Genomic DNA, 56625 nt, shown 5'->3' on the forward strand with positions numbered 1-56625 from the left:
GGCCCCGGAAGGCCCCACCATGGCCAGCCGCTCCCCGGGGCGGACGGTCAGGGACACCCCGTGCAGCACGTCGCGGCCCTCGCGGTACGCGTAACGGACGTCGGCCGCCTCCAGCAGCTCCCCGGAGGGGCGCGAGGAGCCGGCCGCCCGGTCGTCGGGCACGTTGGACACGCCCAGCAGCCGGGCCATGGACGCCCCGCCCACCTGCAGCTCGTCGATCCAGCTCAGGAACCTGTCGAGGGGGTCGATCAGCTGCTGCGCGTAGAGCGTGGCGGTGGCCACCTGAGAGAGCGCCACCCACCCGTTGGCGTAGAACAGGCCGCCGACCAGCAGGGTAGTCACGACTGGGATCACGTATCCCAGCTCGACCGCGGGATACCACCTGGTGCGGAGCCCGAGCGTGTACCGTTCGGCCGCGAAGGAACGGCTGATGTCGCCGTCGGTACGCGCTCGGCGGCGCGCCTGAAGCCCGAGCGCCTCCACCACCCGGGCGCCCTCGACGGTTTCGGCCAGTCCTTCGGTCATGTCGGCATAGGCGGCGTTCTCGCGGAGGTAGCCGTCCCGCGCCCGTTTCAGGTACCAGCGGGTGGAGATCCAGATCACCGGCCCGGTGATCAGCATCGGCAGCATGAGCAGGGGGCTGACCACGAGCAGCGCGCCGATCGTGATCAGGAAGGTGACCAGGGCGATCAGCGTCTCCGGCACGGCGTTCCGTACGGTCCGGGACAGCGAGTCCACGTCACGGGAGGTACGCGTGATCAGGTCACCGGACCCGGCCCGCTCGACCGTGGAGAGCGGCAGCCCGAGCACCCGGTTCACGAACTCCTCCCGGAGCTCGGCCAGCACCTTCTCGCCGAGCCTGGCCGAGGCCAGCACCGCGTACCGTACGAGCACGCCCTGCAGCAGCAGGAAGCCCCCGATGGCGGCGGCCACGACGGCGACGTTGACCTCGGCGCCGTACTGGACGTCCTGCACCAGCCTGCCGAGCTGCCACGGCACGACCAGACCCGCGACGGCCGCCAGCCCGTGCAGGGCGAGCGCGAGGGCGAGCCGGCGCGGGTAGCGGAGCGTCAGCCGCCTGGCGTAGGCGCGCACCTGTTTCCGGTCGGCGACCGGCAGGATCTCACGAGCCATGCGGCCTCACCCCTCCCGGCATTCAGCAGCGGACTCATACGTCCGGGGCATGGTTCAGTCCTCTCCGCGGGTCACGGTCGCGGCGTACTCCGGCGAGTCGCCCAGCAGCTGCCGGTGCGTGCCCTCCGCGAGCACCCGCCCGTCCTCCACGTAAACGACGTGGTCGGTGCGGTCGAGCACCAGCGGGCTGGTCGTGCAGATCAGCGTGGTCCTGCCGGCCCTGGCCTTGGCCAGGCGTTCGGCGATGCGGGCCTCGGTGTGGGCGTCGACGGCGCTGGTGGGCTCGACCAGGATGAGCACCTCCGGATCGGCCAGCAGCGCCCTGACCAGGCGCAGCCGTTGCTGCTGCCCGCCCGAGAACTCCCGCCCGCCCTCCGCCACCACTGCGGAGAGCCCGTCGGGCAGGGCCTCGACGATGTCCTCGGCGCAGGCCGCGTGCAGGGCCTGGCGCACCTCCTCGTCGGTGGCCTCGCCGCGCACGTCCAGCTCGTCGCGCAAGCGGCCGGTGAACAGCCGGGCACCGTTGTCGGCGACCAGGATCCGGGAGCGGACCTCCTCGATGGGCAGCGTGGACAGGTCGGCCGCCCCGAACATGACGTCGCCGTCGGCGTAGCGGCCGAGCCGGTCGGCGATGGCGAGGGCGTCCTCGGGCGCGTCGGCGGCGACCGCCGTGAGGCAGCCGGGCTGGAGGGTGACGCCGCTGTACGAGTCGCGCAGCACGCCGCCCGCGCTGCTCCCGGCGCCGCCGGTGATCTCGGGCTCGATGGACAGGATCCGGATCACGCGCCCGGCCGCCACGTGGCCCTTGGTGAGCTTGTCGGCGGCCTCGGTGAGCGTGCGCATGGGCCCGATCAGGAACACGGCATAGAGATAGAAGGCGACCAACTGCCCCGTGGGGATCTCCCCGGCGACGGCGAACGTGGCGCCGACGCCGGTGACGACCGCGATGAGCAGGCCTGGCAGCACGATCTGGGCGCCTTCGAGCACCGACTCGACCCCGGCCACGCCTACCCCGGCCTGCCGGACCCGCTGGGACCCGGCGCGGTAGCGCGCGGCGAAGACCTCCTCGCCGCCGATGCCGCGCAGCACCCGGAGGCCTGCCACGATGTCGGCGGCCCTGGTGGACAGGTCGCCGGTCAGCTCGCGCTGCCTGGCCTGCCGCTTGTGCAGGGGCCTGAGCAGCGGCCCGACGGCGACGGCCATGAGCGGCACGCCGAACAGGACCAGCAGCCCGAGCGGCAGCGAGGTCGAGATGAGGATCACGGTGACGGTGACGATCGCCACGACGGAGCCGGTGCCGCGCAGCAGGATGTCCATGGAGTTGCCGATGTGGGCGATGTCGGAGTTGCCGACGCTGACGATCTCGCCGGTCGAGAGCCGCTTCGGCAGCGTGGCGCCCAGCCGGGCGGCCTGCCCGGCGGTCAGCTGGACGGTGCGGTACGCGGCGGCCAGCCAGTTGTAGACCGCCATCCGGTGCCGCATGATCCCGGTGAACGCCTGCACCAGCCCCAGCCCGAACAGGACCGACGCCCAGAGCAGCAGCGCCCCGGTGTCCTTGGCGGTGACCGCCTCGATCCCCTTCCCGAGCACCGCCGGCATCAGCGCCTGCACCAGCCACCACAGCGTCGCGAAGCCGATGCCCGCGAGAAGGGGTCTGCCCTGCCGCCGCGCGGTCCACCACAGGTAGCGGAGCGGGCTGCGTATGTCGGGCTCGCCGGGATCGGCTTCAGGAAGGGAGCGCATGGCCTGACAAGGTTGACAAGGCACCCCCCGGCCGGGCAAACGGTTTTCTCCGCCCCGGCACCTCCACAGGCACGTGACCTTTACGAAGCTCAGGCATACACCCTGTGTAACAGAGGGTCACTATCTGTGATGGAGTGGGGGTATGAGCGCGGAGGACCTCCTGCTGAAGACCGGCCGATTCCTGCGCAGGTCGGTCACCAGCACCGACCTGCGCACCCTCTATCTGAAGGGCGGCACGGAAGGCGACGCCTATTACCGCGACCGGTGGAGCCACGACAAGGTGGTCCGCTCGACGCACGGCGTGAACTGCACGGGCTCGTGCTCGTGGAAGGTCTACGTCAAGGACGGCATCATCACCTGGGAGACGCAGCAGACCGACTACCCGAGTGTGGGCCCCGACCGCCCCGAGTACGAGCCGCGCGGCTGCCCGCGCGGCGCGGCCTTCTCCTGGTACACCTACTCCCCGACCCGGATCCGCTACCCGTACGCCCGGCGCGTCCTCGTCGAGATGTACGCGGAAGCGAAGCGACGCCTGAACGGCGACCCGGTCGCCGCATGGGCAGAAGTCACGAAAAATCCGGAGAAACGGCGTAAGTACCAGACCGCCCGAGGCTGCGGTGGCCTCATCCGCATCACCTGGGACCAGGCGGTCGAGATGATCGCCGCCGCCCACGTCCACACCATCAAGACGTACGGCCCCGACCGGATCGCCGGCTTCTCCCCCGTCCCCGCCATGTCGATGGTCTCCCAGGCCATCGGCTCCAGGTTCCTGTCGCTGATCGGCGGCACCATGCTCTCCTACTACGACTGGTACGCCGACCTGCCCGTGGCCTCGCCCCAGGTCTTCGGCGACCGGACGGACGTGCCGGAGTCGGCCGACTGGTGGGACGCCGCGTACCTGATCATGTGGGGCGCGAACGTGCCCGTCACCCGCACCCCCGACGCCCACTGGATGGCCGAGGCCCGCTACCGGGGCCAGAAGGTCGTGGTGGTCTCCCCCGACTTCAACGACGCCGCCAAGTTCGCCGACGAGTTCCTCAGCGTGCGGCCGGGCACGGACGGCGCGCTGGCCATGGCCATGGGGCACGTGCTGCTGAAGGAGTTCTTCGTCGAGCGGGAGACGCCCGGCTTCACCGACTACGTCAAGCGCTTCACCGACCTGCCGTTCCTCGTCCGGCTGAAGGAGCACGCGGAGGCGTACGTGCCCGGCAGGTTCCTCACGGCCAGGGACCTGGGCTCGGAGCAGGAGGCGGCCGAGTGGAAGACCGTGCTCATGTCGCGGACCGGCGAGCCGGTCGTGCCGAACGGCTCGATCGGCTTCCGCTGGACCGAGTCCGGCGAGGGCCGCTGGAACCTCGGCCTGGACACCGACCCCAGGCTCACCCTGTACGGCGGCGAGACGGCCGAGGTCCTGCTGCCCCGCTTCGACGGCGGCCGTTCGGTACGCAGGGGCGTGCCGGTCGCCAGGGTCGGCGACCACCTGGTGACCACGGTGTTCGACCTGCTCCTGGCCCAGTACGGGGTGGCGCGCGACGGGCTCCCGGGTGACTGGCCGGACGGTTACGACGCCGACGAGCCGTACACGCCTGCCTGGCAGGAGAAGATCACCGGCGTGCCCGCGGAAAGGGCGGCGCGGATCGCCAGGGAGTTCGCGAGGACGGCCGAGTCCACCAAGGGCCGATGCATGATCATCCTTGGCGCGGGCACCACGCAGTGGTTCCACGGCGACACGATCTACCGGGCCTTCCTGTCACTGCTCCTGCTGACCGGCTGCCAGGGCCGCAACGGCGGCGGCTGGGCGCACTACGTGGGCCAGGAGAAATGCCGCCCCCAGAGCGGCTGGGCGCTGCTGGCGGGCGCCCTGGACTGGTCGCGGCCGCCGCGGCAGGTCCCCGGCACGCCGTACTGGTACCTGCACACCGACCAGTGGCGTTACGACCACTTCGACGCGGGCGAGCTGGCCTCGCCGCTCGCCACCGGCGAGTTCCGCGGCAAGCACACCGCCGACCTGGTCACCGAGGCCGTCAGGAACGGCTGGATGCCGATGTCCCCGGCCTTCGACCGCAACCCGCTGGACCTGGGCGACGCCGCCGACCCCATCGCCCACACCCTCGAGGAGCTCCGCTCCGGACGGCTCAGACACGCCGCGGAGGACCCGGACGACCCGCGCAACTGGCCCCGCGTGCTCACCCTGTGGCGCTCGAACCTCTTCGGCTCCTCCGCCAAGGGCAACGAGTATTTCCTCCATCACCTGCTGGGGACCACCTCCAACCTGAAGCACCCCGACGAGCGGGCCCCGAGCGGGAAGCTGGACCTCCTGGTCACGCTCGACTTCAGGATGACGTCCTCGACGATCTTCTCCGACATCGTGCTCCCGGCCGCCACCTGGTACGAGAAGCACGACCTGTCGAGCACGGATCTGCACCCGTTCGTGCACGCCTTCAACCCGGCGATCAGCCCGCCCTGGGAGACAAAGACCGATTTTTCGGCTTTTCACGCTATCGCTGGGGCCTTCAGCAGGCTCGCCAAGGAGCATCTCGGCGTCCGCAGGGACGTGGTGGCGACCGCGTACCAGCACGACACGCCGGGCGAGCTGGCGGGAGGCGGCGGGCCCGAGCTGACGGTGGTGGAGCGCGACTACGGCGCCGTCGCCGAGAAGCTGGCGGCGCTCGGCCCGCTCACGGAGCAGCTGGGGCTGCCGGTCAAGGGTGTCACGTTCCTGCCCGACGAGGAGGTTGCCTGGCTGGGCCTGCGCTGCGGCCTGGTGCCGTGGGGCGTCGCCAAGGGAAGGCCCGAGCTCGACACCGAGGCCAAGGCGTGCGAAGCGATACTCGCGCTCTCGGGCGTGAGCAACGGCAGGCTGGCCGCGCAGGGCTTCAGCCAGCTCTCCCGGCGTACGGGCACCGGCTTCGAGGACCTGATCGACGTACGGCACCGCATCGACTTCGCCGACGCGCAGGCCGGGCCCGTGCACGTGGCGGCCAGCCCGGAGTGGTCGGGCAAGGAGTCGCGTGACCGCCGCTACTCCCCTTTCACGATCAACGTGGAGAACGGCAAGCCCTGGCACACGCTCACCGGCCGCATGCACTTCTTCCTCGACCACGACTGGATGCACGAGTACGGCGAGTCGCTGCCGATCTACCGCCCACCGCTGGACCTGGCCGCGCTGTGCGGCGAGACCGGCACCCTGCGTTATGTCACCCCGCACAGCAAGTGGTCGCTCCACTCCGAGTACCAGGACAACCTGCTCATGCTGACTTTGTCGAGGGGCGGCCCCACGATCTGGATGTCGGTGGAGGACGCGGCCGAGCTGGGCGTGGCGGACAACGACTGGATCGAGGCGGTCAACCGCAACGGCGTGGTCGTGGCCAGGGCCGTCGTCTCGCACCGCATGCCGCGCGGCACGGTGTACATGCACCACGCGCAGGACCGCCTGATCGACGTGCCCAGATCGGAAGCGACCGGCCGGAGAGGCGGCATCCACAACGCCCTGACCAGGCTGCTCATCAAGCCCACGCACATGATCGGCGGGTACGCCCAGCTCTCGTACGGCTTCAACTACCTCGGCCCCGCCGGGAGCCAGCGCGACGAGATCACCACCATCCGGCGCCGATCGCAGGAGGTGGAGTACTGATGCGGATCATGGCCCAGGTCGCCATGGTGATGAACCTGGACAAGTGCATCGGCTGCCACACCTGCTCGGTCACCTGCAAACAGACCTGGACCAACCGCCCAGGGGTCGAGTACGTCTGGTTCAACAACGTCGAGACCCGCCCGGGACAGGGCTACCCCAGGCGCTACGAGGACCAGGAGCGCTGGCGCGGCGGCTGGGTGCGCGGCAGGAACGGCCGACTCAAGCTCAGAGCGGGCGGCCGCGTCCACAAGCTGCTCACCATCTTCACCAACCCCCTCATGCCCTCCATCCAGGACTACTACGAGCCCTGGACCTACGACTACGAGCACCTCACCGACGCCCCGCTGTCCGGCGACGTACCCGTGGCGCCGCCCAGGTCCCTGATCAGCGGCGAGCCGATGAAGATCCGCTGGAGCGCGAACTGGGACGACAACCTCGGCGGCGACCCGTCGCCCGACCCCGTCCTGGCCAAGGTGTCGGATCAGGTCAGGCTGGCCTTCGAGCAGGCGTTCATGTTCTACCTGCCGCGCATCTGCGAGCACTGCCTCAACCCGTCGTGCGTGGCCTCCTGCCCGTCGGGCGCCCTGTACAAGCGCGTCGAGGACGGCATCGTGCTGGTGGACCAGGACCGCTGCCGGGGCTGGCGCATGTGCGTGACGGGCTGTCCGTACAAGAAGATCTACTTCAACCACAAGACCGGCAAAGCGGAGAAGTGCCATTTCTGCTATCCGCGGGTGGAGGTCGGGCTCCCGACGGTCTGCTCGGAGACCTGCGTCGGCCGCCTGCGCTACCTCGGGGTGCTGCTGTACGACGCCGACCGCGTGAGCGCGGCGGCCTCGGTCGCCGACGAGCGCGACCTGTACGAGGCCCAGCTGGACCTGTTCGTCGACCCGCACGACCCGGTGGTGACCGAGGCCGGGCTGCCCGCCGACTGGGTGGAGGCCGCGCGCAGATCACCCGTGTACGACCTGATCAAGAAGTACCGGATCGCGCTCCCTCTGCACCCGGAGTACCGCACGCTGCCGATGGTCTGGTACGTCCCCCCGCTCTCCCCCGTCGTGGACGCGCTGGCCGGCGGAGGCCACGACGGCGAGGACGCGGGCAACCTGTTCGCCGCCATCGAGTCGCTCCGCATCCCGGTCGGCTACCTGGCGGAGCTCTTCTCGGCCGGCGACCCGGCGCCCGTGACCGCCGCGCTGCGCCGCCTGGCCGCGATGCGGTCGTACATGCGCGCGGTCAACCTCGGCGAGCCGCCGGTCCTCCCGGACGCGGGCCTGTCGGAAGACGAGGTGCGCGACATGTACCGGCTGCTGGCGCTGGCCAGGTACGAGGAGCGGTACGTGATCCCGACCGCCTACGGCAACATCCCTCCGGGCATCGTGGAGGAGGGCGCATGCCCTCTCGACTACGACGCCGGACGCGGCGCCCAGAGCCCGTTCGGGGAGGCGTCGGGCAGACCGGTCCCGGTCTCGATCGAGAGCTTCCACGGCCTGAAGGAGCGCCAGACCAGCGACGAGATCACCCATGACCGGGTGAACCTGCTCAACTGGGACGGCCGCGGCACCCCCGCCGGCCTGTTCCCGCCCAAGAGGGGTCCCAAGAGAGGAAGCTCATGAACAGGGCCGTGATCTGGCAAGCCGCCGCGCATCTCCTCGCCTACCCCGACGAGCGCTTCTGGCGTCGCCTCCCGCTGATCAGGGAGGCGGCCGAGCCGCATTTCGGGGCGTTCCTGTCGCGGGTCTCCGAGCTCGGCCCCGGCGAGCTGGCCGCGCACTACGTGGAGACGTTCGACCTGCACCGGCGCTGCTGTCTCTATCTGACCTACTACACCGACGGCGACACCCGCCGCCGCGGCCGCTCGCTGGCCGCGCTGAAACAGCGCTACCGCGCGGCCGGGTGGGAGCTCATGGACGACGAGCTGCCCGACTTCCTGCCGGTGATGCTGGAGTTCGCCGCGCATGATCCCTCCGGCGCCGCGCTGATCAAGGAGCACAGGCCGGGGCTGGAGCTGCTGCTCACCGCCCTGACCGACCGCGACTCGCCGTACGCGTACGTGATCGGCGCGGTCTGCGCGACCCTCCCGCCGATCACCGCCGCCGAACGGCTCCAGGCCACGCGCCTGGCGCAGGACGGCCCGCCCGCCGAGACCGTAGGAGGCTACCTGTGACATGGGGGGAGAGCATGATCTGGATGGTCGCCCCGTACGTCACTTTGGTGATCTTCGTGGGCGGGCTGATCTGGCGTTACCGGTACGACAGGTTCGGCTGGACCACCCGCTCGTCCCAGCTCTACGAGAGCGCGCTGCTGCGCCTGGCGAGCCCGCTGTTCCACTACGCCCTGCTCGTCGTGATCGTCGGCCACGTCGCCGGGCTGCTGATCCCGATGAGCTGGACGGACGCGATCGGCGTCGCCAACGACGCGTACCACACGAACGCGCTCATCTGGGGCGGCCTCTCGGGCCTGGCCACGCTGGCGGGCATGGTCCTGCTGATCCACCGCCGCCGCACCAACGGGCCGGTGTTCATGGCGACCACGGCCAACGACAAGACGATGTACGCGGTGCTGGCCGGGTCGATCGTGACGGGCCTGGCGACGACGGTCGCGGGGTTCGTGCCGAGCGAGGTGAGCTACCGCACCACGGTCGCGCCCTGGTTCCGCGGCGTCTTCATCCTCCAGCCGGACGCCATGTCGATGGGGCAGGCCGACATTCTTTACAAGGTGCACACCGTCATCGGGATGGCGCTGGTCGTTCTCTTCCCGTTCAGCCGCCTGGTGCATGCGTTTTCCGCCCCTTTGGGGTACTTGTTCCGTCCTTACATCGTGTATCGGAGTCGCGTTCGATAGCGTGCCGGGCGTCTGGGAGCGGCTCGGGTACGCCAGAATCGACCCTTGTGAAGCACGGGTACACCAACAGCACATTCGGCGACGGCGCCCTGGTCGTGAAGTGCTACCAGGGCCCGGAGGCGGCGTTCCGGCTCGGCACGGAGAGCAGATACCTGCGCCGCCTGCGTGGCCGCATCCCCGTGCCCCGCGTGCACAAGGTCACCGAGACGAGCCTGACCACCCGCTTCGTCTCCGGCGTCCACGGCCAGGACCTCCTCGACGAGGGCCACGCCGCGGAGGTGCTCACCGAGTGCGGCCGGATCCTGTCCGAGCTCCATCGGCTGGGCATCGTGCATGGTGACTTCGGCCCGCAGAACATGCTGTTCGACCCGGCCACGTTCCGGACGACCGCCATACTCGACTGGGAATGGGCCCACCCCGGGCGCCCGGTCGAGGACCTGGCGTGGTGCGAGTGGATCATCCGCAGCCACCACCCGGAGCACGTCCCGCTGCTCACCCACTTCTTCGCCGCCTACGACGGCCCCGTTCCCGAGTGGGCCGAGCGCCATGAGGCGATGGTGACGCGCTGCCGTGACCTGCTCGACTTCTGCGTCCGCTGGGAGCCCGGCGGTGGCGGCGAGAAGCTCTGGCGCGAACGCATCGACGCCACGACCGCCTGGGCCGAATAGGCGCCCGTCAGGCGCGGGCGCGGATCAGCCGCACGGCGTCGTCGAGGAGCGAGAGCTCCCGCCGGGTGAGCGTCGCATTCGCGCCTCTCCTCACCCTGGCCTGCTCGAGCCCGTCATCGAAGTCCATGGCGCCGCCGAGCCCGGCGAGCAGGGCGACGAGGGCCGCCCGCGCCGGGCCGGCGAACTCGCTCTCCTCGTCCACCGCCACCTGCGCGATGATCAACGCCGACATGGCGCAGTCCGTCCCCGGCGGTCCCTCCTGGCTGTTGCACCAGTCGACCACCACGGGCCCTCGGGGCGTCAGCATGACGTTGTCGGGGTGCAGATCGAGATGGAGCACCCGATCAGCGGGATCCCCGGACACCCGGGCCGGGATCTCGTGCAACCGCAGCAGCAGCCGCGCGAGAACCGCGCCCACCTCCTCGGGCGCGATCTCCCTGTCGATGAGGGCCCGCAACATGGTCGGTCCGGTCAACCGCGCCATCACCAGGTCGGTGGCCCGAGCCGCGCCTGGATAGACCTCGGGCACCGGGAAGCCGTGCGCTGCCACGTACGCGATGACCGCCGCCTCCCGCCGCGCGTCGATGTCCATCCGGTAGCGCCGTAACACCCGGTCGCCGTCGATGGCGTACACGTCCGCGGTCCGCCCGGACCCCAGCAGCTCACCGATCTCCATGGCCGCAACCTATCGATGAACGCTGGTACAAAAGCCGTGGCTCGCCTGCGGTGACCCGGGTTACGTTCCCGTTCATGGCCGACGTTCATGGCATGTGCGAGGACCGCTTCGGTGAGGTGCGCGACCTGCTCGCCGCCTCACTCGACAAAGACGACGTGGGCGCCTCGGTGGCGGTCCACGTCGACGGCGAGCCGGTGGTGGACATCTGGGGCGGGTACGCCGACGCGGCCCGCACCGTCCCCTGGGAGCGCGACACCATCACCAATGTCTGGTCCACCACCAAGACGATGACAGCGCTGTGCGCGCTGATCCTCGCTGACCGGGGCGAACTCGACCTGGACGCGCCGGTCGCCGCCTACTGGCCGGAGTTCGCCGCCGCGGGCAAGGAGCACGTGCGGATCCGGCACGTGCTCTCCCACACCGCCGGCCTGCCCACCTGGGACGAACCTATGGCGGTCGAGGACCTCTACGACTGGCACGGGGCCACGTCGCGACTGGCCGCGCAGGCTCCGCGCTGGGAGCCCGGCACGGAGGCCGGGTATCACGCGATCACTCAGGGATTCCTGGTCGGGGAGGTCGTCCGCCGCGTCACCGGTCGCAGTCTGGGCGCCTTCTTCGCCGAGGAGGTGGCCGGGCCGCTGGGCGCCGACTTCCACATCGGCCTCACCGCCGAGCACGATCACCGGGTCGCCCCCAACATCCCGCCCCCGAGTCCCTCCGACTCGTCCGGCAATCCCCCGGTGGAGCCCGCGGACGCGAACACCGCCGCCTGGCGGCGTGCCGAGATCCCGGCCGCGAACGGCCACGGCAACGCCCGCTCGGTCGGCCTCGTCCAGTCCGTGCTCGCCTGCGGCGGAACGCTGCGCGGCGTGCGACTGCTGTCGGAGGCCGGCTGTGAGCGTGCCGTGGAGGAGCAGTACCAGGGGTTCGACCCCGTTCTGGGCGCGCGGATGCGGTACGGCATGGGCTACGGGCTGGTCGGCGGGGCACGTACGTGCTCCTGGGGCGGGCGCGGCGGCTCCATGGTGCTGATCGACCTCGATGCCCGCATGACGGTGGCGTACGTGATGAACCAGATGCTCGAGCAGGGCCGGCTCGGGGACGACCGCGGCCTGGGGTTCGTACTGGCCGCCTACGAGGGGCTGGCTGCCTGATTGTTCTGTATCTGGTTTATAGCCCTTTTGTAGCGCCGGTCGTGATCGTTGATCACGTAAGCCCCCCGCAGAAGGGAAGAAACACGCATGCGCGTTCGTGCAGGCATCGTCGCAGCAGGTATCGCAGCGCTGGCCGCCTTCGGCATCGCCGCGCCGGCCCAGGCCGCGTCGTGGACCTACATCGGCGAGTACACCAGTTACAGCAAGTGCGTCGACATGGGTCAGTCGTACAAGCGTGAGGGCTGGAACGAATACAAGTGCTCGTTGAACGGCACCGGCTGGTACTACCTCTGGGTCAGGTAGCCCGGACTGTACGAACGGCGCCTCCTGAGCCAGGGGGCGCCGTTCGGCATTTCACCAGCCGAGGTGTAACAACGGGAGGGTTCGGACCACTTCGTGGTGTCAGAAGAACGCATCCCGAACGAAGGGGCTGGGCGGTGACGGATGATGCGCACCGGTTCACCGGCATGTACGACGAATGCCGGCAACGTGTGTGGGCCTATGTGGTCAGCCGCGCGGGGCGGCAGGTGGCCGACGAGGTGGTGAGCGAGACGTTCGCGATCGCCTGGCGGCGGCTGGACGACGTGCCCGAGCCGGCGCTGCCGTGGTTGCTGGGCGTCGCGAGAAACGTGCTGCGCGACAACGTACGCGCCGAGGTACGCCGGGAGGCGATCGCGGCCGAGCTGCGTGCCTGGACCGAGGGGGACGTCGCCGATCAGGTGACCGAGCGGCTGGGCGTGCTGCGTGCGCTGGCCACCCTGGCCGAGGACGACCGGGAGCTCCTCGTCCTGGTCGCCTGGCACGGGCTGTCGCCGAAGGAGGGCGCGCGGGTCGTCGGCTGCTCGTCGGCGGCGTTCCGCGTACGGCTGCATCGGGCCCGCAAACGGCTCAAACAGGCCATGGAAGCCACAGATGCCGGCGCCCGGCGCGAACCCCTGCCCCACGTGCGGAACCTCAGCGAGGAGTGGTCATGAACCCCATCGAAGAACTCAAGGCCGCCAGGCCAGCCCACCTCGATGACCGGCCCGTCGACCCGCGCACCAGAGCCGCCGAGCTCTCCCGCGCCATGGCGGCCCCGAGGCCGGTGCGCCGCAGGCGCCGGGCCGTCCGGCCCGCGTGGGGGCTGGGCCTGGCAGGGGCCGCGGCGGCCGTGACAGCGGCGGCCGTGGTCGTCTCCATGAACGGCACGGCGCCGGCGCCACGTCCGCCCGTCGGCAGCCCCGCGAGCGTGCCGAGCACTCAGAAGGTGACGCTGTCGGCTCGCGACGTGCTGCTGGCCGCCGCCGGGAAGGCGGACCGGCAACCGGAGGGCAAGGGGGAATACTGGCACACCGTGTCGGTGCAACGGACCCTTTTCACCGCTGCCAAGGGCGATTACCGAGTCCTGGACAAGCGGCGGGACGAGGGTTGGACGCCCAGCGCCACCGGCGCCGGCCAGGAGCAGTGGGGTCGCATGCAGTCCCTCGGGGCGCGCCCGGCCACCGAGAAGGACCGCCAGGCGTGGGAGCGGGCCGGGTCCCCCACCGCGATCGAGGTCACGGTCCCCGGGAAGCGCCGGCCCATGGTCCTGAAGACGTCGCCGAGACGGGCCATGACCGGTCACAGTCCCTTGCCGGACGGCGACGAGGTGTTCTGGCTGGGCCGCAACGTCACCATGAAGGACCTGCGCGAGTTGCCCAGCGACCCGGACACGCTCAAGAAGCGACTACTGGCCTGGAAGGGTCAGGACACCGACGTGCCGAAGTCGGGCGACGCGTGGCTGTTCGTGGTCAGCATGGGGTTGATCATGGATATGCCGGTGACCTCCGAGGTGCGCGGGGCAGCGTTCCGGATGCTGGCCGAGCTCGACGACGTGAAGGTCGTCGAGAACGTCACGGACGCGGAGGGACGCCCGGGCACGGCTGTGACGATCAACGAGCGCACCCAGGGCGGCGGCGTCACGGAGAATCGGCTGATCTTCGACGAGGCGACCGGGCGCGCGCTGGCGAACGAGAACGTCGTGGTCAAACCGGGCGGCCTCCAGGCCGGCTTCGAGCCGGGCACGGTCTGGAACTCCACCGCGCTGATCGAGGCGGGCTGGACCGACGCCAAGCCCTAGGAGACCTGGCGGGACTCGTCGTTGGCGTTGGTGCGGATCTGCTGGATGCGCTGCTTGGTCAGGCCGAGCAGCTCGCCGATGTCACCGTCCGACAGCCCGAGCTCGTGCATGTGCTTGACGCGTTTCTTCAGCGTACGCGTGTAGTCCTCGGCGATCGCGGCGGCCTGGCGCTGGAGGGCGGCGAAGTCGTCCAGGTCCTGCTCGGACAGACCGGGCAGCGCGTAGTGGTAGACCGGCGTGGGCGGCTGCGGGCGGTCGGCGAAGAGGAACGGCAGCCCCTCGGCGACGTCCCCGTGCAGCTCCTTCAACGTGCGGGCGGACATGCCGCCGGCCACGCCGTCCACCTGGGCCAGCCAGAGACTGCCCGCCAGCGTGATGTGAACGTCAACGCGGTCCGCGGTCATGGATCCTCCAGCCAGTCGTCGCCGAACAACGGCGCGAGCCCCCGTTCGAGGGAGTCCACCAGGTGCGGCGTCTCCCCAGGGTAGAGCGGGACGACCGCGCGGGCCGCGACGCGGCCCTCGGCGTCCCACAGCAGGAGGAATCGCTGGCGTTTCGTCGTTTCCGCCCAGTCGCAGCGTAAGCCATGGGTGTGGGAGAGCCTGATGATCCGATCGCGGATGGCCGCGTAGTCGTCTCGTTCCACCACACGCGGCAGACTATATCCCTTGCCTACCATCGACAAGGGGTCTTGTCAACATGATTGGTCCGTGCTCCAGGCTTTCATGAAGGTATCCACGGCGGCGCCGGCCACGTCCTGCAGCTCACCGGCCGGGATCGTACGGGTGCCCATCTGGGAACGGGCCTCCAGCGGGCCGATGAGCAGCGCCATGAACTGCTCGGCCGCCACGTCCGGATCGTCGGCCCGCAGCCGCCCCGCGAGCGCGAGCCGGGCCAGGCGGTCGGCCAGGGCCTGGTTGAGGCGGTGGGGACCGCTCTCCTTGACGATGTCGAGCACGTCGGGAAAGCGGAGGGCCTCCGAGTAGAGCAGGCGGCGCAGCGCGCACGAGCGCTCGTCGGTGTGGAGGCGGAGCAGCTCTCCGGCGACGCTCACCAGCGTGGCACGCAGGTCGCCCCCGGGGTCGGCCAGCGGCTCCAGGGCCGCCCGGCGCTCGTTCAACGCGGTCTGCGCGGCGGCCTCCATGGCGTTCCTGAACAGGGTGGCCTTGTCCGTCATGTGGTTGTACACCGTCGGCTTGGCCACGCCGGCCTCGTCCGCGATGTCCTGCACGCAGGCCTGCGCGTAGCCCAGGCGCGCGAACACGGCGAACGCGCCCTCCAAGATCGCCTGTCGCTTGTCGATGCGTCCCCGTGAGGTGGTGGCCATGCCTCCAGATTGTACTCGCCGGTTCAACTTCATGGACGTAAGAGTTGCATGCGAACGCATGAGGTAACTACGTTGAACCCATGAGTTCAAATGATGACGATCGTCTGGACCCGCGGCTGCTGGGTGTCATCGGCGTGATCCTGCTCGGCGGGCTGCTGGGCATCCTCAACAGCACGATGGCCGCCGTCGCCGTCGACACCCTGGCCGGGGCGTTCGACACCTCGCTCAGCACCATCGGCTGGACGTCCACCGGGTTCCTCCTGGCCGTGACCGCCACCATCCCCTTCACCACCTGGGCCGTCGACCGGTTCGGCGGCAAGCGGCTGTGGCTCGTGGGGCTGGGGCTGTTCCTCGCGGGCGCGCTCGGGGCCGGGCTCGCCTGGAACGTCGGCGCCCTGATCGTGTTCCGGGTGCTGCAGGGGTTCGGGGCTGGGCTGCTGGACCCCCTCGTGCTGATCCTGCTGGCCCGCGCCGCCGGGCCGCGCCACGCCGGACGGGTGATGGGGCTGATGGGAGTCGTCCTGTCGCTGGGGCCGGTGCTCGGGCCGATCACGGGCGGCGCGGTGCTCTCCGGCCTCTCGTGGCGGTGGATGTTCCTGCTCAGCGTGCCCGTCGGCCTCGTGGCGCTGCTGCTGGCCCTGCGCGCGATCCCCGCCGACTCCGCAGGCGAGGGCCGGACCTCTGCGCGGCTGGACGTCATGGGGCTGGCGCTGCTCGGGCCGGGGTTCGCGGCCGTCGTCCTCGCGCTGTCGCAGACGGCTGAGCAGGGCGCGTTCACCGCCTGGCAGGCGCTGCTCCCGCTGGGCGTGGGCGCGGCGCTGCTGCTCGCCTACGCCGCACGCGCCCTGCGAAAGGGGCGGGGCGGCCCGCCCCTGATCGACCTGCGGCTGTTCACCAGCCGGGGCTTCAGCGCGAGCGTCACGATCATGGGGCTCGGCGGGCTCGCCCTCTTCGCCGCCCTGTTCGCCCTGCCCCTGTACTACCAGCAGGCCCACGGACACGGCGTGCTCGCCGCCGGGTTGCTGATGGCGCCGATCGGGCTCGGCGGGGCGGTCGCCATGCCCCTGGCCGGGCGGCTGTCGGACCGCATCGGCGCCCGCGGGCTGGCCGCCGGCGGCGCGATCGGGGCCGGGCTCAGCGCGCTGGCCTTCACCGGGATCGGCACGGACACGCCGGAGATCTGGCCGGCGCTGGCGGCGTTCACGATCGGGCTGGGCAGCGGCTGCTTCAGCGCGCCCACGATGGGCGCCCTGTACCGCGCGCTGCCGCCGTCCATGGTGGCGCAGGGCAGCTCCGTGCTCTACATGCTCAACCAGCTCGGCGCGGCGCTCGGCGTCGCCGTCGTCACGCTCATCCTGCAGACCGCCGGAGACGTGATCACCGGGTTCCACGGCATCTTCTGGCTCGTCGTGGCCATGATCGTGATCATCCTGGCCGCCGTACCGCTGCTGCCGGGCAGCCCCCGTACTGATGCCGTACCGGAAGAAGAACTGGCGAGGACCTCATGAAGACACTGGTGATCAGCGGCGGCACGGACGGCATGGGGCGGGCGCTCGCCCGCACCTACCTCGAACGCGGCGACGCCGTGGCCGTCATCGGGCGCGACAAGTCCAAGGCCGTCCCCGGGGCGGCGTTCATCCCCGCTGACCTGAGCCTGATCAGCGAGAACCGGCGGGTGATCGAGGAGATCAACGCCAGGTTCCCGGCCGTGGACGCGCTCGTGCTGTGCGCGCGCTTCTTCCGTACGCACCGGTTCGTGACGGCCGAGGGGGTGGAGGGCACATTCGCCCTCGACTACCTGAGCCGTTTCCTCCTCAGTTACGGCCTCACCGCACCTCGCCTCATCGTGAACGTGTCAGGCCCGGGACAGCCGACCGAGCTCGTCCGCTGGGACGACCTCATGCTCGAGCGCGGGTACGACGGCATGGCCGCGCAGTTCCAGGCCGGAAAGGCGAACGACCTGCTGGGCGTGGCCTTCGCCGCGCGGCACGGCGACCGTACCCGATATGTCCTCATGCACCCCGGCGGCGTGTCGACGAGCGTGGCCGGCGAGTACGACCAGACGACCGCCGCGCACGTGGCGCAACTCAAGAGGCACGGGCTGCCGGTCGAGGAAGGCATCAAGCCGATCGTCGCCCTGATCGACGACCCACCCGCCGAGCCGCTCAGCGCCTTCATGCGCGAACGCCGGATCAGCGTGGACCGCCCGGCGTTCGCCCCTGCCGCCGCGGAACGACTCCACTCCCGCACGCTGGAGCTGATCGACTCCAGCGTCAGGTCTTCGGCGCGGTGAGCTACCCCTTGTAGTTGAAGATCTGGCGCAGCGTGTGCTGGACCTCGACCAGATCCTCCTGGTCCGCCATCACCTGGTCGATGGGCTTGTACGCCTCCGGGTGCTCATCGACCAGCGCGGCCGCCCGGTTCGCGTTCCAGGTGCGGCCGCCCATCGCCTGGGTCAGGGAGGCCACGGACAGTTCCTTCTTCGCCTTGGTACGCGACATGCGGCGTCCCGCACCGTGAGCGCAGGAGTTGTACGACTCGGGGTTGCCGCGGCCGCGCACGATGTACGACTGGGCGCCCATCGAGCCGGGGATCACGCCCTCGTCACCGGTGTCGGCCTTGATGGCACCCTTGCGGGTGATCCACAGGGTCTTCCCGTAGTGGCTCTCCTGCTGGGTGAAGTTGTGATGGCAGTTGATCGTACGCACCCGCTGCCCCTTGCCGACGACCCGGAACAGGGCGTTGATCAGGACCTTGTCCATCCGGGCACGCGAAGCCATGGCGTAGTGCTGCGCCCACAGCATGTCCTCGATGTACGCGGTGAACTCCGGCGTGCTCTGCACGAGGTACGCCAGGTCCGGGTCCTCCAGACCGATGGCCTGGACCTTCATCAGCTTCTTCGCGCCCGTGATGTGCATCTGGGCGAGCTGGTTGCCGATGCCGCGCGAGCCCGAGTGGAGCACGGTCCAGACGTGGTCCCGCTCGTCGAGGCAGACCTCGACGAAGTGGTTGCCGGACCCGAGGGTGCCGAACTGGTCGGCCACCTTCTTCGCCTGCTTGAGGGTGAGGTCGGTGTGCGGGAGCCCGAGATCGGTGAGCGCGCGGTCCACGGACGGGTCGTCGTGCCCCTTCCCGACGCCGGCGGGGATGCGCCGCTCCACCATCGGCATCAGGGCGGCGAGGGTCTCGGGCAGGTCAGCGGCCGTGAGCGAGGTCTCCGTGGCCACCATGCCGCAACCGATGTCCACGCCGACGGCGGCGGGGATGATCGCGTTCTCGGTGGGGATCACGGAGCCGACCGTCGCACCGATGCCGACGTGCGCGTCGGGCATGAGAGCGACGTGACCGGAGACGAATGGCAGGCGGGCGGTGCGAGCGGCCTGCATGATCGCGCCTTCGTCGATCTCGCTGGCCCACGACAGCAGGTTCGGTGCGGGCTGGTTCGGCATGGGATGAATCTCCTCACTGGTTCTTGATCAGTGTGGCGTGACCAGGTAAGGAAATCCCACTTATTTTATCGAACAGGGAGTTTCCCCAGGAGACGTTCCGGCTCTCCCCGAGACCTAGAATCGGCGTGGACCAAGGCCTGCCCCGTGGGTCACGTGAGGAAGGGTCATGGAGCTTCGCGACATCGAGATCTTCCTGACACTGGCCGACGAGCTGCACTTCGGCCGCACCGCCGAGCGGCTGCGCCTGACCCCCGCTCGGGTCACTCAGGCCGTCAAGAAGCAGGAACGCCAGATCGGCGCCCTGCTGTTCGAGCGGAGCAGCCGCAGGGTACGGCTGACACCGGTCGGCGAGCAGCTGCGCAAGGATCTCTGGCCGCTGTACGCCGGGCTCAAGGAGAGCATGCAGCGCGCCAAGATGGCCGCTCAGGGCAAGACCGCCCGGCTCCGGATCGGCCTGATCCCGGCCAACGTCCACGACCTGCGCCCCTACTGGGCGGCTTTCCGCACCCATCACCCGTACTGTGAGCTGCAGCTGGGCTACATCCCTTACGTCGATCCCTTCCGTGCGCTGCGGCGCGGCGAGATCGACATCCTGGTCACCTGGCTGCCCGTGGAGGAACCCGACCTCACCGTCGGCCCGCTCCTGTTCCAGGACCGCCGGCTGCTGGCCGTGGCCGCCGACCACGAGCTGGCCGGGCGATCGTCGATCTCCGTCGAGGCTGTCGCCCACTTCCAGCATTCAGGACACCCGACGTCCCTTCCGGACTACTGGGTGGACAGCTTCGTCCCCTTTCACACCCCGGGCGGCCACCTGCTCGAACGCGGCCCGTCCGCGACGAACAACGACGAGGTCTTCCTGCTCGTCAGCACCGGCCAGATCGTCAACCTCATGGCCGCTCACATGCCCCGTTACTTCTCCCGTCCCGACATCGCCTGGGTGCCCGTCACCGACATGCCGCCTCTGACGTTCGCCCCGGTGTGGCGCCCCGAGACGGAGAACGACCTCATCCGCGCCTTCGCCCGAGTCGTCACCGACCTCGGCCCCCTGCCTCCCCACCTCTGACGGGACGGGATGGGGCTCCGGCCGCGTTCCTCTCGGCGCGGCAATCACTCGCCGGAATACATGCGGCCCAGGTCGATGAGCTCCACGTCCGCGCGCGCCCGCGCTGCCTCCGTCAAGTCGTCGGTGAATCCGGGCCTTGCGAACAGCAGCAACTTGGGCTGCTTGTCTATCCGGGCGTCGGGGAGCAGCGCGCGCAGATGCTCCAGCCTCTGAAGCTGGGAGACGTCCATGGGCGTGAGAGTGGCCTTGGCCTCACCGATCGCGATGATCCGATCAGAAGCGAAGGAATTGGTCTCTGTCACCACGACGTCGAGCTCATGTCCCTTGCGGTGCGTCCGGCACGGGATGTCGGTCGGGCGTACGGCACTGGCGACCCCGCCGAGCGTGTCGCTCGATGCATGCTGGAAGCACCACTCTCGGGCGAGGTCTTCGAAGTGGGGGCCGTAGATCTTTGACGCCACCGTGTCGGCGTTGGCCTGCCAGACGCGCGCGGCCTGGCCGCTGACGAGCTCGGGCTCGCGGCGCTGCGTGATCAACTGGTGGAGGCGGACGATCGGCTCGGCGATCCTGAAGACGCTCCGCTTGTCGCGCAACGCATCGTCGACCTGCTCGACGAGGCCGATGCTCTGCAGCCCGTTCAGCAAGTGGGCCAGCGCGCTCGCAGGACGACCGAGGACGGCGGCGATCTCGGAGCGACGCTGGTTGCCCGCACTTATGGCGCTCAGCGTGGCCGCGTACGAAGTGGGATCGGAGATCGAGGGCTCCTCCCGAAGGAGCAACCCGCCTTCGCGGAACATCGCCGAGGCGGGATTCAGCAATCGCCGCTGCACCCATCGATCGAAGCCATCGAGATCGGCAGGACCTGATCCGCCACACATCTCCAGGTAAGCGGGGGTGCCGCCGACGAGGGCATGCACCCGGAAAGCCAGCTCCGGGTCGCCGGTCAGGCCCCAGAAAGCAGCGGCATCGCGAAACCCGAAAGGACGCATGATCAGCTCGAGCACCGCTCGTCCACGCAGCGGCGCGCCTCCGCCGAGCAACTGGGCCATCGTGGTCAAGGCGCTGCCGCAGAGAATCAGCCGCGTACGAGTGCGCTCCTTGGCGTATCCCGTCGGGCTCAACGCCTGCTGCAGGTAGGACGGCAACGCCGGCGTCGCGGAGACCAGGTAGGGGAATTCGTCGACGATCACTGGCGTCGCCCGCTCTTCGCCGAGACGGAGGAGTTCGTCGAGTCCTTCCCGCCAGTTGGCGAACGAGACCGCCTGGCGCAATCCGCGATAGGCCGCGTAGGCGGCGCCAAGGTCGGCCAGATTCTGCGTCTCTGTCTGCTGGGTGGCGGCGAAGAGCATGCCGCCCGTTTCCTGTGCGAGCAGCTCGAGCATGAGGGTCTTGCCCTGACGGCGACGCCCGTAGACCAGGCCCAAGGTGGCACCGTTCGCCGGAGCGGTGACGAAGTCGGCCAGTTCTTCCCACTCCGTGGCACGCCCGAACAGACGCTCCGGTTTGCCAAGCAACGCCCGTCACCTCCGACCAATGGTAGCTCCGACTATGATAGCTGCACCTATAATTGTTGACGGCTTGGATCAGGACTGGCTTCTGAGCTTGGCGTATGCGGCGGGTGGCATGCCGACAGCGGCGGTGAAGTCCCGGGTCAGATGGGCCTGGTCGGTGTAGCCGAGCTCGGCGGCCAGCGTGGCGAGGTCGAGGCCCTGGTAGATCCGCTCCGCGGCCTCGTGCAGGCGGAAGCGGCGGATCACCCACTTGGGGCCGATGCCCACATAATCCCTGAACAGCCGCTGCAGCGAACGCACCGACCGCCCGGATCTGGCGGCCAGCTCGTCGACCCTGGTTACGGACACGTCGTTCTCCGCCATCGCCACCAGCGCCGCGACCTCTTCCGCCAGCGGATCCCGTTCCGGCTTCCGGCTCAGCAGGAATCTCTCGATGAGCGCGATGGCCGCCGGAGCGTCGGCCTCTGCCAGGACCTGCTCGACCAGGGTCGCGCCCGCCGTGCCGTACATGTCTGCGATCTCCACGAAGCGGCCCGTCAGCTGGGACACCGGACCGCCAAGGAACGGCCGGAAGCCGCCGGGGCGGAAGCGCGTGCCGACCACGCGGCCGCTGTCCCGCATCGTGTAGGAGAACCCGCCCCTGATCACTCCCGCGATCCGGTGGAAGTCCCGGGTGATCGTCATGTTCACGGTGGGATGGGAGACGATGCGCTGTTCGTACGGCTCGGCGAGGTCGGTCCACGTGACGACCCAGAAGTGACTCACGTACGCCGAAATTTCAGGCGATGGCGCCTGCCGGGCGAAATCAAAGGCTTTGAGCCCCGCGTACGGGTTGACCCAGCCGCGCTGTCGCGTTTCTACAAGCCGTGCCTCGGGCAGACGGGGCACCATGGCTGCCATGGAAGACATGATTCCGCTGATGACGCGTGCCACCGAACGGACCGTGGGGTTGGTGCGCGCGGTGCGGCCGGAGCAGCTCGGCCTCCCGACGCCCTGCGCGAATTTCGACGTCAAGGGCCTGATCAACCACCTCGAGTGGGTGGCGGAGCTGTTCGAGTCGCTGGCGCGCACGGGGCCGCGGGTCGAGCAGGGGCCGTACGCGGGCGACTTCCACGATCGAGCGGAGCGCACGCTGGCCGCCTGGTCGCGGCTCGAGACGTGGGAGGGGACCAGTCCCGCCATGGGTCTGCCGATGGGGGTGCTGGCCCACATGTACCTCGTCGACATGGTCGTACACGGCTGGGACCTGGCCAGGGCCACGGGCCAGGAGTACGAGCCGGAGCCTGCGGCCGTCTCCCGGGCGCTGCACTTCACCGACCAGATGGTGGAGATGGGCAGGCAGCGCGGCGCCTTCGGGCCGCCGGTGGCGGTGCCGGACGACGCCCCCGAGTTCGACCGCCTGCTCGGCGTCATCGGCCGGGATCCGGCCTGGAAAGCACAGGTGCCCGCGTAGAGAACCGCCCGAGGGGCCGGCGACCGCTTCGGCTCGGCGGGCGATCTCGGCTGAATGTCGGTACGGCCTGCCACCATGGCCCGCATGACGACAGCCGACCCCTTGGCCCCGTTCCAGTGGGTTGACGTGCCCGAGGGCGCGGGCGGCGGCCCACTGGGCGTGATCTTCAGCGTGGCCTTCTTCCGCGGGCTCGAGCCGGCGGAGGTGGTGCGCCGCTTCAGCCGCGGCGAGGACTCCGGCCAGGAGTCGGACTTCGACGGGCTCGACGACAAGGCCTACGAGTTCGTCAACGAGACGGCAGGCGGGGACGGCGGCGGCTACGTGGGCGTCTTCCAGGCCGGCGAGTGGTGCGTGGCCGTCGAGCCCTACGGCTGGATGGTCACGCTCCACGAGGTGGTGACCAGGCTGTCACGAGGCTGCGAGGTGCTGGCGGCCACCCGGCACGATTACGCCGCCGAGCACAGCTTCGAGTACGCGATCGACGGCACGATCGTCACCGGCTACCGGCTGCGGCACCCGTACGAGCGTTACGGCTCCGACCCTGACCGGCTCAACGCCTTCATGCGGGAGCTGGGCATGGGGCTGGACGAGCCTGAGGACGATGCCGCGTGGCACGCCGCCTGGGAGGACAACCATCAGACCGCCGTGCCGAGGGCCTTCGCCCTGGCGGCGAAGGTCACCGGGGTGCCGTTCACGCCGGACATGCTCGACCGCCCGCTGCTCGTAGGGCCCATCACGGAGAGATGATCACCTTGTGGCGTCCGGCCGCACCCGCATGGCGAGGGCCGCCATGGTCAGCGTTGACCTGCCGATGCACTGCGGTCGGTGACGCGGCGCAGGTGCGGGGCAGGCGTGTCGAGGTGCCTATCCGCCCCGATGGGCGGCAGCTGACTCGACGAGGCCGGCAGCCTCCAATGCGTCGAGCACGTTCGCGTCATAGATGACTACAAAAGCCATTTTCAGCAGCCCAGCTCTTGGCCGAGCGCGTGATCATCTCTAGACGGCGGCGCTCTCGTAGTCGCGATAGCCGTCCTCGATGCCCGTCAGGATGCGCTCCAGCCGGAAGTAGGGCGTCGCGAACAGGACACTGTCGCGCAGGGCCTCGAACAGGTGGTTCCATATCCGCAAGTCGGAGGTCTCGGCGATCAACACGTCACTGCAGTCGGCGGTGAACGACTCCGTGTCGATCCACCTCACCCGCACGTCCTGATAGGCACGCAGCACAGGCTCAAGTGAGGCCACGACCGCGCGGCGCCGCTCACGATCGAGAGCGAGCCAGGCCGGTAGAGCAGTCAACTGCACGACGATCACCCAACGAATTTCTGTAGCACTCGCTTCACTCATGTCCCGAACTATATATGTAGCGACTGGTACAGTAAAGGCATGGCTCGACCGATCGACAGTGCCCGCCGCGCCGAGCTGCTGGACGCCACGATGCGCTACGCCGCCGAGCATGGGGTGGCCACACTCTCCCTGCGCCCGCTCGCGGCCGCGCTGGGTACGAGCTCCCGCATGCTCATCCACTACTTCGGTAGCAAGGAGGAGCTCATCGGGCAGGCGCTCGCCGCGGCGCGGCCTGACATCCCCGCCCTGCTCGCCGAACGGCAGCAGGCGGGTCACTCGCCCGCCGAGATCGCAACGGCTCTGTGGTGCGATCTCACGACCGGTGGCGAGCAAGAGCCCCGCACTCGCCTGCTGCTTGAAGTGATGGCGCTCGCCGCCACCCAGCCCGACCTGTACGGCCGGCACGCGGCCGACGCCGTCAGCCAATGGGTCACCCCGCTCGCGCACAGCTTGCACACGGCGGGCCGCGACTGGCGGGATGCCCTAGCCAGGGCGACGATGCTGGTCAGCGGCCTGCGCGGGCTCGCCTTGGACCGCTACGTCACCCGCGACCGGCAACGCACGGACGACGCCGCCCACCTGCTCATCCGCACCGCGACAGCGGACGGCATCGCTCCAGCTCCTCAGCGCAGTCAGCTGAACGGCGCCGAAGGCCGGCTGAAGCCATGACACCACGGTGCGGCTTGCAGCGGCTGACGTTGGCACAGGGAAAAGGACAGCCTGAGCCCCGAGCGCGAAGCGCCTCCATAGGGAAGACCTCTGGCTCGGGGCGGGCGTCGGACGGCCCACCACCCAGATGGGCAACGGGCGGGTGGAGCCGCGCGACCTACTACTTGGCGTTGGCTTTCAGGTAGTCGGCGTTCATGCGGGCGATCGTGTCCAACGGGATCCCCTTCGGGCACACCGCCGTACACTCCCCCGTGTTCGTGCAGCCGCCGAACCCCTCCGCGTCCATCTGGTCCACCATGGCCTTGGCGCGCGAGAGGCGTTCCGGCTGGCCCTGGGGCAGGAGGCTCAGGTGGGTGATCTTGGCGGCGGTGAAGAGGGAGGCCGAGCCGTTGGGGCAGGCCGCCACGCAGGCGCCGCAGCCGATGCACGTGGCCGCGTCGAAGGCCGCGTCCGCGTCCTCCTTGCGTACCGGGACGCTGTGGGCGTCCGGGGCCGAGCCGGCCGGGACGGAGACGAAGCCGCCCGCCTGGATGATCCGGTCGAAGGCGCTGCGGTCCACGACCAGGTCCTTGACGACCGGGAAGGGGGCCGCGCGCCACGGCTCGATGGTGATCTCGGCGCCGTCCTCGAAGTGGCGCATGTGGAGCTGGCACGTCGTCGTGGCGCGCTGCTCGCCATGGGCGACGCCGTTGATGACCATGCCGCACATGCCGCAGATGCCCTCGCGGCAGTCGTGGTCGAAGGCGATCGGGTCGTCGCCCTCCAGGATGAGGCGCTCGTTCAGGACGTCGAGCATCTCCAGGAAGGACATGTCCGGGGAGATGTCCTCGACCTTGTACGTCACCATCCGGCCGGAGTCGGCAGGACCGCTCTGACGCCAGACCTTAAGGATCAGATTCACTTGTAGCTCCGCTGGCTCATCTTGACGTACTCGTACTCGAGCGGTTCCTTGTGCAGCACCGGCTCACCGGAAGGCGAGAACTCCCAGGCCGACACGTGCGCGAAGTGCTCGTCGTCGCGCAGCGCCTCGCCGTCGGCGTCCTGGGACTCGGCGCGGAAGTGGCCGCCGCAGGACTCCGTGCGGACCAGGGCGTCCAGGCACATGAGCTCGGCCAGGTCGAAGAAGTCGGCGACGCGGCCGGCCCGCTCCAGCACCTGGTTGAGCTCCTCGGCGGTCCCGGTCACCTTGACGTTGCGCCAGAACTCCTCGCGCAGCTCGGGGATGCGCTCCAGCGCCTTGCGCAGCGACTCCTCCGTGCGCTCCATGCCGCAGTAGTCCCACATGAGCTTGCCCAGCTCGCGGTGGAAGGAGTCAGGGGTACGGTCGCCGTTCACGGCCAGCAGCCGGTCGATCTTCGAGCGGACCTTGATCTCGGCCTCCGCGACGGCCTCCTCGTCCACGTCGCCGAACGGCCCGGCGGCCAGGTAGTCGCCGAGCGTGGTCGGAAGGACGAAATATCCGTCGGCCAGGCCCTGCATCAGCGCCGACGCGCCGAGGCGGTTCGCGCCGTGGTCGGAGAAGTTGGCCTCACCGATGACGAAGAGCCCCGGGATGGTCGACTGCAGGTCGTAGTCCACCCAGAGCCCGCCCATCGTGTAGTGGACGGCCGGGTAGATGCGCATCGGCACGTCGTACGGGTTCTCGCCCGTGATGCGCTCGTACATCTCGAACAGGTTGCCGTACTTCTTCTCCACGGCGTCGCGCCCGAGACGGTTGATGGCGTCGCGGAAGTCCAGGTACACGCCCAGACCGCCAGGACCGACGCCGCGACCCTCGTCGCAGACGTTCTTGGCGGCGCGGGAGGCGATGTCGCGCGGGACCAGGTTGCCGAAGGCCGGGTAGATCCGCTCCAGGTAGTAGTCGCGCTCCTCGTCCGGGATGTCCCCGGGGGCCCGCGTGTCGTTCTTGCGCAGCGGCACCCACACGCGGCCGTCGTTGCGCAGCGACTCCGACATCAGCGTCAGCTTCGACTGGTACTCGCCGGAGACGGGGATGCAGGTCGGGTGGATCTGCGTGTAGCAGGGGTTGGCGAAGTACGCGCCGCGCTCGTGCGCCCGCCAGATCGCCGTCGTGTTGCAGCCCTTGGCGTTCGTGGACAGGAAGAACACGTTCCCGTAGCCGCCCGAGGCGAGCACCACGGCGTCGGCGATGTGGCGCTCGATCTCGCCGGTCACCATGTCACGCACGATGATGCCGCGCGCCCGCCCGTCGGAGACGATCACGTCGAGCATCTCGTGCCGCGTGTACATGGTCACGGTCCCGGCCGCGACCTGCCGCTCCAGCGCCTGGTACGCGCCGAGCAGCAGCTGCTGCCCCGTCTGGCCGCGGGCGTAGAAGGTACGGGAGACCTGGGCGCCGCCGAACGAGCGGGTGTCCAGCAGGCCCCCGTACTCGCGGGCGAAGGGCACGCCCTGCGCCACGGCCTGGTCGATGATGTTCACCGAGACCTGGGCGAGGCGGTAGACGTTCGACTCGCGGGCGCGGAAGTCGCCGCCCTTCACCGTGTCGTAGAAGAGGCGGTAGATGCTGTCGCCGTCGCCGCGGTAGTTCTTCGCGGCGTTGATCCCGCCCTGCGCGGCGATGGAGTGCGCGCGGCGCGGGGAGTCCTGGTAGCAGAACGACTTGACGTTGTAGCCCAGCTCGCCCAGCGTCGCGGCGGCCGAGCCGCCCGCCAGGCCGGTGCCGACCACGATCACGTTGAGCTTGCGCTTGTTGGCGGGGTTGACCAGCTTCGCGCTGAACTTCCGCTTCTCCCACCGCTCTTCGATGGGCCCCGCCGGAGCCTTGGTGTCCCGGATCTCCGGGCCTTCCGAGAACTTCATCACTTCACAACTCCGAACGTGATCGCGAGCGGCGGGGCCAGGAAGCCGACGACCAGCACGATGGACAGCAGCCCGGCGACGGGCCGGAGAGCCTTGTCACGCGTGCGGTTGGCCCAGCCGAGCGTCTGGAAGGCGCTCCAGATGCCGTGCCGCAGGTGCAGCCCGACCATGACGACGGCCAGCAGGTAGATCAGGGTCACCCACCACCGGGACGCGTCGAAGCCGGCGATCATGCGGTCGGCGGGGGCGGAGTCGTACCCCTTGGGGTTCACGACGCCGAAGGTCAGGTCGAGCAGGTGCCAGATGACGAAGAGCAGGATCGTGAGGCCGCCGAACCGCATGATGTGCGTGGCGTAGCCGTTCGCCTGCGACTTCTTGGCGACGTACTTGACCGGCCTGGCGCGGTGGGCCCGCCGCGCCAGCGAGATGGCGGCCCACATGTGCAGGACGACCGAGACGACGAGCCCGATCTCGAGCACCGTCAGCACCGTCCGGTACGGCGCGATCGGCTCGAGGAGCGTGCGCAGCGCGTGGGCGTACTCGTTGAACGAGTCCTTGCCGAGGAAGATCTTGAGGTTCCCCAGCATGTGGAGGACGAGGAACGACACCATCACGGCACCCGTGACGGCCATGACGACTTTCTTGCCGTTCGACGAGCGCAGGAACCCCTCGGGCCTCCTGCTCGTTGGAGCCTTCTTGGGAGCTGGAACAGGCGCGGTGGCAGCGCCGCGCTCTATCGTGGCAGTCACATCTTCAGAAGCTAGGTATCCAGCAATGATCCGTCCAAGTCATGATGGGTCTGGTTTCGATAGCCTGTGGCTATGATCCTTGGTTTGCACGGTCACGCAGACCCAGGACAGGCACGCGGTGCGAGGAAAATCACATGCAGTTGCAGCAGCTCGCGTACTTCGTCGCCGTCGCGGAGGCCAGGCACTTCACCCAGGCCGCCGAGCGCATGAGGGTCGCGCAGCCGTCGCTCAGCAAGCAGATCAAGGCCCTGGAGGCCGATCTGGGCGCCCCGCTCTTCTCCCGGGCGCGAGGCAACGTCACGCTGACCGCCGCCGGCGAGGCCCTGCTGCCGCTCGCCCGCCGGATCCTCGCCGACGCCGACACCGCGAGGCAGGAGGTGGCCCAGCTCGCCGGGCTCCGCAGGGGCCGCGTACGGCTCGGTGCCACGCCCTCGCTCTGCGCCGGGCTGCTGGCCGACGCGCTGGCCCGCTTCCACCGCGCGTACCCGGGCATCGAGCTGCTGGTGGAGGAGGGCGGCTCGCGTGACCTGATCAGGGCGCTGGCCCGGGGGCAGCTCGACCTGTCGCTGATCATCATGCCGCTGCAGAGCGACGACCCCGCGCTGGTGACCGAGGAGATCCTGCGGGAGAATCTCGTGGTCGTCGCGCCTTCGCACGAGCGGTTGAGGGGACCGTACATGGAGATCGAAGCCCTGCGCGGGCGTCAGATGGTCATGTTCAGGCGCGGCTACGACCTGCGGGAGGCCACGCTGGCGGCGTGCCGGCAGGCGGGGTTCGAGCCCAGGTTCGCGGTGCAGGGCGGCGAGATGGACGCCGTGCTGAGGTTCGTGGAGGCGGGGCTGGGCGTGGCCGTGGTGCCCTCGATGGTGCTCGACGGCCGCCCAGGGCTCTCGGGCACGCCACTCGCGCCGCCCGGGCTCAGCCGTACGATCGCGCTGGCCCACCGCAAGGACGTCGAACCGACCAGGGCCGCCCAGGCGTTCAGGGAGACCCTGCTGTCGTTCGTCGTCGAGGCCGGTCACGAGGGCACGCTTCCGCAAGGGGTGGAGCTCATCGCAGAATGAACATCGACAGGCCCGACTCCAGGTGAGGCGTTTGTGACAGCACATCTCTCAGAAACGCTGACGCTGCTTCTCATCGAGGACGACGACGGCGACGCCTTCCTCGTCGAGGAGCTGCTCAACGAGGCCGACGCGCCGCCGAAGATCTTGCGGGCGCGCAGCCTGCAGGAGGCCAAGGCCAAGCTGACGCCTCAGATCCAGTGCGTGCTGGTCGATCTCTCGCTGCCCGACGCGACCCGGCTCGAGGCGCTGGAGGAGGTGCTGGCGCTGGCTCCGCACGCCGCCGTGCTGGTGCTCACCGGTCTCCGCGACGCGCACGTGGGCGTGGCCGCCGTGCAGGCGGGCGCGCAGGACTACCTGGTCAAGGGGGACATCGACGCGCGACTGCTGGCCAGGGCGATCAGATACTCGATGGAGCGCAAGCGGGCCGACCTGGCGCAGCTCAGGCTCGTGGAGGCGGAGCTGACGGCCAAGGAGAACTCCAGGCTGCAGAGCGCCCTGCTCCCCGGCCCCCTCCTGGACACCCGGGCGATCGAGCACGTCACCCGCTACCTGCCTGGCAGCGGCGGGACGCTGGCCGGCGACTTCTTCGACACCGTGCAGACCCCCGACGGCTCGGTGCACGTCGTGATCGGCGACGTGTGCGGCCACGGCCCTGACGAGGCCGCGCTCGGCGTGGCGCTGCGCATCGCCTGGCGCACGCTGGTGCTCGCCGGCCAGACGGGCGACACCCTGCTGCGCACGCTCGACGCGCTGCTGCGGGCCGAGCGCCAGGCCCCCGAGATCTTCACCACCCTGTGCATGGCCACGATCACCGCTGATCTGCGGTCGGCCAGGATGCGCGTGGTCGGGCACCCTCCACCCGTGCTCGTGCGCGACGGCGCCATTCAGGTGGTGGACGGCACCCCCTCCGGCCCGCCGCTCGGGATCTTCGCGGACGCGGAGTGGCCGGTGATCGACGTGCCACTGGGCGAGGATTGGTCGATGATGCTCTACACCGACGGCCTGATCGAGGCGACCGTGGGCGAGCGCGACGAACTGCTCGGCGTCGACGGCCTGCTCGACCTCGTACGCGAGCACGGCACCATAGATCTCGACCGGCTCATCACCGGGGTGGGCAAGCTGAGCGACGACCTCGCTGTGGTCCTGGTCCGGAGGAGGAGATCGTGAACATCACCCCGCTGCCTCCCCCCAAGGAGCCGACCGGGCTGGGCAGACTGCCGGTGGCCCGCTGGTTCCTGATCATCGGGGTGGTCGCCGGCGGCGTGCTCCTGGCCGGGATCGTGGTCGCGATGATGATGAGCTCGCGCGCCCGCGAGCTGGCGAAGACGCCCGCCGTCGAGGCGCAGCTCGCCCGGCTCAACGTGGCGCTGATCGTGCTCTTCGCGGCGATGCTCGTGTTCGTCGCGGCGCTGGCGTTCATCATCCGGTACGCCGTGCTGAAGCCCGTCGACCAGCTCGCCGAGCAGGTGCGCAGGGTCGCCGCCGGCGACTTCGACCACACCCTGCACGTCGACAGGCCGGCCGAGCTGGCGGAGCTGTCCAGCCACATCGACTCCATGCGGGGCCGCATCGTGTCGGCCTGGCGGACGGCCTCCGACCAGGCCGAGGAGCTGCGCAGGTCCAACGGGGAGCTGGAGCAGTTCGCGTACGTGGCCAGCCACGACCTTCAGGAGCCGCTGCGCAAGGTCGCCAGCTTCACGCAGATGCTGGAGCAGCGCTACGGCTCCCAGCTCGACGACCGGGCCAAGCAGTACATGCACTACAGCGTCGACGGCGCCAAGCGCATGCAGCTGCTGATCAACGACCTGCTCGACTTCTCCAGGGTCGGCCGGATCACCGGCGAGAAGTCCGTGGTCGAGTCGGGCGCGGCACTCGACGCGGCCCTGGAGAACCTGTCGGGCACGATCGAGGACACCGAGGCCACCGTCACCAGGGACGAGCTGCCCAAGGTCAGGGGCAACCGGATGCAGCTCACCCAGCTGTTCCAGAACCTGATAGAGAACGCCGTCAAGTTCCGCTCCGAAGCGGCTCCGCGCGTCCACATCGGCGTGAGCAGGTCCGGCGACATGTGGGAGTTCAGCTGCGCGGACAACGGCATCGGGGTCGAGCCCAAGTACGCTGACCGCATCTTCCTGATATTCCAGCGGCTCCACCCCCGCGACGTCTATCCGGGCACTGGCATCGGACTGGCTCTGTGCCGCAAGATCGTCGAATATCACGGCGGACAGCTCTGGCTCGACGGCAGTGCGGAGAGTCAGGGCGCGACGTTCCGATGGACCTTGCCGGCGGCTGGAGACGACGATGAATGACGGGCGTCCGATCGAGGTGCTCCTGGTGGAGGACGACCAGGGCGACATCCTGCTGACCAAGGAGGCCTTCGACTTCAACAAGGTGCGAAACCGGCTCAACGTGGTCAACGACGGCGAGCAGGCGATGGCGTACCTCCGCAACGAGGACGGTTACACCGACGCGCCGCGCCCCGACCTCATCCTGCTCGACCTCAACCTGCCCAGGATGAGCGGCATGGAGGTGCTGGCGGAGGTCAAGGCGGACGTCGCGTTGCGGACGATCCCGGTGGTGATCCTGACGACCTCCGAGGCGGAGGAGGACATCCTGCACAGCTACCGGCTGCACGCCAACGCGTATGTGTCCAAACCGGTGGACTTTGAGCAATTTATCCGGGTTGTCCGGCAAATCGATGATTTTTTCGTGACAGTGGTTAAGTTGCCCGCCAAGGGGCAGCGCTCCTGACGGGCCTACGTGACAGGAATCACAGCAAGTCATCGAAATTGTGAGTGACCCCGCTCACAATTTTCCATGCTGTCGTCGTAACGTATCCCCCACCAATGCGCGCCTGAGCGGCTACCGCACGCGCGCCCAGCGAAACGAAACCACGGACCCCATGCGCGATGGTCCGCGGGAGGTGGAGAGGTCCGCGATGACCCAGACGACGCCCGAAGCCCCTGTCAGAAGGCAGCGAGCGCAAGTCAAGGTGCGCACGCTGCGCACGGACAGATGGTGGCTGGTCCCGCTGCTGACATTCCTCGGGCTCAGCTCGTTCCTTGTCTATGGCGTGTGGGCGATCATCGATAACAGCTATTTCGTCGATCCCTACATAGCGCCGTTCGCCTCGCCGTGCCTGGCGACGTCGTGTCCCGAGGGGGCACGGCTGTTCGGCCTGGCGCCGTTCGGCGACTGGTACGCCCTGCCGCCGGGCCTGCTCATCCTGGGCCTCCCGGGCGGGTTCCGGCTTACCTGCTACTACTACCGCAAGTCCTACTATCGCTCCTTCTGGCTGTCACCGCCGGCGTGCGCCGTTCAGGAGCCGCACGGCAAGTACACGGGTGAGCGGCGCTTCCCGCTGATCATGCAGAACATCCACAGGTACTTCTTCTACGCGGCCATCGTGGTCGGCCTGATCCTGGCCTACGACGCCGTCCTGGCGCTCGTCCACAAGCCGATCGGCCTGGGCACCTGGGTTCTGATCGTCAACGCGATCCTGATCAACGCCTACACGCTGTCGTGCCACTCCTGCAGGCACATCACCGCGGGCAGGCTCAACCACTTCTCCCGTCACCCGCTGCGCTACCGGGCCTGGACGTTCGTCTCCAAGCTCAACGCCAAGCACCAACCCCTCGCGTGGGCCTCGATGTTCTCCGTCATGGGCGCCGACCTGTACGTCCGCCTGGTGGCCAAGGGCATCATCGCCTTCCCGTACGCGTAAGGACCAGCTTCAGTGGAAAACTCGCTTAACACAGAGCGTCACGAATACGACGTCGTCGTCATCGGCGCGGGCGGCGCCGGCCTGCGGGCCGCGATCGAGGCCCGCCAGCAGGGCAAGCGGACGGCGATCGTGTGCAAGTCGCTGTTCGGCAAGGCCCACACGGTCATGGCCGAGGGCGGCGCGGCCGCCGCGATGGGCAACGTCAACTCCGACGACAACTGGATGGTGCACTTCCGTGACACCATGCGGGGCGGCAAGTTCCTCAACAACTGGCGGATGGCCGAGCTGCACGCCAAGGAGGCGCCTGACCGCGTCTGGGAGCTGGAGGCCTGGGGCGCTCTGTTCGACCGCACCAAGGACGGCAAGATCAGCCAGCGGAACTTCGGCGGGCACGAGTACCCGCGGCTCGCACACGTGGGCGACCGTACCGGGCTGGAGCTGATCCGCACGCTGCAGCAGCGCGTCGTCGCGCTCCAGCAGGAGGACTACGAGAAGCACGGCGACTACGAGGCCTACATCAAGGTCTTCGCCGAGTGCACGGTCACGCGGCTGCTCAAGGACGGCGACCGGATCTCGGGCGCGTTCGGCTACTGGCGCGAGACCGGCAACTTCGTGCTCTTCGACGCCCCGGCCGTGGTCCTGGCCACCGGCGGCATCGGCAAGTCGTACGTCGTCACGTCCAACTCCTGGGAGTACACCGGCGACGGCCACGCCCTGGCCCTGCTCGCCGGCGCCAATCTGATCAACATGGAGTTCATCCAGTTCCACCCCACCGGGATGGTCTGGCCGCCGTCCGTGCGCGGCATCCTCGTCACCGAGTCCGTACGCGGTGACGGCGGCGTGCTGCGCAACTCCGAGGGCAAGCGCTTCATGTTCGACTACATCCCTGACGTGTTCAGGGACAAGTACGCCACCACCGAGGAAGAGGGCGACCGCTGGTACACCGACCAGGCCAACAACCGGCGCCCGCCGGAGCTGCTGCCGCGTGACGAGGTGGCCCGCGCGATCAACGCCGAGGTCAAGGCCGGTCGCGGCTCACCGCAGGGCGGCGTGTTCCTCGACGTCTCGACCCGGCTGCCCGCCGAGGAGATCAAGAAGCGGCTGCCGTCGATGCACCACCAGTTCAAGGAGCTGGCCGACGTCGACATCACCGCCGAGCCCATGCAGGTGGGCCCGACCTGCCACTACATCATGGGTGGCGTCGAGGTGGACGCCGACACCGGCGCCGCGGCCGTCCCGGGGCTGTTCGCCGCGGGCGAGGTGTCCGGCGGCATGCACGGCTCCAACCGGCTGGGCGGCAACTCGCTCTCCGACCTGCTGGTGTTCGGGCGCCGGGCGGGCGCGGGCGCGGCGGCGTACGTCGACTCGCTGGAGTCCAGGCCCAGGCTCCTGCCCGAGCTCGTGGAGGAGGCGCGCGAGGAGGCGGTGGCGCCGCTCGGACGCGACGGCGAGAACCCGTACGAGGTCCACCACGAGCTCCAGCGGACGATGAACGACCTGGTCGGCATCATCCGCAAGGCCGAGGAGGTCTCCGAGGCGCTCCAGGTCGTGGAGAAGCTCAAGGAGCGCGTGCGGCTGGTCGGCGCGGCCGGCTCCCGCATCTACAACCCCGGCTGGCACCTCGCCATCGACCTGCGCAACATGGTGCTGGTCTCGGAGTGCGTGGCACGCGCCGCGCTGCTGCGCGAGGAGAGCCGCGGCGGGCACACCCGCGACGACTTCCCGGGGATGAACCCGGAATGGCGCCGCAAGCTGCTCGTCTGCTCCACCGAGGACGGCTCCGCGGTCACGGTCGAGGAGAAGCTCCAGCCGACCATGCGCGACGACCTGATCACCCTGTTCGACAGGGACGAGCTGAAGAAGTACCTCACCGACGAAGAGATGGCCGAGTTCGACGGGATTTCGAAATGAGCTACAAGGCGAAGTTCAAGGTCTGGCGCGGTGAGGGCGGCGAGGGCAAGCTCGAGGACTTCACCGTGGAGGTGAACGAGGGCGAGGTCGTCCTCGACATCATCCACCGGCTCCAGGCCACACAGGCCCCCGACCTGGCGGTGCGCTGGAACTGCAAGGCGGGCAAGTGCGGCTCGTGCAGCATGGAGATCAACGGCAAGCCGCGGCTGGGCTGCATGACCCGGATGTCCACCTTCGAGGAGGACGAGACCATCACGGTCACGCCGATGCGGACGTTCCCGGTCATCAAGGACCTCGTCACGGACGTCTCCTTCAACTACCAGAAGGCCAGGGAGGTCCCGTCCTTCACACCTCCGGCCGGCGTCCAGCCCGGCGAATACCGGATGCAGCAGGTCGATGTCGAGCGGTCCCAGGAGTTCCGCAAGTGCATCGAGTGCTTCATGTGCAACAACGTCTGTCACGTCATCCGCGACCACGAGGAGAACAAGGCCAACTTCTCCGGCCCCCGCTTCCTCATGCGGATCGCCGAGCTGGACATGCACCCGTACGACGTGGCGGACCGGCAGGAGGCGGCGCAGGACCAGCACGGGCTCGGCTACTGCAACATCACCAAGTGCTGCACCGAGGTCTGCCCCGAACACATCAAGATCACCGACAACGCGCTCATCCCGATGAAGGAGCGCGTGGTGGACAGGAAGTACGACCCGCTGGTGTGGCTCGGCAACAAGATCTTCAAGCGCGCGAAGTAGTCACACACGAATGAGGGGGGCTGGATGTCCAGCCCCCCTCTCGTTTCACTTCTTACGGCCCCAGCGCCTGCGCTTGGGGTCAGGCATCTCCTTGGTGGGCTCCGAACCCTGAGCCCGCTCCTGCGGCGCCTGTGGCAGCGGCTGGACGGCGGTCACGTCCGCGTCGGGAGCCAGGTAGGGCGGCGGCTCGTACTCCTGCTGCCGGGACGCGGGCGGCTCGAACATGGACTGGCCCTGCCACGGCTCCGAGTCGCCGGTCTCCGCCGCCGAAGCCGGCCCGAGCGGGCGCTCCTGGCCTTCGCTCTCGTACGGGCCGGAGCCGCCCGGCGGGATGTCCGCCGGCGGCTGCACCGGCGGGACCAGCGGCTCGAACGGGTCGCGGTAGTCCTTGGCCTTGGGCGGCTCGTGGCTGAAGGAGTCGAACTCGTCCGGGTGCAGCACCACGGGCTCCGCCGCGGCCTCCTGCGCGTACCCCTGGGGCGGGTACTGGGGCGCGTACTGGGGCTCCTCGTAGACCGGGGGGACAGGCCCCGCCGGATACGTCTGCACCGGCACGAAGCTGATGATCGGCGCGTACGCCGTGCCGCCCGGGTACCCGGGGGCGGGGAAGCCGGCCGTGGTGTAGTAACCGGGCCCGGCGGGATAACCCCCGGTCGGAGGCGCGTCAGGGCGTACCGGCTGCGGTCCCGCCTTGCGCACGGCCGCCGCGTGGGCCATCCTGCGCAGCCGCCCCTCGAAGATCAGGACGGCGAAGAGCGCGAGCAGGACCAGCACCAGCGCCGGGATGCTGAGCTTCTGCGCCAGCGACTTCTGATCGAACTCCGGCGCCGCGTTGCGCAGCTCCAGCGGCACCTCCTCGGAGGAGGAGGCGGGCTGCGTCTCGGTGGGCGTCGGAGTGGCGGTGGTCGCCGTCTCGATCGGCGCGATCGACGGCATGTCGACAGAGGCCTCGACAGAGGTGCTCGGCGCGGCGGTCGTCTCAGGCACCTCGGCGCTCTGCGTGGGCAGGGGCTGGAGGTTCTGCGTGGAGACGGTCGGCGGGGTGGTGGCCGGGGCCGGGGCCGACGTGGTCTTCTTCGGCGTGGGGGTCTTGGTCGGCTTCTTCGGAGTCGACGTGACGGTCTTGGTGATCGTCGTCTCGGGCTGCTCGGGCTCCGGCGTGCCCGCCGTCTCCGTGACCGTCACGGTGGTCTCGGGGTCGCAGAACTCGCCGGCGTCGCACGGATCGACGGGGTCGTACGCCGACACGGAGGCGCTCGCGCTCTGCACGATGAACGGGGTCACTCCGGCGCCGGCTAACCCCAGCGCCAGGACGATAGCGGACAGGGCCGTCGCTCGCGTGCGTGCCACCGGTGCCCTCCGCGCAGTCCCAGAACCTTGGTCAAGGGAATACTAGTCTGGTCAAAGTAACAGTAAAGCCGGGATTAACCTACGTTTTTCGTTTTCGCCGTCTTTGTACCGTGCCAATCCACCACAGAGCACCCAGAAGTACCCCCATGCCTCCGGTGACGAACGACAGTTCCATCGCGCGGTCCGGCGAATCCGTCCGCCCGGCGGGCTGCCTCACCGGCTTCCGCGCCGCGACCGGCTCCCACGGCCACGGTGCCGCTCCCTCTGCCGCCCTCACGCTGCTGAGCGCGGGGCGCAGCGCGCCGGAACCGTGCCGCTTCACCTTCGTCTCTGCGGGCACCGCCCCGGCGCCGTGGGTGGGCCGTGCGTCCGCTGCGGCGATCCCGTTCACCCGCACGCGGAACCGCTCGACGTCACCCGTCCTCATCCACTTCCCCGGCTCGTCGACACCGTCGAGGACCAGCGGCAACCGGCTCACTGCCATGGGAACGGACGGCACCGCCAGGATCAGTGCCCCCGCGATGACCCAGCCACGCCGCATCACTCCACAACTCCCCCATCGCGACATGTCACCCGTAGTAGTCATTGTGTCACGCAAGGGCGCTTCCTAATCCCGCGAAAGCAGGAGATTTTCCACGGTCTTCATGACAGGCAGATCCGCGCCCAGCCACTCGACGGAGAAGTACTCGCCGGGCCCGAGCCACCGCAGCTCCAGGTGCTCCCGGGCCTCGGGCACGCCGGAGGCCAGCGAGCACAGCCAGACGCGCAGCACGTAGCCTTCGGAGAGCGGCCAGTCCCCGCCCACCCGCTCCCCCACGGCGATCTCCACGCCGAGCTCCTCGCGGCACTCCCGGACCAGCGCCTCCTCCTCGCTCTCGCCGGGATCGACCTTCCCGCCGGGAAACTCCCAGCCGCCCGCGAGCGCGACGGGCTCCGCGCGCTGGGCGGCGAGCACCCGTGCGCCCGGACCGACGATCACCGCGGCCACCACGACCGTGTCGAATTCGTTCACAAGGAAGGATTCTGCAGCTTCTTGAGCTGTTCGAGAACGTCGGGGTTCTGGAGGGGACGGGTGAAGCCCATGCGGTTGTCACGCGCCTGGTAGCTCGTCACCTTGATCGGCCCGCACAGCCGGCACCTGGCCTCCAGCATCTTGCCCTTCGACACGACCAGCCCCACATGGCCGGGGCGGTCGGGGCCCGTACCCGGCCCCGCGTTGAAGAACACCAGGTCCCCCGGCTGCTCCTGGCCCTCTAAGACCTTCACCCCGAACGGCCACTGCGTGAACGTCGTACGGGGGATCGACAGCCCCGCCGCCCGGTACGCGGCGTAGATCACGCCCGAGCAGTCGAAGGCGTCGGGCCCCGTCCCGCCCCAGAGGTACGGCTTGCCGCGCTGCGCGAGCGCGTACTCGATGATCTTGGCGACGATGCCGTTGGGTGCGGCCTCCACCAGCGGCTCGTCGCACTCCTTCGAGGCCTGCGGCGGCACCTTGAGCTCGCCCGACTTGGCGTACCTCTTGGCGATCTCCACGACCTGGTCGACGTACCACCAGGCCCGGTTGTAGACGAACAGCGCCTGCCGCACGTTCTCTGGCGCCCCGTTGCGCTTGAGCATCCTGGCCGCGCCCAGGATGGCGTCGGCCGGGTTGTAGATGTCGCCCACGCCGTCTCCGTCGCCGTCGGAGGCGTACCCGGTGAACTTCGACGACATCGGGACCCTGGCCTTGCCGCCCCACGTGGAGATCAGGAACTGCATCGGCCCGGCCGCGCCCGCGTAGTTCGTGCCGCTCTTGACGCCGGGCAGGTCGGAGCGGCCGTGGTCGGTCTCTCGCTTGCCGACGGCGGCCAGGATGTTCCACTGGACGCCGATCTTCTTGCCGTACTTCTTGTACAGGTCCAGATATTCGGAAGGGATGTCGGACGCGCCCGAGTCGGACACGTCCTCCACCTGCTTGCCGTCCTTGCAGTCGGGGGAGGTGCCGCCGTCGCCGAGGAACGACGGCATCGAGATCAGCAGCATCGGCGACACGATGACCGCCGCGAGCAGCAGCAGCCCGGCGGCGCCGATCAGGAGGGCGAGCCGGGCCCGTGAGAGCTTCACCCCGAGGTGTCCCCCTCCTCGTCGCCCTCCTGGCCCTCCTCGGAAGGCCGGATGTCGAAGATCCGCCAGTCGTCCACGAGCTGGCTCACCGTGACCGCGTACTCCTCCGTGAGCTGCTTGTCGCCGCTCTTCGCGGTGACCTGCCTGGTCGCCGTGACCACGAAGACGATGGAGGTCTGCTCGATCTGCCTGATCTCCTTCAGCCTGGCGGTGGCCTTGGAGACGATCTGGTCGTTGCGGTTCTGCTCGACCGTGCCGGCCGAGGTGACGGTCCTGGTCAGCTCGTTGCCGAGCTCAGGCGTCGTGAACACCTTCACGCGGGCCGCGTACGCCGCCGGGTCCTCGTCGTACCGGAAGGTGCCGTACGCGGCGGTGAACCGTTCGGCCAGGTCCGCCGCCGCGGCGAGCTGCTCCTTCTTCATCGGCAGGTACGAGTAGACGTCGAACGGCGCCCCGCTCGCGGTCGCCAGCGGCGTGTTCGGCGCGGGGGGCGCGCTCGCCACCCGGGCCGGCTCCTGCTTGGGCTCGGCCTGGTCGTCCCCCGAGTCCGGCCACATCGTCAGGTAGATGCCGACCGCGGCGATGACCACGACGATGGCGGCAAAAGCCACCCCACGCTTGTCACCTCGCTCCGCCATGTTCAGTCCCTGTCCTTGCTCGGCTTGAGCCAGAACGGCACGGAGGGGCTGTCACCCCCGGAGCCGCCACCGTTGCTGCTGCTGCGCAGCCAGAGCGGCGGGGCCTCGGAGGTGCGGGACGACGGCTCGTCGGACCCGAAGATCCGCGGGCCGGACGAGCCGCCGGACGCCCTCGGAGCGCCGCTCGGCCGCGACCCGCCGCCGGACCTCGAGCCACCGCCCGAGCCTCCAGAACCGGAGCCGCCGAACAGCCCGCCGCCGGACCCGCGCGAGCGCGTGCCGCCCGACCGGGAGCCGCCCGAGCCGCCGAACCGGGAGCCGCGCGAACCGCCGGACGAGCCGCCACGCGACCCCGACGACGAGCCGCCCCCGGACGCCCAGCCGCCGCCGGACCCTCCGCCGAACCAGCCGCCCGCCGAGCCGCCGGATCCGCCCGAGCCGCCGGACGCGGCCGCTCCGGCCGCGCCGGCCGCCCGAGGGCCGCCCGCCGCGGCACCGCGCGTGCGGGTGGGCGTGCCGCCCAGGTTGAGCGGCGGCGCCGTGCCCCTGCGCGGCTCCAGGGGCGCCCTGGCGCCCGCCTTGCCGCCCTGCTGGTCGGTGTCCAGCGGCGCCGCCGTGGCCGGGATCCTGGCGCCTGTGGTGACGCCCTCGCCCTCCTCGGCGCGTACGCGGGCCTGCCCCGCCGTGGCCGCGGCCGTCGCCGCCGCTCCCGCCGGGTTGGCCACGCCGGCCGCCCTGATGAGCGGCTCGGCCTTGCGCAGCCCCCAGCGGCCGATCCTGGCCGAGGCGACCGGCGGCAGCGCGCCTGCCGAACGCTCGAGCACGGACGAGCTCGCGGCCTCGCCGAGCATGCGGGTGGCGACCGTGTGGCCGCTCATGGAGGCGAACAGGTGCTGGAACGGCCTGCGGTAGAAGAACACCGCGATCGTCAGCAGGGCCATGAACAGCACCTGCATGCCCCATGGCATCGCCGTGGAGATGATCAGCGCGTAGCCGTACACCAGGACGCTGAGCACCAGCGTGAGCACGGCCTGCCTGAGCAGCGTGCCGACCAGCATCTCCACCCAGCGCATGGCCACGATCCGGCCGCTGCCAGGATGGACGCCGATCAGCAGGAACACGGGCCCGAGTATCAGCAGCAGCAGGAAGCCCACCTTCAGCACCAGCAGCGAGACCGCCACCAGGAAGATGAGCAGGCCGGCCACGATGGCCGCGATGAACGCGCCGACGGCCACGCCGAGCCTGTTGGACCAGTCGCGGCCGGAGAAGACGGTGTAGACGGGGTCGTTCTTCAGCTTCTCCGCCAGCGAGGCGTACTCCGACTGGCGGGCCCCCACGTCGGGCGCCGGCTGGCCGGCCACGGTCCGCGGGACCGACTGCATCTCCAGCACCTTGCGGCCCCAGTCGCGCACGATGGGCTGCTGCGGGTCGGCGGTGCCGAACAGGCCCACCAGCCACGGCTTGCAGACCAGCGTGGACCACAGCGCGTCGGCGTTCTGGTCGACGCCCGGCGTGCCGGTCTGGCCGTACCCGCCCGCCTTGAGCTGCGGGGTGGCCTCGCCGGGCGGCGGCAGGCACGAGGCGCCGCCCGCGCCGGGCAGACCGGAGAAGGCCGAGTTGACGACCTCGCCGGTCTTGTCGGTCACGACCTTGCCGAGGCCGGTGAAGTCGCCGGGACGGCTGAAGAACCACACCGCCACGGTGACCGCGAGCACCATCCAGATCACGCCCTCGGCGGTCGTGGTGGCCCGCTTGCGGATCAGCCCGTACCAGGCCAGCCAGATCGCCCCGATGATCACGATCGGCTGGAGGAACTTCCAGTACATGGCGTCGGCGAGGTTCGTGACGATGTCGTCGACGACGTCCTTGATCGCCTGGAGCGGTCCCTCGGTCGACGCGGCCTGGTACGTGGTGATCGTCAGCCGGTCGACGGCCTTGGCCGCGGTGAAGATGCCGTTGGCCCACATGTTGCCGAGCACGGCGACGTAGTCGGAGCAGCTCAGGTCGTGGGTGTGCCAGAACTGGCCGCTCATGCCGAACTGGGAGTAGTTGGTGACCGCGGTCTGCGTCCCGCCCTGGGGGGCCGGCGCCTGGATCAGACCGTCCAGGCCGCCCCCGACCATCTCGGGGTTGAGCGGGCCCGACAGGTCACAGGGCGCCGCGGCGGCCGGGGTGGACAGGCCGCCCACGACGATCGGCATCACGAGGATGCCGGTGACGAGCGCGAGAGCCAGCGCGAGGCGTCGCGATAGCCGGATCTTCATGACCGTACCTCCTGCGCTCTGCCCACGCCCCCTTGAAGATCATCATGCCCGGCGCCGTCGGGTTTGTCGTGTGTCGGGTTCGTGTCGAGCCAACGGAGAAGTTCCTCGGAGATCAGGTCTACTCCGATCCGCCCGGCCCTGCCATCCAGATCGCGGAAAATGCATTCCCCGTTGCCGAGCGAGCGGAGCACGGCCTTGTGCTCCTCCGACGGCTCCACACCGAGCAGCGACATGACGTGGTCCACCTCGACCCGTTCGGTGGACCTGAACGCGAAGACGGATGACAGGCAGTTGGTCACCTGCTCGTTCAGCAGGTCTCCCGCGTTCTGCGAGACCAGCACCAGAGCGGTGTTGCGGGAGCGGCCCATCCGGCTGACCTCGGGCACCAGCTTGGCGCCCTCGGGCGTGGAGGTGATCGCCCACGCCTCGTCCAGGAAGATGGCCTTGGGGGCGCGCCGGTCGAGGCCGTTCATCAGCCTGCGCGCGAACTGGGAGACCAGGTAGAGCAGCGCCACCGACAGCCGCTGCTCGTAGGAGTAGTCGTCCCTGGTCGTGGCCACGTCGGGCAGCGTGAGGCCGCCCAGCGTGAACACGGTCGTCCACCCCTCGCTGTCGATCTGGTCGCCGCCGGAGGGGTCGAAGCAGAGCCTGGCCAGGTGCATCTCCGACATGGAGCGCAGCACGGCGCCCAGGTTCTTCGAGGCGGGGTCGTCGGCCTGCTCCAGGAAGTCGACGACCTTGCCGAGCGAGGGGTCGGGGCCGTTGGAGACCGCGGCCACCGCCTGGATCATCGCCGACTCGCGCTCCTCCGACATGCGCGGCAGCAGCAGCCGCAGCGTCTCGGTGGCCATGGTCTTCTTCGCCGCGATGTCGTCGCCGAACGAGAACGGGTCGAGCAGCCCCGGCGCCGCCGACCCCAGCGGGATGACGCGGGCCTTGCGGCCCCGCTTCTCCAGCAGCCGGATCAGCGACTCCGCGTCGCCCTTCGGGTCGATCACCGCGACCGTCACGCCCCTGAGCGCCATCTGGTAGATCATCAGCAGCGCGAGCGTGGTCTTGCCGCCACCGGGCTCACCGGTGATCGCGATGGCCGTCGGCCGGTTGCGCGTGGCCGCGACCAGCGGGTCGAAGTGCACGATGCTGCGGGCCCTGCCGACGGTCTCGCCGATGTACGGGCCGAGCCAGCCTTCGTTGCCGCCGTCGTCGAGCCGGTCACCGAGATCGACCGTGGCGGTGGCCATGCCGCCCGCGATCGTGCGCAGCGGCTGCCGCTGGGCGTAGGCGTTGACGCGCACCTTCTCGCCCGGCAGCGACTCGGCGAACAGCGAGAACTGGTCGCCCGTCGAGTTGACCACGTCGATGCCCATGTCGCGGTAGTGCTCGACGACCGCCTCCACGCGCTGCACGCAGATGTCCTCGGTGGGGGCCGACACGATCAGGCGGTGCCAGCCGTACACGAAGGGCAGGCGTTCCTTGGTGATGCCGTGCTCCAGCAGACGGGCCGCGTCGATCTGCTCGGCGAGCGCGAGCGGCGCCTCGGCACCGGCCTCGCGGATGTGGTGGTCCATGTCGCGGGCGTGCGCGAGCTTGCGCGCCACGTCCTTGGACGCCTTGACCGGCGGGATGAGCCGCATCCGCGACGAGATCTCCACGGGGAACGGGAGCTGGTCGGCGAAGTGCATCCACGGCTCGCCGTCGGGGAACGGCATGAGGTCGGGGAAGCGCGCGAACGACAGGTAGGCCACGTACGAGTCGCCCTGCGGCTGCACGATGCGCAGCAGCGACCTGCCGTTGTGGATCTCCCCCTCCACGAGGGACTCGATCTCGCCCCTGCCCCAGCGTCGCTTCGGGCTGGCGCTCGGCGGCGGGTCGCCCAGCGCGCCCGCGGCCGCGTGCTGGAACAGCCACGCCACCTCGACGGAGGTGGCGTGCCTGGCGTAGAGGGCGCTGGATGCGAGTGCTCTGCCGAGGCGTTCGGCTGATTCGGTCCACCGCCCGATCTCGCTGTCGGGTACGTGGTCGTCCTCCATGCCGAGCGCCTTCTCGGTCTTCTGGTAGAGGCCGAAGATCTGGGCGAGCGCTCCGGCGCCGAGCTGCTTGCCGCGCGGGCCGAGCCGTACGCCGAGGTAGACCTCCTTGGACCAGAAGTCCTTCGCCCAGACGTGCCGGTACATCTCCTCCAGGTAGTCGCGCCAGCCGGGCCCCTCGTCGGACGTGGCGTTGAGCGCCATGGCCCACTCCGCGGCGGGGTACGTGCGGTGCGCGATCCTCAGGTGGACCTCCGCGTCGGGCATCCTGATCGCGGCCAGCGCGATCGTGATGTTGGTGGCCAGCGCCTCGCGCTCATCCGGGGTGACGAACTCGTAGCTGACCGTCGGGAGGCGGAAGTACGCCCATGCGCTGGTGTCCGTGAGCAGGATGCGGTCGTCGAAATAGCGGACCGCGAGGCGCTGGTGCGCTCGTGACGCCCTGCTCATGCCGCCCCCTCGGCGCATGAACGGGCACTACCTGCTCGCTTGTTCACTTATCGCTCACCGATTCTCGTGCCCGGGGGGTCACTCGCCATCTCCTCTTCGCTCGGACGGACGGTCTGTGCCTGTGCCTTTGCCGCGAAGCCTGCGACCACGACGCCGGCGAGGGCGAGGTAGGCCCGCCTGCCGGCCGCGCGCAACTGCCCGGGATCGACGACCTCCGCGCCGTCGGGCGCCAGACCGTCCTCCCAGGGGACCCTGACGATGGCCCGGCACCTGCCCCTGGCCACCGACTCCGCCTGCTCGACGTCGGCCATCGAGCGCCTGCTCACGCCGTTGACCACCATGACCGCGCGCCTGCGCAGGTCCGCGCAGCCGTGCCCGTCGAGCCACTCGTACGTCATCGCCACCGCCTCGGACGCCTCCTCGCTCGCGGGGACCACCAGCACGAGCTGGTCCGCGTACGGCAGGACCCGCGCGGCCAGCGCCGGGGCCGGGTCGATGACGGCGAGCTTGTAGTGGCGGTCGAGCAGGCGCATGGACTCGCCCAGCCGGTGGTCGGAGAAGAACGACCGGTCCGCCAGCCGCTGCTCGGCGCCCGCGTCGGTGTCCGCGCTGATCACCTCGAGCCCCGAGGCGGTCCTCGTCGTGTACCCGCGCATGGTGAGGTAGCCGCTGACGCGGTCGAGCCCGGACAGCAGCGAGGTGAGGGTTTCGGGCGTCTCCGGCTGGATCTTGCTGGTCAGGGTGCTACCGCCGGTGTTGGCGTCGACCGCCACCACCCTGTCGTCGCGATATCTGGCGAAGGTGTGGCCGAGCATGAGCGCCGTCGTGCTCTGGCCCGCGCCGCCGGTGCAGCCCAGGACGACGATCCTGCGGCTGCCGCTGAACACGCCCCTGGCCCTGGCCTCGTCGATCTCCGAACCGTCGGTCCGCACCCCGCCGCCGCCGACGACCACCTGAGCGATCCGCCGCCATCCGCCGGAGTCACGTCCCACCACGGACTCGACCCGCCGTACCCGGCCCTCCCCCGGCCTGGGCACCGGCACGGGCGCCACGAGCCCACCGGCCCCCTCACGAGCCGCCGCACCCTGGCCGTTGCCGCCACGGGCCGCCGGGTCCACGCGCTCGCCGGGGACAGCCCGTTCCACGCGCTCACCAGGGGCAGTCGGCTCCACGCGCTCGCGGCGTGTCGCGGGTGCGTCCGGCCGCCCACCACTCGAACCACGCTCCGGCACGTCAGCGCCGCCCTCGGCGGCTTCCCGCGTGTCGTCACCCGCCTTCTCGGAGGTCCTCTGAACGCCCGCCCCCGCCGGCTCGGCCGTCCCCTGGGCATCCGCCTCACGTACCGGCTCGGCGCTCCTTTGGGTGTCCGCGTCGTTGGGCATCGCGGCGATCACCTGGGGGATGCCGCTCTTCGGCGGCTCCGCGCCGCCCGTTGTGCCCGAGGTGCCGGCCGTCGCCTCTGATGCGGTGCTCGGCTCCGTCGGGTCCTGCGTGGCGGGCGAGTCGGGGTCGGTCTCCGTTCGGGTGTGCTTGGGGGCGGCGGGGCGGGGCAGCGGCTTGGCGTTGGGATCGAGCGGCGGCCAGACACGCTCCGTGCCCGGCAGCACCAGCGCCGGGCCCAGCCGGGGCGGCTGCCCCTTCCTGTGCTGGTCCCGCGCGACCTCGTCCTCGCGGCGCTCTCCCTCCGGACGTCCCGCCGTGTCGGCAGCCACCGTGTCGGCAGCCACCGTGTCGGCAGCCACCGTGTCGGCAGCCACCGTGTCGGCAGCCACCGTGTCGGCAGGAGGTGCGTCGGCACTCGCCGCGAGCTTCCTCAGCCGTCGCAGCGCCTCGGTGTCGATGGGCTTGCCGGTGGCGGGCTTGTGACTCTCCCCGGTGCTGAGCGGCCCGACGGCAGGCTCCTGCGCCGCGACGTCACCGCGAGCAGCGGGCGCGGCCCCCCGCATGCCACCACGCTCCCGAGCGGCCGCCTCGTCCTTTCCGCCACGCTGCCGGGCGGCATCCTCTCCCCTTCCGGCACGCTCTCGTACGGCGGCGGCCTCTCCAGCGCCGCCACGTTCCCGGTCGGCACCGTCCGTCGTGCCAACCCGCTCCCGGGCGGCACCGTCCGTCGCACCGCCACGCTCCCGGGCGGCACCATCCGTCGTGCCCACCCGCTCACGTGGGGCAGCACTCGTCGTGCCGCCACGCTCCCGGGGGGCGACACCCGTCGTACCGCCGCGCTCCAGAGCGACAGCCTCCGTCGGCGAGGCTTCGTGGGCCGCGACCAGCGGCGCCTCCTGGCGGCGTCCAGGACCGCCTGGAAGGGCCTCCTGGCGCTGCAACCCACCTGCCTTGGACCTTGACGGCGGGGCCGGGGCCGCCTGGCGTGACGACGCCTTGAGGGCGGGCGCCGTGCCGCGGCGGGTGCCCCAGCGGCCGGTGGTCGGCTCCGCCACGGGAGCCTGGGAGGCGGCGGCCGCCGCGGCGGCGACCGCCGGGCGTACCTGGCGGGGACCGATGATCCGCTGGCCGTCGCGCCGCCGCTGCGGTTGGCGGGCCTTGCGGGGCGCCTTCGACTTGGCCCTGGCGGGCAGGGTGCGCCAGACGCGGGCGGAGAACGTGACCGTCTCGGGCTCGGACATGGGCGCGAGGCGGTACCACGCCTTCGGCTGGCTCAGGTAGCGGAGCTGGGACTCGAGGAGCTCGGTGAGCCGCTTGCCCTCGATGACGGGACGGGTGGACAACCACGTCACGATGCCCGGCGGCACGAGGAACAGCACGTGCCAGGGCATCTCCACCGGCACGCCCACCAGGACCAGCAGGAGCGACCACGGGACGAACACCCCGACGAACACGCCGATCCAGACGATCGGGAGCGGCATCGGCAGCCGCAGGTCGTACAGCTTGTAGAGCCGTTTCTCGATCCGCCAGATGTTCGTATATGTGGGCAGGTCCACGCCGGTCCTCCTCTCCACCCGCTCGTTCATGACCGCCAGGGAGCGGTCTCAACCCTCACTTGATGCCCAGTGCGCCGGCGATCGCCTTCGCCGTCACCTCGATGATGTTGGGAACGTAGAAGATCACTCCGATGGCCACAGCCAATATCAGGAACTGCACGAATCGCGTGATCTCGCGGGTGAAGAGGAAGAAGAGTGCGACCACGGAGACGACGACGAGGAACAACGGGGCGAAGAACCCGCGCAGGAAGTTGGCGAGCCCTCCGGTGTCCAGGCCGGTAGGCGTCGGCGTCGGCGACATCTCGATCAAGGTGAGCACTACGGTCTTCAAGGTCACTTCTTGTCCTCCCGGGGGGTATCGATCAGCAGCGCGGCCGTGCCTCTATCCAACGACCCGACCGGCGCCGCGGATGTCGGCGACGAACCACTTGTCGCCCTGCTTCTCGACGGTCAGGCGGTAGGCCATCTCCAGCGTGCCCCCCACGGCCGCCGGGTCGGTGGCATCGGGGGTCGGGGGCGTCTCGTTGTTCGGCACGACCCACACCACGACCGCCTGGATCTCTCGTGTGGCACCCCCCACAGGCACCACGACCTTCTTCAGCTCTTTGAACGTGAACGTGCCGCCGAAGCTCGGCAGAGTCTTGCCGGAGGCGACATAGCGCTGCAGACCGGCGGTGTTGCCGAGGGCGTAGTCGGTGAAGAAGCCCTTCAGTTGCTCCTTGAGCTCGCTCGCGGTCGCCTCGTCGGTCTCCGGCGCGGCCAGTTGGGGCACGTCGGCCGGGCCCGGGGCGGGCAGGACCGCGGGACGCCCGACGACGGCGAACCTGCCGCCGGCGTCATCGCCCGCGTAGTAGACCGGGACGGACAGCATCAGCCTGCGCGGGCCTGACTGGAAGGCCACGCTCACCACCGCGTTGTGGGCGTCGCTCGCCTCGATGTCGTACGCCTGGATGGCGACGGCCGAGAGCTTGCCGTAACCGTCCCATCCCATTTGCGGGTCCATGCCCTCGGCCAGGAACGCGGCGAGCTTACGCGACCTGCTGGCCGCGTCTTCCGGGCTGAAATTGAGATAGACCCCGGCGAACTGGGCGGCGAAAGCCATACCCCGGTCGGCGGGAAAACCATGGTGAGCAGGCGCAACGGCATTAGGGGTCGATGTCCCTTGCTGGGTAAATCGCTCAAATGGGGCACGAACCCCATTCACTACGATAACCACAATAAGCGCCCAGAGAACGATGCGGCCGACCCACACCAGCCACCGTCCGCCGCCGCCCGACCAGCCACCGCGCCGCGGCCTGCGGGCCGGCGGCTCGTCGTAGTCAGCTGTGTCAAGGCGCGCGGAAAGCCCGGGGTCGCCAGCGATCCGAGGATCGTGCTGGACGGTAGACCTACGAGCCATCACGCCTCCGCTCGCGCCGATCCCCCCGGCTGGCGCGGTGTCGTCCGTTGCCGATCCCCATCATCCGCGGTGAAGTAGTCACCCTATCCGGTCTCCGCCATTGTTCCAGGAAAGCCACGCCCATGCTGCGGCATGACCGACCTGACGGCAAACCGGACCGGACGGCAGGCGTCATTGCCGATTCCTGTCATCTCCTGGGTGAATAGCCTTTTGACCAGGGCAGACGCCTGAAATCGCATAGCGCGACAGTCACGGATTCCTGTCCAACAGGCATGGACTCTCGCGACCTGCGGATTTGGTATGGATCGCGGCGACCCCGGGCCGTCAGGCGGGCTCCGGGTCCTGCGTGGGCCTCGGCTGCCGCCTGCTGTGCAGGTCCACGACCGTCGGCTGCACCGCCCGCTCCAGGGAGCCGCGCAGGTCGGCCAGCATCTCCGCGGCATCGCCTTCACGTATGCGCGTCGCCATCTCGTTGCGCTCGTCGACCTTCCTGCGGAGGTACGCCTCGCGGTTGACGCGCAGGCCGTACATGAGCTCGACCCTGATCAGGGCCAGCTCCTCCTCGAGACTGATGCCCGCGAGCGTGGGCGCGGGGCGTCGTTTCCGGATGATGCGACGGATCATTGAGGGCCTCCCGAGTCAGCGTGAACGCCGTGACGATTCGACGCGCGGGGGCCCAAAGTGGTTGACGCATCAGTTTTCCCGGCATCAGACGCCTATCGACTCCCGACGTCAGACGCCTGAGGGGGCTGCACCGCCGTCCACGCGGCAACTTAGCGTAACCAATGACTGCGCTGAGTGATTGCGCCGACGACACGCGGCAACTGGCCGGGCAGGACGGCGTCTGGGACGACGGTTCACGCGTCTTCGGGTGGGCCGGAGTCCTCGGCGCGTACGGTCAGCCGGTCGTCGCTCAGGCGGATCGTCAGCAACGAACCTGGAGAGACGTCCTTGGCGAGGCGCACCACCTCTCCCGACGGGTGCTGGACGATGGCGTAGCCGCGCTCCAGCGTGGCCGCCGGGGACAGCGCGACCAGGCGGGCACGCAGGTGGGTGAGGTCGTCGGAGGCCCGGTCGAGCGAGCCGGACAGCGAGCGCCTGGCCCGGTCGCGCAGCGACTCCGCCTGCTCGGCCCGGCGCTCCAGCTCGCGCACCGGGTCGGCCAGCGAGGGCCGCGAGCGCAGCGAGGTGAGCCAGGACATCTCCCGGTCGAGCCAGCCGCTCATCACCCTGCGGCCTCGGTCGCGGAGCTGGCGCACCAGTGTGAGCTGCTCTCCGACGTCGGGCACGACCTTCTTGGCCGCGTCCGTGGGGGTGGAGGCCCGCACGTCGGCCACCAGGTCGAGCAGCGGGCTGTCCTGCTCATGGCCGATCGCGCTGACGACGGGGGTGCGGCAGGCGGCCACCGAGCGTACGAGCGTCTCGTCGGAGAACGGCAGGAGATCCTCCAGGGAGCCGCCGCCGCGGGCGATGACGATCACGTCGACCGAGGAGTCGGCGTCGAGCTTGCGCAGCGCCTCGGTCACCTCGCCCACCGCGTAAGGGCCCTGGACGGCCACCTCCTCGACCTTGAAGCGCACGGCGGGCCAGCGCCTGCGGGAGTTCTCCAGCACGTCGCGCTCGGCCGCGGAGTCGCGGCCGCAGATGAGCCCGATCGTGCCGGGCAGGAACGGCAGCCGCCGCTTCCTGTCGGCGTTGAACAGCCCCTCGGTCGCCAGGAGCTGCCTGAGCCGCTCCAGCCTGGCCAGCAGCTCGCCCACGCCGACCGGGCGGATCTCCAGAGCGGTGAAGGCGAACGAGCCTCTGTTGACCCAGAAGTCGGGCTTGACCTGCATCACGACCCTGGCGCCGTCGGCCGGCCTCGGCACGGCGGCCTCATAGACGCCGCGCGGGGTGGTGACCTTGGCCGACACGTTGGCGACCGGGTCGCGCAGCGTCATGAACACCGTGCCGCCACGCGCGCTGAGGTCGGTGATCTGGCCCTCGACCCAGACCGTGCCGAGTCTGCCGATCCAGCCGCCCACCATCTGAAGGACCGTACGGATCGGCAGGGGAGACTCGGGTGAGGTCTTATCGGTCATGGCCGAAGACTACGGGGTAAGGGCGACTACTCCCCGGCCTGCAGCTTCGCCAGGCGGTTCTCGAACATCTTGATCACCTCGGGCCGCGCCTTCGTGGCGTTCTCGAAGGCGAGGAAGTCGCCGATCTGCTCGGCGGTCTTGCCCCGCATCCTGGCGCGCAGGGACGCGACGGTCATCTCGGAGTAGCCGGGCAGCGGCTCGGCCAGGTCCGCGGAGGCGGAGGTGGTGGCGGAGGCGGCAGCGGCCAGCGCGCCGGCGGGCTCGGGCGCGGCTTCGGGCTCGGGCGCGGCGGCGGGCTCCTCGGCCGGCTTCTTGGCCGCGGCGGGCTTCTTGGCGGCGGGCTTCTTGGCCGCGGCGGGCTTCCTGGCCGGGGCCTTGCGGGTGGGCTTCGGCTTCGCCTCGGGAGTCTCCTCCACGACGGCGGCCTCCGCCTCGACCTCGGCAGACTCCTCCGCGGCGGCGGGCTTTTCGGCGGCGGGCTTCTCGGCGACGACGGGCTCGGCGACCGTGGCGGCGGGGGCGACCTCGGGCTCGGCGGCGGCCTCCTCCACGACGGTGGCCGCGGACTCGGCAGCGGCCTTGGGCTCGACCACGGACTCGGCGGCCTTGGGCTCAGCCGCGGGCTCCTCCGTGACCGCGGGCTCAGTGGCAGCCTTGGGCTCCGCAGCGGCCTTCGGCTCCGCAGCGGCCTTCGGCTCGGCGGCGGCCTTGGGCTCCTCCGCGACCGCCTGCTTGGTGGCGGCCTTGGGCTCCGCGACCGGCTCCTCCTCGACCGCGGGCTTGGTGGCGGCGGCGGTCTCGGTGTTGGCGGTGGCCGCGGACTCGGACTTGCCGGCCGGGGTGAAGATGACCGGGTCGGGCTTGGTCTTGGCGGCGCCGTTGGGCTCGGCCGCGCCCGGGCGCGGCGCGAAGATCACCGGCTCCTTGCGCGCGGGCTTGTCCTCTTCCGCCGCCGGAGCCGCGGCCACCTGGTCGGCGGCCGAGGGGCGCGAGTCGTACGACTCCTCCTCGCGCTCCTCCTTGCTGCCCAGGTTCTTGATGGAGTTCTTCACCCGGTCGACGACCAGCAGCGCCTGGCCGGCCGCACTGAGCGTGGTCTGGATGACGAGCAGCGGAAGGTCCTTGGCCTTCTCCTTGAGCTCGTCCTTGTTGGTGACGGTCTTGGCGATGTTGCGTATCACGTCGCTGAGGGACATGACGTCTCCCTGGGAGGTCAGTATTGGACGGCTAGTCTGGCAAAACGCGGGCAAGCACGCACGCGCAGGCCTGATCGCCGCTCCACGTAGCATAGAAAGTATGGAGCCCCAGACCTCTACTTCCCGCCGAGTACTCGTAGCCAAGCCCCGCGGCTACTGTGCCGGAGTCGATCGAGCCGTGGTAGCGGTCGAGAAGGCTTTGGAGCAGTATGGTGCGCCGATCTACGTACGTAAGCAGATCGTCCACAACACCCACGTGGTCAAGACACTCGAGGCCAGAGGCGCGATCTTCGTCGACGAGACCGAGGAGGTCCCCGAGGGCGAGATCGTGGTGTTCTCCGCCCATGGCGTGTCCCCGGCCGTGCACGAGGAGGCCCGGCAGCGCGGGCTGCGCACCGTCGACGCCACCTGCCCGCTGGTCACCAAGGTGCACAACGAGGCGAGGCGGTTCGCCGGCCAGGACTACGACATCCTCCTGATCGGGCACGAGGGCCACGAGGAGGTCGAGGGCACCTCGGGCGAGGCCCCTGACCACATCCAGCTCGTGGACGGGCTCGACGCGGTCGACAAGGTGCAGGTGAAGGACCCGAGCAAGCTGGTGTGGCTGTCGCAGACCACGCTGTCGGTCGACGAGACCACCGAGACGGTGGCCCGGCTCAAGGAGCGCTTCCCCACGCTGCTCGACCCGCCGAGCGACGACATCTGTTACGCCACGCAGAACCGGCAGGTGGCGGTCAAGGAGATCGCCGCCGAGGCGCAGCTCGTCATCGTTGTCGGCTCCGAGAACTCGTCAAACTCCAAGCGCCTGGTCGAGGTGGCCAAGGACTACGGCGCGGAGGCCTCGTACCTGGTCGACAACGCCACGTTCATCCGCGACGAGTGGCTCGAAGGGGTCACCACGGTCGGCGTCACCAGCGGCGCCTCCGTCCCGGAGGAGCTGGTCGAGGAGGTGCTGGCGCGGCTGGCCCAGCACGGGTTCGGCGACGTGACGGAGGTCGAGTCGGTGCAGGAGAGCATGCGCTTCGCCCTGCCTCACGAGCTGCGCAAGGACCTGCGGGTGTCCTAGTCGTCCCCGCGCGGAGTCCCGTACACCTTGGGCTCGAAGTAGCCCTCCGGTTCGGGCACGAACGTCTGACGCGGGCGCGGCTCCTCCGCGCCCGCCTTCAGCTCTTCCCGCAGCTCGCGTACGTTGTCGCGCAGCCCGCGCCGCCAGGCGACGCCCAGCACGATCGCCGAGCCCGCGAACAGCCACGGCGCGCCGCTGGTCAGTGACGTGTAGAGGCCGAGCGCCAGCGACTGCACGATCGACACCGAGCCGAACGCCCGCCCGAGCTCGACGAAGAGCGTGGCGCAGAAGAACACCAGCGGCGGCGTCACCACCAGCGACAGCAGCTCGCGCCGGTTGACCATGAGCGCGCCGAACAGGCTCGACAGCACGAAAGCCGCGCCCACGATCTGCTGGATGTCGAACAGCGCCGCCAGCACATAGCCCGCCAGGGTGACGACCAGGGCGAGCGCGATGGCGCCGCGAGCGGTCAGCCTGACCGCGGAACGCCTCTTCTCACCCAATGCCCCACCCCCATTTATTGCGACCCGTTGGCCAACTTACCGTTCGAGTGGGAAAGCAGATGCGAGGTTTCGAGCAGTTCCGGGGATGACAGGGGTCTGGGCAGGCCATCGAGCATGTCCGGCGAGTCGAGATCGCCGTCCACAACGCCCAGATCGTGCAGCTTGCGCGCGGTGACCAAGACGCGGCTTTCGAGCGATCCGACCGATTTGTTGTACGCCTCCACGGCCCGCGTCAGTGCCCTGCCGAGCGAGTCGACGTTCCTGCCCAGGGATGACAGCCGCTCGTACAGCTCCTTGCCCAGCTCGAACACCGCCCGCGCGTTCTCGCTCAGCGCGGCCTGCTGCCAGGCGTAGTGCGCGGTGCGCAGCATCGTGATCAGCGTCGTCGGCGTGGCGATGTGGACCCGCCGCATCATGGCGTACTCGAGCAGCGCGGGATCACGCTCGAGTGCGGGGGCCAGGAACGCCTCGCCCGGGATGAACAGCACCACGAACTCCGGCGACGGGTTGAACCCCTGCCAGTAGGACTTGGCCGCCAGCCGGTCGATGTGCTCGCGCACGTGCCTGGCGTGGGCGTCGAGCCTGACGGAGGCCAGGGACTCGTCGGACGCCTCAGCGGCCTCCAGATAGGCCGCCAGCGAGACTTTGGAGTCGACCACGATGTTCTTGCCCCCGGCGAGCCTGACGACCATGTCGGGGCGCATGGAGCCCTCGGTGACCTGCTCCTCGAAGTCGCAGTGGTGCTGCATGCCGGCGATCTCGGCGACCCGGCGCAGCTGGAGCTCGCCCCACCTGCCGCGTGCCTCCGGCCGCTGCAGGGCCCTGACGAGGGCGGTGGTCTGGGAGCGCAGCTGCTCGTTACTCTGCCGTACGAACTCCATCTGCTTGGCCAGCTCGGCACGGGCCGCACGCTGGCCCGACTCGGTGTCGCGAAGCTGCGACTCGACCCGCGCCAGCGCGTCCTTCAGCGGCTCCACCAGGTGCTCGACGGCCTGCCTGCGCTGCTCCAGGTCGCCCGTGGCCTCGGCGCGGCTGGCCGCCAGCCTGGTCTCGGCCAGCTCGAGGAACCGGACGTTGTTGACGTCGAGGGCGCGCGTGGACAGGGCCTGGAAGCGCTCGGCGAGCTGCTCCTCGACGTAGACGAGCTTGTCGGCGGCCGCCTTGGCCCGCGCGTCGGCCTCCGCCACCCGCACCGCCGCTCTCGTCCTGGCCACCAGGAACCCGATGACGAGTCCGGCGGCCAGACCTGCGAGAAGGGAGACGATGTCCACCCGGCCGATGATGGCAGGACTCCGGCGCGCCGTTCCCGCCCGACACGCCCGTTACGCTGAGCACGTAAACTTGGGCTTCGTGAGTCTCTCCATCGGTATCGTCGGTCTGCCCAACGTCGGCAAGTCCACGCTCTTCAACGCGCTGACGAAGTCCGGCAACGCGCTCGCCGCGAACTACCCGTTCGCCACCATCGAGCCGAACGTGGGCATCGTGGGCGTGCCCGACGACCGCCTGCCCAAGCTGGCCGAGATCTTCGACTCGGCCCGCGTCCTGCCGGCCAAGGTCGAGTTCGTCGACGTGGCGGGCCTGGTCAAGGGGGCTTCCGAGGGGCAGGGCAGAGGCAACCAGTTCCTCGCCAACATCCGCGAGACCGACGCGATCTGCCAGGTCGTCCGCGTCTTCAACGACCCCGACGTCACGCACGTGGACGGCGACATCTCGCCCAAGCGCGACATCGAGACCATCAACACCGAGTTGATCATGGCCGACCTGCAGACGGTCGAGAAGGCCGTCCCGCGCCTGCAGAAGGAGGCGCGCAACAACAAGGACAAGAAGGTCGCGCTCGAGGCCGCGGAGGCCGCCCTGCGGGTGCTGGAGACCGGCAAGACCATCTTCGAGAGCGGCCTCGACCGCGAGGAGCTGCGCGAGCTGCACCTGCTGACGGCCAAGCCGTTCCTGTACGTGTTCAACCTCGACGCCGACGAGCTGACCGACACCGCGCTCAGGGAGCAGCTGTCGACGCTGGTCGCCCCGGCCGAGGCGGTCTTCATGGACGCCAAGATCGAGTCGGAGCTGGTCGAGCTCGACGAGGAGGAGGCGCTGGAGCTGCTCCAGTCCGTCGGCCAGGAGGAGTCGGGGCTGCGGCAGCTCGCCAGGATCGGCTTCGACACCCTCGGCCTGCAGACGTACCTCACGGCCGGGCCGAAGGAGAGCAGGGCCTGGACGATCCGCAAGGGCGCCACCGCGCCCGAGGCGGCCGGCGTGATCCACACCGACTTCCAGCGCGGCTTCATCAAGGCCGAGGTCGTCTCCTTCGACGACCTGGTCGAGCTCGGCTCCATCGCCAACGCCCGCTCTGCGGGCAAGGCCCGGGTCGAGGGCAAGGACTACGTCATGCAGGACGGCGACGTGGTGGAGTTCCGCTTCAACGTCTGAGCGAGACGCGGACACTCAGGTCAGAGGCTGGTTCAGCCTCTGACCCTCCGCAGGGGTCGTGGGCCGCCGGACGCTCAGCCTGCGGTGTCGAAGTTGATCGCGCTGTACGCGCGCAGCTTCCACAGCTGGTGCTCGCTCTGGATCTTGCGGATCGTTCCCGACCGGCCGCGCATCACCAGCGACTCGGTCACCGCCGAGCCCGCGCGGAACCGTACGCCCTGCATGAGCTCCCCGTGCGTGATGCCGGTCGCCGCGAAGAACACGTCGTCGGACCTGACCAGGTCGTTCGTGGTGAGCACCTGGTTGAGGTCGTGCCCGGCGTCCAGGGCCTTGCGGCGCTCGGCGTCGTCGCGCGGCCAGAGCTTGCCCTGGATCACGCCGCCCAGGCACTTGAG

At 69.8% G+C, this 56625-nt stretch carries 53 protein-coding genes (2 of these 53 cut by a window edge); 24 read left to right on the forward strand and 29 right to left on the reverse strand.

What is annotated here, in order from left to right; genetic code table 11:
- Positions 1–1134, reverse strand: the 5' portion of a protein-coding gene (locus AB0J64_RS04025) for an ABC transporter ATP-binding protein (protein WP_364020229.1). Its footprint begins 624 nt before the window's first position; only the first 1134 of its 1758 coding nucleotides appear in the window; it begins with the start codon at positions 1132–1134; its stop codon lies beyond the left edge, outside the window.
- Positions 1135–1188: 54 nt separating this feature from the next.
- Positions 1189–2877, reverse strand: a complete 1689-nt coding sequence (locus AB0J64_RS04030) for an ABC transporter ATP-binding protein (protein ID WP_364020232.1) — start codon at positions 2875–2877, stop codon at positions 1189–1191.
- 142 nt (positions 2878–3019) lie between these two features.
- On the opposite strand from AB0J64_RS04030, the gene AB0J64_RS04035 reads away from it, so the two are divergent.
- The 5 genes from AB0J64_RS04035 to AB0J64_RS04055 are packed head-to-tail and all read left to right on the forward strand — an operon-like array spanning position 3020 to position 10023.
- Positions 3020–6511, forward strand: coding sequence for a nitrate reductase subunit alpha (locus AB0J64_RS04035; protein ID WP_364020235.1), 3492 nt, complete (start codon positions 3020–3022; stop codon positions 6509–6511).
- Positions 6511–8127, forward strand: coding sequence for a nitrate reductase subunit beta (narH, locus tag AB0J64_RS04040; RefSeq protein WP_364020238.1), 1617 nt, complete (start codon positions 6511–6513; stop codon positions 8125–8127). The genes AB0J64_RS04035 and narH overlap by 1 nt, the downstream gene beginning before the upstream one ends.
- Entirely contained in the window at positions 8124–8678 is a 555-nt protein-coding gene (narJ, locus tag AB0J64_RS04045) for a nitrate reductase molybdenum cofactor assembly chaperone (protein WP_364020241.1), read from the forward strand. Before narH ends, narJ begins: the two co-directional genes overlap by 4 nt.
- Complete coding sequence (gene narI / locus AB0J64_RS04050; RefSeq protein WP_364020244.1) at positions 8675–9355, forward strand: respiratory nitrate reductase subunit gamma; 681 nt, start codon at positions 8675–8677, stop codon at positions 9353–9355. Before narJ ends, narI begins: the two co-directional genes overlap by 4 nt.
- Positions 9356–9402: 47 nt before the next feature.
- The gene (locus AB0J64_RS04055; RefSeq protein ID WP_364020247.1) at positions 9403–10023 is read left to right on the forward strand and encodes a phosphotransferase; all 621 of its coding nucleotides are present in this window, start codon (positions 9403–9405) and stop codon (positions 10021–10023) included.
- A 7-nt stretch (positions 10024–10030) separates the two neighbouring features.
- Here the strand turns inward: AB0J64_RS04055 and AB0J64_RS04060 are convergent, their stop codons facing one another.
- Positions 10031–10699 carry a phosphotransferase gene (locus AB0J64_RS04060; protein ID WP_364020250.1) on the reverse strand — a complete coding sequence of 223 codons (669 nt, stop codon included), beginning with the start codon at positions 10697–10699 and terminating at the stop codon, positions 10031–10033.
- Between the two features lie 74 nt (positions 10700–10773).
- Between AB0J64_RS04060 and AB0J64_RS04065 the strand changes: the two genes are divergently transcribed.
- The 4 genes from AB0J64_RS04065 (at position 10774) to AB0J64_RS04080 (ending at position 13951) form a co-directional block, all read left to right on the forward strand.
- Positions 10774–11853, forward strand: a complete 1080-nt coding sequence (locus AB0J64_RS04065; RefSeq protein WP_364020252.1) for a serine hydrolase domain-containing protein — start codon at positions 10774–10776, stop codon at positions 11851–11853.
- A gap of 87 nt (positions 11854–11940) precedes the next feature.
- Positions 11941–12156, forward strand: coding sequence for a hypothetical protein (locus AB0J64_RS04070; protein ID WP_364020255.1), 216 nt, complete (start codon positions 11941–11943; stop codon positions 12154–12156).
- Positions 12157–12290: 134 nt separating this feature from the next.
- On the forward strand, positions 12291–12827 hold the full coding sequence (locus tag AB0J64_RS04075) for a sigma-70 family RNA polymerase sigma factor (RefSeq protein ID WP_364020258.1): 537 nt from the start codon (positions 12291–12293) through the stop codon (positions 12825–12827).
- Complete coding sequence (locus AB0J64_RS04080; protein ID WP_364020261.1) at positions 12824–13951, forward strand: CU044_5270 family protein; 1128 nt, start codon at positions 12824–12826, stop codon at positions 13949–13951. Before AB0J64_RS04075 ends, AB0J64_RS04080 begins: the two co-directional genes overlap by 4 nt.
- Here the strand turns inward: AB0J64_RS04080 and AB0J64_RS04085 are convergent.
- Genes AB0J64_RS04085 through AB0J64_RS04095 form a run of 3 tightly spaced genes read right to left on the reverse strand, consistent with a single transcriptional unit; the run spans position 13948 to position 15278 of the window.
- A complete protein-coding gene (locus AB0J64_RS04085; protein ID WP_364020264.1) occupies positions 13948–14355 on the reverse strand; it encodes a hypothetical protein in 408 nt (135 codons plus the stop codon). The genes AB0J64_RS04080 and AB0J64_RS04085 overlap by 4 nt on opposite strands.
- Complete coding sequence (locus AB0J64_RS04090) at positions 14352–14600, reverse strand: hypothetical protein (RefSeq protein ID WP_364020267.1); 249 nt, start codon at positions 14598–14600, stop codon at positions 14352–14354. The genes AB0J64_RS04085 and AB0J64_RS04090 overlap by 4 nt, the downstream gene beginning before the upstream one ends.
- Before the next feature lie 45 nt (positions 14601–14645).
- Positions 14646–15278: a TetR/AcrR family transcriptional regulator C-terminal domain-containing protein gene (locus tag AB0J64_RS04095; RefSeq protein ID WP_364020270.1), complete on the reverse strand. Its 633-nt coding sequence runs from the start codon at positions 15276–15278 to the stop codon at positions 14646–14648.
- Positions 15279–15358: 80 nt separating this feature from the next.
- On the opposite strand from AB0J64_RS04095, the gene AB0J64_RS04100 reads away from it, so the two are divergent.
- Positions 15359–16786, forward strand: coding sequence for a DHA2 family efflux MFS transporter permease subunit (locus AB0J64_RS04100; RefSeq protein WP_364020273.1), 1428 nt, complete (start codon positions 15359–15361; stop codon positions 16784–16786).
- A complete protein-coding gene (locus tag AB0J64_RS04105) occupies positions 16783–17571 on the forward strand; it encodes an SDR family NAD(P)-dependent oxidoreductase (protein ID WP_364020276.1) in 789 nt (262 codons plus the stop codon). Before AB0J64_RS04100 ends, AB0J64_RS04105 begins: the two co-directional genes overlap by 4 nt.
- A 1-nt stretch (position 17572) precedes the next feature.
- Here AB0J64_RS04105 and AB0J64_RS04110 read toward each other — a convergent pair whose 3' ends face one another.
- Positions 17573–18727, reverse strand: a complete 1155-nt coding sequence (locus AB0J64_RS04110; RefSeq protein WP_364020279.1) for an RtcB family protein — start codon at positions 18725–18727, stop codon at positions 17573–17575.
- Positions 18728–18893: 166 nt separating this feature from the next.
- Between AB0J64_RS04110 and AB0J64_RS04115 the strand changes: the two genes are divergently transcribed.
- Positions 18894–19790: a LysR family transcriptional regulator gene (locus AB0J64_RS04115; protein WP_364020282.1), complete on the forward strand. Its 897-nt coding sequence runs from the start codon at positions 18894–18896 to the stop codon at positions 19788–19790.
- A gap of 44 nt (positions 19791–19834) precedes the next feature.
- Here the strand turns inward: AB0J64_RS04115 and AB0J64_RS04120 are convergent, their stop codons facing one another.
- Positions 19835–21304, reverse strand: a complete 1470-nt coding sequence (locus AB0J64_RS04120; RefSeq protein ID WP_364020285.1) for an ATP-binding protein — start codon at positions 21302–21304, stop codon at positions 19835–19837.
- Between the two features lie 69 nt (positions 21305–21373).
- Positions 21374–22201: a helix-turn-helix domain-containing protein gene (locus AB0J64_RS04125; protein WP_364020288.1), complete on the reverse strand. Its 828-nt coding sequence runs from the start codon at positions 22199–22201 to the stop codon at positions 21374–21376.
- Between AB0J64_RS04125 and AB0J64_RS04130 the strand changes: the two genes are divergently transcribed.
- Together AB0J64_RS04130 and AB0J64_RS04135 are read left to right on the forward strand one after the other, a co-directional pair.
- A complete protein-coding gene (locus tag AB0J64_RS04130; RefSeq protein ID WP_364020291.1) occupies positions 22200–22754 on the forward strand; it encodes a TIGR03086 family metal-binding protein in 555 nt (184 codons plus the stop codon). The genes AB0J64_RS04125 and AB0J64_RS04130 overlap by 2 nt on opposite strands.
- Positions 22755–22838: 84 nt before the next feature.
- On the forward strand, positions 22839–23501 hold the full coding sequence (locus tag AB0J64_RS04135) for a DUF6461 domain-containing protein (protein ID WP_364020294.1): 663 nt from the start codon (positions 22839–22841) through the stop codon (positions 23499–23501).
- 249 nt (positions 23502–23750) lie between these two features.
- On the opposite strand, the gene AB0J64_RS04140 is transcribed toward AB0J64_RS04135, so the two are convergent.
- Positions 23751–24098, reverse strand: coding sequence for a darcynin family protein (locus AB0J64_RS04140; protein ID WP_364020297.1), 348 nt, complete (start codon positions 24096–24098; stop codon positions 23751–23753).
- A gap of 39 nt (positions 24099–24137) precedes the next feature.
- Between AB0J64_RS04140 and AB0J64_RS04145 the strand changes: the two genes are divergently transcribed.
- Entirely contained in the window at positions 24138–24767 is a 630-nt protein-coding gene (locus tag AB0J64_RS04145; protein WP_364020300.1) for a helix-turn-helix domain-containing protein, read from the forward strand.
- A gap of 160 nt (positions 24768–24927) precedes the next feature.
- Here the strand turns inward: AB0J64_RS04145 and AB0J64_RS04150 are convergent, their stop codons facing one another.
- The 3 genes from AB0J64_RS04150 to AB0J64_RS04160 are packed head-to-tail and all read right to left on the reverse strand — an operon-like array spanning position 24928 to position 28339.
- Positions 24928–25668, reverse strand: coding sequence for a succinate dehydrogenase/fumarate reductase iron-sulfur subunit (locus tag AB0J64_RS04150; RefSeq protein WP_364020303.1), 741 nt, complete (start codon positions 25666–25668; stop codon positions 24928–24930).
- A complete protein-coding gene (locus tag AB0J64_RS04155; protein ID WP_364020306.1) occupies positions 25665–27590 on the reverse strand; it encodes a fumarate reductase/succinate dehydrogenase flavoprotein subunit in 1926 nt (641 codons plus the stop codon). The genes AB0J64_RS04150 and AB0J64_RS04155 overlap by 4 nt, the downstream gene beginning before the upstream one ends.
- Complete coding sequence (locus tag AB0J64_RS04160) at positions 27590–28339, reverse strand: succinate dehydrogenase cytochrome b subunit (protein ID WP_364020308.1); 750 nt, start codon at positions 28337–28339, stop codon at positions 27590–27592. The genes AB0J64_RS04155 and AB0J64_RS04160 overlap by 1 nt, the downstream gene beginning before the upstream one ends.
- Before the next feature lie 134 nt (positions 28340–28473).
- Here AB0J64_RS04160 and AB0J64_RS04165 point away from each other — a divergent pair, with 134 nt between their 5' ends.
- From AB0J64_RS04165 to AB0J64_RS04195, 7 genes are all read left to right on the forward strand, one after another.
- Complete coding sequence (locus tag AB0J64_RS04165; RefSeq protein WP_364020311.1) at positions 28474–29403, forward strand: LysR substrate-binding domain-containing protein; 930 nt, start codon at positions 28474–28476, stop codon at positions 29401–29403.
- Between the two features lie 33 nt (positions 29404–29436).
- Positions 29437–30570, forward strand: coding sequence for a fused response regulator/phosphatase (locus AB0J64_RS04170; protein WP_364020314.1), 1134 nt, complete (start codon positions 29437–29439; stop codon positions 30568–30570).
- Complete coding sequence (locus AB0J64_RS04175) at positions 30567–31712, forward strand: ATP-binding protein (protein ID WP_364020317.1); 1146 nt, start codon at positions 30567–30569, stop codon at positions 31710–31712. Before AB0J64_RS04170 ends, AB0J64_RS04175 begins: the two co-directional genes overlap by 4 nt.
- Entirely contained in the window at positions 31705–32154 is a 450-nt protein-coding gene (locus tag AB0J64_RS04180) for a response regulator (RefSeq protein WP_344992669.1), read from the forward strand. Before AB0J64_RS04175 ends, AB0J64_RS04180 begins: the two co-directional genes overlap by 8 nt.
- Before the next feature lie 187 nt (positions 32155–32341).
- Complete coding sequence (locus AB0J64_RS04185) at positions 32342–33127, forward strand: hypothetical protein (protein ID WP_344992672.1); 786 nt, start codon at positions 32342–32344, stop codon at positions 33125–33127.
- Between the two features lie 12 nt (positions 33128–33139).
- Complete coding sequence (locus AB0J64_RS04190; RefSeq protein ID WP_364020321.1) at positions 33140–35038, forward strand: fumarate reductase/succinate dehydrogenase flavoprotein subunit; 1899 nt, start codon at positions 33140–33142, stop codon at positions 35036–35038.
- Entirely contained in the window at positions 35035–35787 is a 753-nt protein-coding gene (locus AB0J64_RS04195) for a succinate dehydrogenase/fumarate reductase iron-sulfur subunit (RefSeq protein ID WP_349448478.1), read from the forward strand. The genes AB0J64_RS04190 and AB0J64_RS04195 overlap by 4 nt, the downstream gene beginning before the upstream one ends.
- A gap of 45 nt (positions 35788–35832) precedes the next feature.
- On the opposite strand, the gene AB0J64_RS04200 is transcribed toward AB0J64_RS04195, so the two are convergent.
- The 13 genes from AB0J64_RS04200 to AB0J64_RS04260 all read right to left on the reverse strand — a co-directional run bounded on the left by AB0J64_RS04200 (position 35833) and on the right by AB0J64_RS04260 (position 52234).
- On the reverse strand, positions 35833–37137 hold the full coding sequence (locus AB0J64_RS04200; RefSeq protein ID WP_364020324.1) for a hypothetical protein: 1305 nt from the start codon (positions 37135–37137) through the stop codon (positions 35833–35835).
- Between the two features lie 79 nt (positions 37138–37216).
- Positions 37217–37681, reverse strand: coding sequence for a hypothetical protein (locus AB0J64_RS04205; RefSeq protein WP_364020327.1), 465 nt, complete (start codon positions 37679–37681; stop codon positions 37217–37219).
- Between the two features lie 63 nt (positions 37682–37744).
- Entirely contained in the window at positions 37745–38149 is a 405-nt protein-coding gene (locus AB0J64_RS04210) for a (deoxy)nucleoside triphosphate pyrophosphohydrolase (RefSeq protein WP_364020330.1), read from the reverse strand.
- Entirely contained in the window at positions 38146–39240 is a 1095-nt protein-coding gene (locus tag AB0J64_RS04215) for an NlpC/P60 family protein (RefSeq protein ID WP_364020333.1), read from the reverse strand. The genes AB0J64_RS04210 and AB0J64_RS04215 overlap by 4 nt, the downstream gene beginning before the upstream one ends.
- A complete protein-coding gene (locus tag AB0J64_RS04220) occupies positions 39237–39878 on the reverse strand; it encodes a hypothetical protein (protein WP_364020336.1) in 642 nt (213 codons plus the stop codon). The genes AB0J64_RS04215 and AB0J64_RS04220 overlap by 4 nt, the downstream gene beginning before the upstream one ends.
- Positions 39879–39880: 2 nt before the next feature.
- Entirely contained in the window at positions 39881–42142 is a 2262-nt protein-coding gene (locus AB0J64_RS04225) for a hypothetical protein (protein ID WP_364020339.1), read from the reverse strand.
- Positions 42139–44619 (reverse strand): ATP-binding protein, encoded by a 2481-nt coding sequence (locus tag AB0J64_RS04230; protein WP_364020342.1) that lies wholly within the window; start codon positions 44617–44619, stop codon positions 42139–42141. The genes AB0J64_RS04225 and AB0J64_RS04230 overlap by 4 nt, the downstream gene beginning before the upstream one ends.
- Positions 44620–44666: 47 nt before the next feature.
- The gene (locus AB0J64_RS04235) at positions 44667–47588 is read right to left on the reverse strand and encodes a TcpE family conjugal transfer membrane protein (RefSeq protein WP_364020345.1); all 2922 of its coding nucleotides are present in this window, start codon (positions 47586–47588) and stop codon (positions 44667–44669) included.
- 25 nt (positions 47589–47613) lie between these two features.
- Positions 47614–47859 carry a hypothetical protein gene (locus AB0J64_RS04240; protein ID WP_344993050.1) on the reverse strand — a complete coding sequence of 82 codons (246 nt, stop codon included), beginning with the start codon at positions 47857–47859 and terminating at the stop codon, positions 47614–47616.
- An 81-nt stretch (positions 47860–47940) separates the two neighbouring features.
- A complete protein-coding gene (locus AB0J64_RS04245; protein WP_364020348.1) occupies positions 47941–48660 on the reverse strand; it encodes a conjugal transfer protein in 720 nt (239 codons plus the stop codon).
- Positions 48661–49281: 621 nt separating this feature from the next.
- Entirely contained in the window at positions 49282–49581 is a 300-nt protein-coding gene (locus tag AB0J64_RS04250; protein WP_364020351.1) for a hypothetical protein, read from the reverse strand.
- A 233-nt stretch (positions 49582–49814) separates the two neighbouring features.
- Positions 49815–51038, reverse strand: coding sequence for an exodeoxyribonuclease VII large subunit (gene xseA, locus AB0J64_RS04255; protein WP_364020354.1), 1224 nt, complete (start codon positions 51036–51038; stop codon positions 49815–49817).
- Positions 51039–51064: 26 nt separating this feature from the next.
- Positions 51065–52234, reverse strand: a complete 1170-nt coding sequence (locus AB0J64_RS04260) for a hypothetical protein (protein ID WP_364020357.1) — start codon at positions 52232–52234, stop codon at positions 51065–51067.
- A 100-nt stretch (positions 52235–52334) separates the two neighbouring features.
- Between AB0J64_RS04260 and AB0J64_RS04265 the strand changes: the two genes are divergently transcribed.
- Positions 52335–53300 (forward strand): 4-hydroxy-3-methylbut-2-enyl diphosphate reductase, encoded by a 966-nt coding sequence (locus tag AB0J64_RS04265; RefSeq protein WP_364020360.1) that lies wholly within the window; start codon positions 52335–52337, stop codon positions 53298–53300.
- On the opposite strand, the gene AB0J64_RS04270 is transcribed toward AB0J64_RS04265, so the two are convergent.
- Positions 53297–53803 (reverse strand): DUF6542 domain-containing protein, encoded by a 507-nt coding sequence (locus AB0J64_RS04270; RefSeq protein ID WP_364020363.1) that lies wholly within the window; start codon positions 53801–53803, stop codon positions 53297–53299. The two genes, AB0J64_RS04265 and AB0J64_RS04270, sit on opposite strands and share 4 nt — an antisense overlap.
- A 14-nt stretch (positions 53804–53817) precedes the next feature.
- Positions 53818–55074 carry a DNA recombination protein RmuC gene (locus AB0J64_RS04275; RefSeq protein ID WP_364020365.1) on the reverse strand — a complete coding sequence of 419 codons (1257 nt, stop codon included), beginning with the start codon at positions 55072–55074 and terminating at the stop codon, positions 53818–53820.
- Between the two features lie 79 nt (positions 55075–55153).
- Between AB0J64_RS04275 and ychF the strand changes: the two genes are divergently transcribed.
- On the forward strand, positions 55154–56230 hold the full coding sequence (gene ychF / locus AB0J64_RS04280) for a redox-regulated ATPase YchF (RefSeq protein WP_364020368.1): 1077 nt from the start codon (positions 55154–55156) through the stop codon (positions 56228–56230).
- Between the two features lie 74 nt (positions 56231–56304).
- Here the strand turns inward: ychF and glpX are convergent, their stop codons facing one another.
- Positions 56305–56625, reverse strand: partial view of a class II fructose-bisphosphatase gene (gene glpX / locus AB0J64_RS04285; protein ID WP_364020372.1) — the end only. The gene runs 714 nt beyond the window's last position; only the last 321 of its 1035 coding nucleotides appear in the window; the start codon falls outside the window, past its right edge; it ends in the stop codon at positions 56305–56307.

Origin of the sequence: Nonomuraea sp. NPDC049695, assembly GCF_040674955.1 — a bacterium.
GTDB classification, from domain to species: Bacteria; Actinomycetota; Actinomycetes; order Streptosporangiales; family Streptosporangiaceae; genus Nonomuraea; species Nonomuraea helvata.

What these genes read in the sequence shown, in the direction of transcription:
- AB0J64_RS04030 (WP_364020232.1), bottom strand. Translation starts at nt 2,877, where the DNA reads ATGCGCTCCCTTCCTGAAGCCGATCCCGGCGAGCCCGACATACGCAGC.
- AB0J64_RS04035 (WP_364020235.1), top strand. Translation starts at nt 3,020, where the DNA reads ATGAGCGCGGAGGACCTCCTGCTGAAGACCGGCCGATTCCTGCGCAGG.
- narH (WP_364020238.1), top strand. Translation starts at nt 6,511, where the DNA reads ATGCGGATCATGGCCCAGGTCGCCATGGTGATGAACCTGGACAAGTGC.
- narJ (WP_364020241.1), top strand. Translation starts at nt 8,124, where the DNA reads ATGAACAGGGCCGTGATCTGGCAAGCCGCCGCGCATCTCCTCGCCTAC.
- AB0J64_RS04060 (WP_364020250.1), bottom strand. Translation starts at nt 10,699, where the DNA reads ATGGAGATCGGTGAGCTGCTGGGGTCCGGGCGGACCGCGGACGTGTAC.
- AB0J64_RS04065 (WP_364020252.1), top strand. Translation starts at nt 10,774, where the DNA reads ATGGCCGACGTTCATGGCATGTGCGAGGACCGCTTCGGTGAGGTGCGC.
- AB0J64_RS04070 (WP_364020255.1), top strand. Translation starts at nt 11,941, where the DNA reads ATGCGCGTTCGTGCAGGCATCGTCGCAGCAGGTATCGCAGCGCTGGCC.
- AB0J64_RS04080 (WP_364020261.1), top strand. Translation starts at nt 12,824, where the DNA reads ATGAACCCCATCGAAGAACTCAAGGCCGCCAGGCCAGCCCACCTCGAT.
- AB0J64_RS04085 (WP_364020264.1), bottom strand. Translation starts at nt 14,355, where the DNA reads ATGACCGCGGACCGCGTTGACGTTCACATCACGCTGGCGGGCAGTCTC.
- AB0J64_RS04095 (WP_364020270.1), bottom strand. Translation starts at nt 15,278, where the DNA reads ATGGCCACCACCTCACGGGGACGCATCGACAAGCGACAGGCGATCTTG.
- AB0J64_RS04100 (WP_364020273.1), top strand. Translation starts at nt 15,359, where the DNA reads ATGAGTTCAAATGATGACGATCGTCTGGACCCGCGGCTGCTGGGTGTC.
- AB0J64_RS04105 (WP_364020276.1), top strand. Translation starts at nt 16,783, where the DNA reads ATGAAGACACTGGTGATCAGCGGCGGCACGGACGGCATGGGGCGGGCG.
- AB0J64_RS04110 (WP_364020279.1), bottom strand. Translation starts at nt 18,727, where the DNA reads ATGCCGAACCAGCCCGCACCGAACCTGCTGTCGTGGGCCAGCGAGATC.
- AB0J64_RS04115 (WP_364020282.1), top strand. Translation starts at nt 18,894, where the DNA reads ATGGAGCTTCGCGACATCGAGATCTTCCTGACACTGGCCGACGAGCTG.
- AB0J64_RS04130 (WP_364020291.1), top strand. Translation starts at nt 22,200, where the DNA reads ATGGAAGACATGATTCCGCTGATGACGCGTGCCACCGAACGGACCGTG.
- AB0J64_RS04125 (WP_364020288.1), bottom strand. Translation starts at nt 22,201, where the DNA reads ATGGCAGCCATGGTGCCCCGTCTGCCCGAGGCACGGCTTGTAGAAACG.
- AB0J64_RS04135 (WP_364020294.1), top strand. Translation starts at nt 22,839, where the DNA reads ATGACGACAGCCGACCCCTTGGCCCCGTTCCAGTGGGTTGACGTGCCC.
- AB0J64_RS04140 (WP_364020297.1), bottom strand. Translation starts at nt 24,098, where the DNA reads ATGAGTGAAGCGAGTGCTACAGAAATTCGTTGGGTGATCGTCGTGCAG.
- AB0J64_RS04145 (WP_364020300.1), top strand. Translation starts at nt 24,138, where the DNA reads ATGGCTCGACCGATCGACAGTGCCCGCCGCGCCGAGCTGCTGGACGCC.
- AB0J64_RS04155 (WP_364020306.1), bottom strand. Translation starts at nt 27,590, where the DNA reads ATGAAGTTCTCGGAAGGCCCGGAGATCCGGGACACCAAGGCTCCGGCG.
- AB0J64_RS04165 (WP_364020311.1), top strand. Translation starts at nt 28,474, where the DNA reads ATGCAGTTGCAGCAGCTCGCGTACTTCGTCGCCGTCGCGGAGGCCAGG.
- AB0J64_RS04180 (WP_344992669.1), top strand. Translation starts at nt 31,705, where the DNA reads ATGAATGACGGGCGTCCGATCGAGGTGCTCCTGGTGGAGGACGACCAG.
- AB0J64_RS04185 (WP_344992672.1), top strand. Translation starts at nt 32,342, where the DNA reads ATGACCCAGACGACGCCCGAAGCCCCTGTCAGAAGGCAGCGAGCGCAA.
- AB0J64_RS04195 (WP_349448478.1), top strand. Translation starts at nt 35,035, where the DNA reads ATGAGCTACAAGGCGAAGTTCAAGGTCTGGCGCGGTGAGGGCGGCGAG.
- AB0J64_RS04220 (WP_364020336.1), bottom strand. Translation starts at nt 39,878, where the DNA reads ATGGCGGAGCGAGGTGACAAGCGTGGGGTGGCTTTTGCCGCCATCGTC.
- AB0J64_RS04225 (WP_364020339.1), bottom strand. Translation starts at nt 42,142, where the DNA reads ATGAAGATCCGGCTATCGCGACGCCTCGCGCTGGCTCTCGCGCTCGTC.
- AB0J64_RS04230 (WP_364020342.1), bottom strand. Translation starts at nt 44,619, where the DNA reads ATGAGCAGGGCGTCACGAGCGCACCAGCGCCTCGCGGTCCGCTATTTC.
- AB0J64_RS04235 (WP_364020345.1), bottom strand. Translation starts at nt 47,588, where the DNA reads ATGAACGAGCGGGTGGAGAGGAGGACCGGCGTGGACCTGCCCACATAT.
- AB0J64_RS04240 (WP_344993050.1), bottom strand. Translation starts at nt 47,859, where the DNA reads ATGTCGCCGACGCCGACGCCTACCGGCCTGGACACCGGAGGGCTCGCC.
- AB0J64_RS04245 (WP_364020348.1), bottom strand. Translation starts at nt 48,660, where the DNA reads ATGGCTTTCGCCGCCCAGTTCGCCGGGGTCTATCTCAATTTCAGCCCG.
- AB0J64_RS04250 (WP_364020351.1), bottom strand. Translation starts at nt 49,581, where the DNA reads ATGATCCGTCGCATCATCCGGAAACGACGCCCCGCGCCCACGCTCGCG.
- xseA (WP_364020354.1), bottom strand. Translation starts at nt 51,038, where the DNA reads ATGACCGATAAGACCTCACCCGAGTCTCCCCTGCCGATCCGTACGGTC.
- AB0J64_RS04260 (WP_364020357.1), bottom strand. Translation starts at nt 52,234, where the DNA reads ATGTCCCTCAGCGACGTGATACGCAACATCGCCAAGACCGTCACCAAC.
- AB0J64_RS04265 (WP_364020360.1), top strand. Translation starts at nt 52,335, where the DNA reads ATGGAGCCCCAGACCTCTACTTCCCGCCGAGTACTCGTAGCCAAGCCC.